Genomic DNA, 55,283 nt, shown 5'->3' with positions numbered 1-55,283 from the left:
CTCGCGCGCCACCAGCCCGAGCAGCCGCCCCGCCGTACCCCCCACCTCGTCCCCGGCCGTGACGGTGGCGGCCACGCCCGCCGCCTTGAGCACCTTGACCGCGTTGGCCAGCTCGACGGAGAGCGAGACCTGCCGGTAGCCGCCGACCACCGCGCGGGTGTCGGTGAGGGCGTCGCGGGCCAGCTCCTGGACCTCCCGCATCAGACCGACGGCCGTGTCGCGGTCGGCGACCCGGGCGGCCAGCTCGCTCTTGAGCGCGATCACCTGCAGGTGGTGTCCCTGGATGTCGTGGAGCTCGGCCGCGAAGCGCAGCCGTTCCTCGGCCACGGCCAGCTCCGCGGCCACCACCCTGGCGTCCTCCAGTCGTTGCGCCACCTCGTAGGTCCACCACTGCATGCCGACCGCGACGCCGGTGCCCAGCGCCGAGGCGGCCATCAGCGCGGCCGTCGCGGGAGGGTATCCGCTGATCCACTGGGCCGCCAGGATCACGATCCCGACCCCGAGGATCACCGGGACCCGCCGTCCCTGCGGCAGCCGGAACACGATCGCGATGGCGAGCAGTCCGGCCGCCATGCTCCAGAACAGCGCCGCGGGCCGGTCGCCGCTCTGCCGGATCAGCGGGAAGGCCGCCGTCGCCGCCAGGGCTCCGGAGGCCGCCTCCAGCCACGCGCCGCGCCCGCGCACGATGTCCACGGCTCGCAGCATCAGCCTGATCGTGGCCGCCACGAGCAGCGTGACGAGCACGATCGCGATCACGCCCCGCGGTCCGTCGCCGGTGAGGGGCATCACCAGCAGCGGCCACAACACGAGCGGCGGACCGGCCAGGGTCCAGATCGTCACGTGCCGCAGTCTGGTCAGCGGTGAGGCTCGCATACCGGTGATTGTGCCTGTCCGGGCGTGTGACATGTGTCATCGGTTCTTGTGACAACCCCACGCGGTCACGGCCTCGTCCGGCACTACTGACCGCGCGCGGACCGGGCGAGTCTGGGGCCATGACACCAGTTGAGGTAGAGGGACTGCGGGCCACCTACGGCGATTTCGTCGCCGTGGACGGCATCGACCTGCGGGTTCACCAGGGCGAGATGTTCGCCCTGCTCGGCACCAACGGCGCGGGCAAGACCACGACGCTGGAGACCCTGGAGGGTCACCGCCGGGCCCAGGAGGGCCAGGTGCGTGTCATGGGCCTGGACCCCTTCACCCACCGGCGCCGCCTGGCCGGGACGGTCGCGACCATGCTGCAGGACTCAGGGTTCGCCGGCGAGCTGACCGCCGCCGAGACGCTGCGCATGTGGCAGCGGCTGCACCCCGAGCGCCAGGGGCCTGCCGACCCGCTGGCGGAGGTGGACCTGGACCACCGGCGCGACGTGCGGGTGCAGCAGCTGTCGGGCGGCGAGCGGCGCAGGCTGGACCTGGCGCTGGCCATCTCGACCGACCCCGACCTGCTCTTCCTCGACGAGCCGACCACCGGCCTGGACCCCGAGTCGCGCGAGCGCACCTGGCGGGTGCTGCGCGACCTGCTGGAGCGGGGCCGGAGCATCCTGCTCACCACGCACTACCTGGAGGAGGCCGAGGCGCTGGCCGACCAGATCGCGATCATGCACAGGGGCCGTATCGCGGTCAGCGGCACGCTGGCGGAGGTCGTGGGCGCCTACGCCTCCAGGATCCGCTGCGAGCTGCCCGCCGTGCCCGACAAGCTGCCGTTCTTCGAGGGCCAGGCCGCGCTCGACGGCAGGCGCCTGACGATCCGCACCCGCTGCCTCCAGGCCGACCTGCACCGCCTGCTGGCCTGGGCCGACGCCGAGGGCCAGACCCTCAAGCAGCTGTCGGCCACCGAAGCCTCCCTCGCCGAGATCTTCAAGGACGTGAACTCATGATCACCATCGCGCTGGCCGAGCTCCGGCTGATCCTCCGCAACCGCACCATCCTGGTGATGGCGACCGTGCTGCCGCTCGGTTTCCTCGCCCTCATGCTGGTCAACGGCCGCAACGACCGGCCCGAGATGGCCGTGCTGCACGTCATGATGATGATGGGCTTCACCGTCTTCCTGGCCGGCACCACCACCCTGACCAGCAGGCGGCAGCAGCTCTACCTCAAGCGCCTGCGCTCGTCGCCGACACCGGTGCCGTCGATCATCGCCGGTCTCATCGGCCCGCTGATCGTGCTGTCGCTGCTGCAGATCGGGCTCTTCCTCGGCCTGGCGGGCCAGCTGCCCGGCCGTCCCCTGCTGCTGGCCGCCGCCGCGCTGACGGGGGCGGTCACCTGGGGCGCCTTCTCCTTCCTCACCGCGGCCTTCACGCGCACCCCCGAGGCCGCCCAGATCACCACGGCGCCCGTCTACCTCCTGCTCCTCGGCGGCATGTTCTGGGTGCTCAACACGCCGGTCGACGCGGTCACACTGCCGCAGCTGCTGGTGCCGGGCGGCGCGATCTCGCAGCTCATCCGCCTGTCGTGGGGCGGGCCGGTCTCCACGGCCCCGCTGACCCTGGTGCTGGGGGCCGCCATCGCCGCGGCGGCGGTCGCCGTGGCCGTCAGGACCTTCCGCTGGGAACCCCGTGCGTGAGCCTGGCGGTGGTGACGTGGGCGCGGGCGGCGCGGCGGGCCGGGATCAGGGCCACCGCGAGGGCCGCGCTCACCGCCGCGAGCACCGTCACGACCAGGGTGACCGCGGCGGGCGGTCGCCCGATGCCCGCCCCGACGCCGCTGGTGTGGCCCTGCAGGTCGATCAGGCCGGTCACGGTGGCGGCGCCCACGGCGGTGCCGGTCAGCACCCCGACCACCACCAGGAGCCCGGTCGCCGTCACGAGGGTCGCGGTGACCTGCCGGGGCGTGAGGCCCATCGCCTTGAGCACCGCCAGGTCGGAGGCGTGGTCGCGCAGGCCGAGCCCGATGGCGGTGAGCAGGTTGGCCAGCCCGATCAGGGCGAGCACCGTGATCAGCGCGGCGATCACCGGCCGGAGCACCCCGAGCCGCTCGGCGGGGTTGACGACCCGCTGCACGTCGAGCCCCTCCTGAGAGGCCGACAGCAGCCGCAGCCGCACTTCGCCGGGATCGGCGCCCGGCTTCAGCACGAGCGCGTGGTAGCCGGGCGGCACGCTGTCCTTGGCCTCCAGCGTGTCGAGGCCCACCGACAGCACCTGGCCGTCGAGGTCGGGCTCGACCACCCGGCCCACGATGCGGACGATGAGCGGGCTGCCGCCCACGGTCAGGCGCACCCGGTCGCCGATCTTCACGCCGAGCAGGTCGAGCAGGCCCTGTCCTGCCACGCCCTCGCCGGGCTGGCTGTAGCCGCGGCCCTCCGCGACCGGGTAGGGGTACGGCTCGCGGGAGCCGCCGATGGCCCTGACCTGGACCGAGCGGGCCTCGCCCGGGGCCAGCGCGTTGACGGTGCTGCCCGGGTAGGAACGTTCGACGTCGGGCTCGCGGGCGATGAGTTCCTCGGCCTGGCCCTGGGTGAGCTTGCCGGTCTTGACGATGAGGGCCGCGCTCTGCCCGACCTGTTCAGGATTTTTCAGGAAACCGTCGAGCGTCGCCCACACGCCCAGCCCGATCGTGATCATCATCATCGGCACCGCCAGCCCGAAGGCCGTCAGGAACGCCGGCACCCTGCGGGTGAAGGCGTCGCGGGTGCCGAGCACCAGCGCGGGCGGCAGCCGTACGAGCAGGGCCAGCCTGGCCAGCCGCGACAGGTGGCCCCTGGGCGGCGCGGCGGGCGCGGCCGGAATCGGCGGGGTGCGCCCGCCGCGCCAGGCGGGCAGGCCGACCGCGGCCAGGACCACGAGGGCGGCCCCCGCCCCGATGGCCAGCACCGGCAGCGGCGCGGCCGCCCCGGCGCCCAGCAGCACCACCGGCAGCACCCAGCCTGCGGCCAGGCCAAGACCGATGCCGAGCAGGCCGAGCGCGCCGTGCTCGGCCACCAGCAGCAGCGCCACCTGGCCGCGCGTGAAGCCGAGCGACTTGAGCGTCGCCAGGTCGCGCAGCTGGCCCAGCACGCGCCCGCCCGCCGCGTTGGCCAGCGCCAGCGCCGCGGCGACCAGCCCGACCACGCCGAACAGCGCCAGCAGCGTGCCCAGCAGCCGGTTGTCGAGCTCCATCGCCGCCCGCACCTCGCGCCAGGTGTAGACGCGCTCCACCTGCCTCAGCTCGACCAGCACCCGCTGCGAGACCACCTGGGTGGCGTCGGCGTCGGCCAGCCGCAGGCCCGTCACCCACTCGCTGAGCTCGTGCTTGGGCTCGATCCTGTCGAGCGTGCTGGGCAGCACCCAGATCAGCCCGGGGGTCCACTCGGGATAGAAGCCCTGCTCGGCCGAGTCGGCGATGCCGCGCACGTAGAGCACCTGGCGCGAACCGCCGACCGTGTTGAGCGTCAGCGACGCGCCCAGCCGCAGGCCCGACGCCCTGGCGAAGGAACGTTCGACCACGGCGCCGTCGGGCTGCTCCGAGCTCAGCCACCTGCCCTCCTGGACCTGCGGCCTGGCCACCTCGGGGAGCTGGGCGGGCAGGCCGCGCAGCGCCGCCTGCGGCCGCTTGCCGTCCTGCACGAGCGTGACCGGCGCCGAGCGGTACGGCCCGGCGGAGGTGGCCACGCCGTCGAGCTCGCGCAGCCGCCACACGTCGGGGCGCTCGGTGGTGTGGATCCAGATGTGCGCGCCGTTGGTCTGGCCGAACAGCGAGCGCCACGGATTGGTGCCCTCTTCGAGCAGGGTCGCCCCGGTCAGCAGGGCCGCGAGGATGCCGGCCACGGCCAGCACCGTCAGCGCCGCCTGGCCCTTCCTGGCCCGCAGGTCGGCGCTGATCCACCGGGTCGCGGCGCGCGCGGTGCTCACGGGGTGCTCACGGGGTGCTCACGGGGTGCTCACGAGGAGGCTCACGAGGGTGCTCACCGGAGGTCGATGACCTCGCCGGCCCCGGCGATCTTGCGCCTGGGGATGCGGCCGTCGTCGACGATCTCGCCGTCGAGCAGCGAGACGACCCGGTCGGCCAGCGCGGCCACGCGGGCGTCGTGGGTGACCATGACGATCGTCTGGCCGCCCCGGTGCACCTCGCCGAGCAGGCGCAGCACGTCGCGGGTGTTGCGGCTGTCGAGGTTGCCGGTCGGCTCGTCGGCCAGCAGCAGCGCGGGCCGGTTGGCCAGCGCCCTGGCCAGGGCCACCCGCTGCTGCTCGCCGCCGGACAGCTGGCCGGGCGAGGCCTCGGCGCGGTCGCTCAGGCTGAGCTTGTCGAGGAGCTGCTCGCGGCGCTCGCGCGCCTCGCGCGGGGAGGTGCCGGCCAGCAGCGCGGGCAGCTCCACGTTGTCGGCGACGGTCATGTTGGCGACCAGGTTGAAGCCCTGGAAGACGAAGCCCACCTTCTTGCGGCGCAGCAGCGCCCAGCCGCTCTCCGAGAGCGTGTCGACACGCTTGCCGTCGAGCCAGATCTCGCCGCTGGTGCGCGGGTCGAGGCCGCCGAGCATGTGGATGAGCGTGGACTTGCCGGAACCGGACGGCCCCATGATCGCGACGAACTCGCCCGCCTCGATCTCCAGGTCCAGGCCTCGTACGGCATGCACGGGCACGCCGGAGGCGGCGTAGATCTTGACCAGGTTGTGTGCCTTCAGCACAACTCCTCCTGGCACCGCTCCAGCCAGTCGAGGTCGGCCTGGAGGTGCAGCATCGCCCCTTCGACCAGCAACCGGGCGACCGCGGACTCGCTGCGCTCCATCACCTCGTTGAGCTCGCGCATCAGGCCCAGGTAGTGGCGCCGCTGGCGGCTGATCAGCGCCATGCGGTCGGCGATGCCGGTCAGCGGGGCCAGGACCAGCTTCATGTAGAACTCGTCGCGCACCCGCGGGCCCTCGGTGGGCTCCTCCACCCAGGTCGTGAGCGCCTCCCTGCCGGTGGCGGTGAGGTAGTAGACCTTCTTGTTCGGCCGGTTGGACTGCTCGACGTCGACGGCCCTGACCAGGCCGTCCTTCTCGAGACGAGCCAGGGTCACGTATATCTGACCGATATTCGGGGAGGGGTACGCGGCGCCGAAGGTCTGCTCGAGAGCCTGCTTCAGCTCATAGCCGTGAGCGGGCTCCTTGGCGAGCAGTGCCAGAAGGTGCAACCGCACGCCGCACCTCCCCTGTTACGCAGGCGTTACCGGACGGTCCGTTGACTGCCAGTTTACGGGTGTGCATAACATGAATGCATCTACCTAACACGTATGTAATGCGGAGGTAACCGGTGTTTCGCTCGCTGCTCACCGTCGCCGTGCTCCTGGCGATGACGGGATGCGCGGGCGCGGGCGCCTCCGACACCGACGGCCAGACGAGCGGGACCGGACCGATCACCTTCGCCACCGGCCGCGACACCACGGCGTACCTGCAACCCCTGCTGGACCGCTGGAACCAGGCCCACCCGGCCGAGAAGGTGTCGCTGCTCGAACTGCCGGAGGCGGCCGACGAGCAGCGCGCTCAGATGGCCGCCAACCTGCAGTCCAAGAGCGACAGGTACGACGTGCTCGGCCTGGACGTCACGATGACCGCGGAGTTCGCCGACAACGACTGGATCATCCCCCTGGAGCGCGGAGCCTTCCCGCTCGACAGGTTCCTGCCGCCCGTCGTCGAGACCGCGATCTACCGCGACAAGCTCTGGGCGGTGCCGTACACCAGCAACGCGGGACTGCTCTACTACCGCACCGACCTGGTCGCCAAGCCGCCCGTCTCCTGGGCGGAGCTGCGACGGCAGGCCGTCGGCATCCGCAAGAAACACACCATCGGCGGCTACGCGGGCCAGTTCCTGGCCTACGAGGGCCTGACCGTGAACTTCTCCGAGGCCGTCCAGGCGGCCGGGGGCCGGATCCTCGACCCCGAAGGCACCCAGGTCACGCTGGAGGCCGGGCCCGCCACCACCGCGCTCGACTACCTCGTGCAGGGCCTGCGCGAAGGCTGGATCCCCCAGGAGTCGCTGAGCTTCAAGGAGGAGGAGTCCCGCCTGGCCTTCCAGCAGGGACGACTGGCCTTCATGCGCAACTGGCCGCACGCCTACGGCCCGGCCACCGCGCCGGGCTCGGCGATCCGCGGCAAGTTCGCCGTCACCCGGCTTCCTGGGCCGAGCGTGCTGGGCGGCAACAACCTGGCCATCAGCGCCTACTCGCGTCACCAGCAGACCGCCCAGGCCTTCATCCACTACTTCACCAGCCTGGACAACCAGCGCAGGGTCCTGACCGACGGCTCCTTCCCGCCGGTGTGGACCGAGCTCTACGACGATCCAGGGCTGATCGAACGATTCCCCTACCTGCCCGTGCTCAAGGAGAGCATCCTGGCGGCCGAGCGGCGGCCGGCCAGCGCCAACTACAACCAGTTGAGCCTGGTCATCGCCAGCAACGTCGCCAAGGCGCTCGCTCCGCCGTACACGGAGTCCGCCGCGGACGTGGCGGCCTCGTTGAAGGCGGAGCTCTCCGAGGTGCTCAAAACCCAGTGAGGCATTCATGCGCAAGGCACTGACCGCCGCCGGACTCGCGATCGCCCTCGCGGCCTGCGGCAACGCCCCCACCACGACCCCCACCCAGGCAGGCGGCTCCCCCTCGGCGGGCGGCGGCGGCAAGACGCTGGAGGGGGTGAAGATCGAGGTCGCCGCGAAGTGGACCGGCGAGGAGCAGAAGAACTTCGAGCAGGTGCTGAAGGCCTTCACCGACAAGACCGGCGCCCAGGTCACCTACGCCTCCACCGGCGAGGACACCGGCGCCTACCTCGGGCCGCGCATCCAGGGCGGCAGCCCGCCCGACGTCGCGATCCTGCCCCAGCCCGGCCTCGTGCAGCAGTACGCCGACCAGGACGCGCTCAAGCCGCTGAGCGACGCGGTGATCAAGCAGCTCGACGAGAACTACACCGACTACTGGAAGGAACTGGGCTCGGCCGACGACCAGGTGTACGGCGTGCTGGTCAAGGCGGCGCACAAGTCGCTGGTCTGGTATCGCCAGAGCGCCTTCGACGAGGCCGGCGTGCAGCCCCCGACCAACTGGCAGGAGCTCGTCACCGCCGCCCAGACCATCGCCGACTCCGGCACCGCGCCCTTCTCCTTCTGCGGCGCCTCCGGCTGGACGCTGACCGACCTGTTCGAGAACGTCTACCTGTCGACCGCGGGTCCCGAGAAGTACGACCAGCTGTCCAAGCACGAGATCCCCTGGACCGACGAGTCCGTCGGCGTGGCCCTGACCCGCATGGGCGAGCTGTTCGGCAAGAAGGAGTTCGTCAACGGCGGCTCCAGCGGAGCGCTCCAGACCGACTTCCCGACCTGCGTCACCCAGGTCTACGGCCAGAAGAAGGCGGCCATGGTCATCGAGGCGGACTTCGTGGCGGTCTCGGCCGTCGAGTCCGGCGCCAAGGTCGGCGAGGAGGCCAAGACCTTCCCCTTCCCGAAGGTCGGCGACACCGCTCCCGTCGTGCTCGGCGGCGACATCGCCGTGGTGCTGAAGGACTCCCCCGGCGCCCAGGCGCTGCTGGAGTTCCTGGCCTCCAAGGAGGGCGGCGAGGTCTGGGCCAAGCTGCCCGGCTACCTGTCGCCCAACCGCAACGTCTCGCCCGACAACTACCCGGACCCGCTGACCAAGCAGCTCGGCCAGACGATCATCAGCGCCGGTGAGACGGTCCGCTACGACATGTCCGACCTGGCGCCCAGCGCCTTCGGCGGCACCGACGGCAAGGGCGAGTGGAAGCTCCTGCAGGACCTGCTGCGCAACCCCTCGGATGTGAAGAACATCCAGACGCAGCTCGAGGCGGAAGCCAAGAAGGCCTGGAAGAACTAGCCCCCCGGAAGGAACCAGCCGTGACCGATCAGGTGCGCGGCCCCCAGGGTCCGCCCTCCGACGACTCCTCCCCGGATTCGTCGAGGAGCGGGCCCGCCACCGGGCCGTCTCCCGAGCTCACCACCCCCGAACCGGACGCCGCACCCGCGGCGGACACCCCGGACCCGCCCGCCGAGCCCACCACCCCAGAACTGGCGACCGCGGGCGCCGCGGCGCCCACCGCGGTCAAGGGCAGGCGCAGGCGCCTGGGGCCCTCCCCCACCCTCGCCTACGTCTTCGTGCTGCCCGCCGCGCTGTTGCTGGGCGTCTGGGTGGTCTACCCGATCATCTACTCCATCGTCAGGAGCCTGTCGGGGCCCCAGCCGTCGGACTTCGTCGGCCTGGGCAACTACATGACGATCTTCAGCGACGCCAACATGCTCACCACGATCAGGAACAACCTGATCTGGGTGGTCATCGCCCCCATCCTGGTCACCACGCTCGGCCTGATCTTCGCCGTGCTGACCGAGCGCATCCGGTGGTCGACCGCGTTCAAGCTGATCGTCTTCATGCCGATGGCCGTCTCGCTGATGGCCGCGGGCGTCATCTTCCGCCTGGTCTACGAGCAGGACCCCGACAAGGGCGTGGCCAACGCCATCCTGACGAGCGTGGGCGACACCTTCTCCTCCAGCCAGGGCTATCCCGACGCCCGGCCCCGCGAGAGCGACGCCGTACGCGCCGAGGGCGGCGGGGTCGTCGCGACCGGGCAGCCCGCGCTCATCCCCATCGTCGGCATCAAGGCCGGCACGCTGCCGCAGTCCGCGCAGCCCGCCAAGGCCGGCGCCTCGGGCGCCGTCTGGTTCGACTTCACCCCGGGCGGCGGGGGCCGCAACGGCGAGATCGACCCCAACGAGCGCGGCCTGCCGGGCATGACGGTGGAGGCCGTGCAGGGCGGCAACGTCGTGGCCACGGCCACGACCGCCGACGACGGCTCCTTCGCCTTCGAGGGCGTCTCCGGCGCCTACGAGGTACGGCTGCCGCAGTCGAACTTCTCCGCCCGCTACGGCGGATTGTCCTGGCTCGGCCCGACCTTCATCACCCCGGCCATCATCGGGGCGTTCGTCTGGGTGTGGGCGGGATTCGCCATGGTGCTGATCGCGGCGGGGCTGGCCGCCATCCCGCGTGACGCGCTGGAGGCCGCCCGCATCGACGGCGCCACCGAGTGGCAGGTGTTCCGCAAGATCACCGTGCCGCTGCTGTCACCCGTGCTGCTCGTCGTCTTCGTGACGATGATCATCAACACCCTGAAGGTCTTCGACCTGGTCTTCATCATCGCCCCGGCCTCCGTGCAGGACGAGGCCATGGTGCTGGCCCTGGAGATGTGGCGGGTGTCCTTCGGCGGCGGCGGCAACCAGGGCATGGGCAGCGCGATCGCCATCTTCCTGCTGATCCTGGTCCTGCCATTCATGATCATGAACATCCGGCGCTTCCGGAGGGAGGACACATGAGCAGCACCGGCGCGCACGCCGGCGAGATCAAGCGCGGCGGCCTGAGCAGGATCGTGGACCTGCTGGGCAGCGGACTGGTCCAGGTCGTGATGATCCTCATCGGGCTGTTCTGGCTGGTGCCGACCCTCGGCCTGCTGGTCGTCTCGCTGCGTGACGAGACCGTCAACGCGGCCGAGGGCTGGTGGACCATCTTCACCAAGCCCGCCGACCTCACCTTCCAGGCCTACAGCAGCCTGCTCGCGACCGGCTTCACCTCGTCGTTCTGGAACACCGTCCTCATCACCGTGCCCACCACGATCCTGGTGATCGGCATCGCGGCGATGGCCGCCTACGCCTTCGCCTGGATGGACTTCCCCGGGCGCGACCTGCTCTTCCTCATCGTGGTCGGGCTGCTCATCGTGCCCATCCAGATCGCGCTCATCCCCATCGCCTCGCTCTACGGAGGACTGGGCATCTTCGGCTCGATCCCGGGCGTGGTGCTCTTCCACGTGGCCTTCGGCCTGCCGTTCGCGATCTTCCTGCTGCGCAACTTCTTCGTGGGCATCCCCGCCTCCCTGCTGGAGGCCGCCCGCATGGACGGCGCGCCCGAGTGGAAGATCTTCGCCCGGGTCGTGTTCCCGCTGGGCAAGCCGGCGATCGCGTCCCTGGGGATCTTCCAGTTCCTGTGGGTGTGGAACGACATGCTCATCGCCCTGGTCTTCGCCGACACCGAGGCCCAGCCGATGACCAAGGCACTGCAGTCGGAGATGCGGCAGTTCGGGACCAACGTCGACATCCTCGCGCCCGGCGCGTTCCTGTCGCTGATCATCCCGCTGGTGCTGTTCTTCGCCTTCCAGCGCTACTTCGTGCAGGGGATGATGGCCGGCTCGGTCAAGTGAGCCACCGGGTGCCCGCCTTCCGAGGGGGCAGGCGGGCACCCGCCGGTGGGCCTTCCGTCCCCGATCGCCCCGAGGAGGTGCATGCCGGGCACACCCGGCGCGGGCGACCCCTACTTCCCCGGCCAGGGCAACGGCGGGTACGACGCCCTCCACTACGACCTGGCCCTCGCTTCGACGCGTGGCTGTTCAAGCCGGGCGAGCCCGCCTTGTGATCATTCTGGTACGGCTCGCGCCCGGCGTTCCCGGCGCAAGCCGTACCTTTCGCCGTTAGGCTGACGGGCCATGGCCGCTCGTCCCCTGCATGAAGTCGTTGAAGCCGGTTGGGCCAAGGCGTTGGAGCCCGTCGCCGACCAGATCGCCGCCATGGGTGAGTTCCTCCGCAAGGAGATCGCCGAAGGCCGGCAGTACCTCCCCTCCGGCCCCCACGTCCTGCGCGCCTTCCAGCAGCCCTTCGACGACGTCAAGGTGCTGATCATGGGCCAGGACCCCTACCCCACACCCGGGCACCCCATCGGGATGTCGTTCTCCGTCGCCGCCGACGTGCGCCCGCTGCCGGGCAGCCTCGTCAACATCTACAAGGAGTACATGGCCGACCTCGGCCACCCCGCTCCCTCCAACGGCGACCTCACCCCGTGGACCGAACAAGGCGTGCTGCTGCTCAACCGGGTGCTGACCGTCATGCCCGGCAAGCCCGCCTCCCACCGCGGCAAGGGCTGGGAGCAGGTCACCGAGCAGGCGATCAAGGCCCTCGTCGGGCGCGGCAAGCCCATGGTCGCCATCCTGTGGGGGCGCGATGCGCGCAACCTCGCCCCCATGCTCGGCGGTGTCCCCCTGGTGGAGTCCGCCCACCCGTCGCCTCTGTCGGCACGCAGCGGATTCTTCAACTCCCGGCCCTTCAGCCGGTCCAATCAGCTACTCGCCCAGCAAGGCGCCGCCCCCGTCGACTGGAAACTGCCCTAGGCTCTGGAACCATGAGTGATGAACCGAAGTTCCTGCGCCTGACTGTGGAGCTGACCGTCGAGGTGATCGACGTCGACGCGCTTCAGGCCGCGGCCCTGAAGGAGATCCACCACCCGGAGGCCGACCTCACCGACGAGGAGCGCAAGGAGCAGGCCGAGCTGGTGAGCGCCGACGAGACCGGCGCGACCGCACTGCAGTGGCTCATCGAGCCCGACCACGTGCTCGGCCTGGTCGAGCACATCGACGAGGTGGAGCCGCGCGAGGCCGTGCTGGGTGTCGAGCCGTCCGACGGGCCCGAGGACGAAGACGAAGAGCACGACCACGCCCACGACCACTGAGGTCGGCCAGGTGCTGCGCGGCACGTCGCGCGGCACCGCGACTCCTCAACGTGTGCTGCGCTGCTCCTCGCGCGGCACCGCGACTCCTCAACGTGCGCTGCGCTGCTCCTCGCGCCACGCTCCGAACGTGAGCAGGCCGGGGTGCAGCGCACGCAGGCCCGCGATGTCCGCCTGATACCCCGACTCGGCGAACCAGAAGAACATCCGGCCCTCCCTCCCCATGAGCCTGAGCAGACCCCTTGGCATCCTCCTGTACGGCACGCCCGCGATCTCGCTGATGCGCGGCACCGTCAGCTCGTCACCGGCCAGCTCCAGACTCTGGCCCACAAGACGCTTGTCGAACGCGATCCGCGCGAACACCCCGATGTCGCGCGCCGCCACCATCTGCAGCGTCCCGCGCTCCCCCAGCGCCGCCGCCATCATCGACAGCCCGATCCCCGCGCCCTTCACCGCGAACGTCTCCATGAAGGTCGAGGGCCGCAGGAACGTGTACGGCAGGCCGGCGGCGAGGATGTGCTGCTCGACCTCCCACTTCGTGTCGAAGTGCGGGATCCCCCGCACCCGGTCGACGCCCCCGACGCTCGTATAGACGAGATGCTCGACCCCCGCCCTCCCGGCCGCCTCAGCCACCGCGACGCCGTGCCGTACCTCGTCCTTTCCGCGCGCCTGCACAGAAAAGACCCCGTAGGCCCCGTCGAACGCCCTCACCAGCGTGTCCGGCCGCCCGAAGTCCGCCTCCCGGACCTGCGCCCCCTGCCCTTCCAGCGCCCACGCCCTGCCCGATCCGACGTCACGCGTGAGCGCCCGCACCCGCCACCCTCCCGCTAACAGGGCCTCGACGGTCGCGCCACCCTGGTTCCCGGTCGCGCCTGCCACCACAATGGTCCGCATCGTTACCCTCCTAGATAGTTACCTCTTTCATTATTACCTCTTTCACTAAGGAGTCGTCCATGGCCGACGCGGCCCGTCTCGGAGAGCTTCTGATGGCAGCCTCACGGTTGTTCTCCCAGCGCGGCACCGCCGCCTTCGGCGAGCACGGCCTGTCGCCGGCCAGAGTCCGCCTCCTCACCACCGTCGGCGCCGCCCCGCGCCTCAAGATGGCCGAAGCCGCCTCCGCCATGGGCGTCACCGCCCGAGCCGTGACGCCCCTGGTCGACGCCCTCGAAACCGAAGGCCTCCTCACCCGCCACCCCGACCCCGCCGACCGGCGCGCCACCCGCCTCGACCTCACCCCCACCGGCCGGGAAGCCCTCACCACCATCGAACACCTGCAGGCATCGGTCAGCGGTCAGATCTTCTCCACCCTGTCGACGGCCGAACAGGCGGAACTGGAGCGGCTGCTGGCGAAGTTCGTATCATCGAAGGCATGATCGTCGCCTTCTCCATCACCCCGCTCGGCGTCGGCGAGGCCGTCGCCGAACCCGTCGCCCGCGCCGTCAAGGTCGTCCGCGCCAGCGGACTGCCCAACCACACCGACGCCATGTTCACCACCGTGGAGGGTGAGTGGGACGAGGTCATGGCGGTGATCAAGCAGGCGGTGGAGGCGGTGGGCGAGGTGGCTCCCCGCGTGGGCCTCGTCCTCAAGGCGGATATCCGAGCGGGGGTAACGGACGGGATGACCAGCAAGGTGGAGTCCCTGGAGCGGCACCTGTAGGGGGCCGGTGGGTGCATCCGGCCCGCCGCACGCCCGGTGCGCCCACCCTGCACGACCAGCGAGGCTACATGCCCGGGCGGCGGGCCTACATGTCCGAGAGGCGGACCTGCACATGACTAGCGAACCGACACAGACGATCACAGGACCTCTCAGACGACCGGCGGAACCTCTCGCATGAGAGGCGGACCTACCCGAACAAATCACGCCTCTCGCCCGCTCCGTCGGCCTGACGTGCGCACGCAGCAACGCGGCGGCGCACCACTCATCAGCGGAACGACGCGGCACACGGGTGGTAGGTGTAGGCGGATGGTGGGGTTTTCCCTACCCTGACTCGGTTGCTGGCGTCATGGTTGCGCCCTTCCCCGCTGCCTACCGTTGAGTGCATGGGGCAGTCGATCTTCCGGGACACAGCGGACCTCCTCTCCGAGACGAGCGAAGCGGCACTGCGCTTCGCCGTGGCTGCCGCCGGAGTCGCGTCGACCGGGGTGCTGTTCCTCCTGCCCTTCCTCGCCACCGGTCTCGGCCCCCTCTCCCTTCTCGGCTCCGTAGCCGCTCCTGCCGTCCTTGCGCTGACCTGCATGGCCAGCAGTGAGCTCACGGCCCGCCACATCAATCCCCACGCAGGCCCCTTCGTTTCTGTCGCCGCCCGCACCGTCGCCGCCCGCACCGCTGACTCCCGCACCGCTGACTCCCGCACCGCTGACGCCCGCACCGCTGACGCCCGCACTGCTGACGCCCGCACTGCTGGCGCCCGCGCTTCCGCCGGCGCCCACCACGGCCCCCTTGTGCGCCTGTCCTCCGCGTCCCCCTTCGGCATGAGCTCCCCCGCTCGCGCCCTCTTCGGTGGGCGAGCATGGCGAGACCTCACCTTCTGTCTCACCGGCTTCGTCGTCACCGCAGGCGGCGCGCTCACCGTCGTCCTGTGGTGGCTGCTCTCTCTGGCCGGGCTCGCCTACCCGCTGTACGCGTGGGCGCTGCCGTTCACCCTGTGGCCGGTGCTGTGCGTGCTGGCCGGGCTGGGGTTCGCCGTGACCCTGCCCAAGATCATCGCCTGGTGCGCCGCCGCTTCCACCAATTACGCCGATCACCTGCTCCGCCCGCGGGTGATGCGTTCAGCGTCTACGGACCCGGCGTTGCTGCTCGCCGGGGTTCCGCGCCCGTAATCACCGCTCGCCTGCCGTACGGGGGCGCCTGGTCTCTGGCGAGCGGGACTTGGGAGTGTGCACACCGGCTCACGCGGCCTCGCGCCTGCCGGAACGGCCCCACCGCCGTCGCCGCACAGGCTCGACAGCCTTCGGCGCCTGGATGTTCCTTGAGGTGGCCACGGGCTGTGGCGTTGGCACGACCTGCGGCGCTGGCACGGAGCCGGACGACGGCACGGAACCGGACGACGGCACCGACGCCCGCCCGCTCAGTGACGCCAGCGGTGAATCCGCCCACGGCATCGGCGCGGAACCGCTGGGCAGCACCAGCCACTCGACGCCACCCTGCACCGCCGGCGCGAAGTCGCCCTGCGGCGCTGGCGCGAAGTCGCCCTGCGGCGCTGGCATTGGACCTTCCTGCGCCACCGAGCCGAAGCCGCTGGAGGGCACTGGCACGGCACCGCCTGAGGGCGCGGAGAACGAGCCGCCATGTGGCGCTGGCGTGGGGCCGCTCGGGGGCGCTGAGAGCGAGCCGCCGTGGGGTGCTGGCGTGGGGCCGGTCAGCGGTGCCGGGGTGAGGCCGGTCTGCGCCGCCTGCGATGGGGTGGCCTGAGGCCCTCTCCAGGGCCAGGCCTGTGGCGGTGCGGCCTCGGGGCCTCTTCCGGGCGCGGCCTGTGGCGGTAGGGCCTGGGGGCCTCTCCCGGGCCAGGCCTGTGGCGGTGCGGCCTCGGGGCCTCTTCCGGGTGTGGCCTGTGGGGGTGGGGCCTGGGGGCCTCTTCCGGGTGCGGGCTGTGGTGGGGCGGCGGGTAGGGGTGGGGTGAGGGCGTGGGGAGGGAGGGGGATCAGCCTGGGGCGTCTGGGGGATTGCACCTGCTGGGCTGCGGGCTGGGTACGAGTTGTGTGGCTGGTGAGCTCTACTCGTTGGGTGGCGCAGAGCCACTCGTTGAGGGTGCCGGTGAAGCCCGATGGGGGGCCGACCTTGAGGCAGGCGAGGGCGCCGTCGCCTGGGGACGGGTGGACGCGGAGGTGGCCGAGTTTGCCGCCGGGGTCCTCGCAGGGGGTGAGGCGGACCTGGAAGGGGGCTGACGAGAGGGGGGAGTCGGCGGAGACCCGTAGGTGGTCGTCGATGGTGCGGGCGGTGGCGGCGGGGTGGGTGGCGAGGAAGGCGAAGTGGTCGGAGACGAACTGCTGGGCCACGGCTCGTAGGAGGGTGACCGCGCACAGGTTGTGGGAGCAGGCGGCGCCGTCGAGGGTGAGTTCGGGGAGGGCGAAGCGGCGCAGGCCTCGGGTGGTGACGCGTAGGCAGGTGCAGGCGAGGTGGTCGGCGGGGTTCCACGGGGGGCAGGTGGCGTGGTCGTGGACGGTGACGTCCCAGGCGACCCACTCGTCGTCGAGTTGGAAGGTGGGGCGTTCCGATGGGCAGCCTTCGCATTGGAACAGGGCGCGGCCGATGATCGGGTCGACGACGAGGCCGGTGCCCTCCGAGGAGATGGCGCGGGCTGCGGCTCTGGCCACCTGGAGGGAGAACGGCAGGGCGCGGGGCGGTGCCGTACAGGAGACCAGGACGTGGGCGCGGGAGCGGCGGACGAGGCGGCGCTCTTCCGGGGACAGGTCGGCGCCGGCGGGGCGCCAGGTGGAGGCGTGGTGGGTGATGGTGAGCAAAGGGCTGCCGAGGGCGGCGCGGGCGGGTCGCCGGAAGGGGCGGCCTATGCGCCAGGGCAGGACAGAGTCGACCGCCAGGGGCGAGCGCTCAAGCACGACGACGAAGAGTGACGCCAGCATCGAGGGCAGGGCGTAGGTGATCTCCATGACGGGGCCTCCAGAGCAAAGCAACTGGGCCCAGGATGGGGAAGAGTGCTGAGCCTGGTGGGGGCCGAACGGGGTTCTGTGGATGGGGGTGGTTTTCCACAGGACGAAGCCCCCCGAATGTGCCCCCATGGGCGAATGGCCGAGCGGCCGAGCGGCCGAGTCGCCGAATCGGGGGCGGGCTGTGGAAAGGGAGGGGGAGGACTGGGTTCGCGGGCGGGCGTAGGCGAGGAGCAGATGTAGGTGCAGGGCGGGGTCGCCAGGCGCAGGACCGCGCAAAAGGGAAACCCCCTGCAGGACCGCGCAAAGGGGGAACCCCCGGCAGGACGGCGCCTGCCAGGGGTTTCAGGTGGAGCCAGGTCAGCCGGTGAAGCCGACCGAGGTCCAGTCCTCCGACTGGTACCCGAACGAGCCGTAGTTGGCCAGCGTCTTCTTGGCCGCCACGATGTCGGGGCGCTGGTACAGCGGGATGGTGTGCACCATGTCGAAGATCAGCTTGTCGGCCGCGTTGGCCAACTCCATCGCCTTGGCCGGGTCCATCTCGCCGACGGCCGCGTCGATCGCCGCGTCCACCGCCGGGTCGGAGGCCTTCGCGAAGTTGGACTCGGAGCCCGACTTGTAGATCTGCTGCAGGCCGCCGATGGGCTGCGGCGTGCCGATCCAGGAGAACGGCACCAGGTCGAAGTCGCCCTTGATGACGAAGTCCGTGAAGAACTTGTCGTCAGGAACGGCGTTGATCGTCAGCTTGATCCCCGCCTCCTTCAGCATCGCCTGGGTGAGCTCGCCCTCGGTCTTGGCGTAGGGGACGCCGGCCGGGACGACGAAGTTCAGCGAGAACTCCTTGCCGTCCTTCTTCCGGTACTCGCCCTCCTGCTTCCAGCCGGCCGCGTCGAGGAGCTGCTTGGCCTTGTCCAGGTTGTACTTGCCGAGGTCGCCGGCGTTGTCCACGTAACCCTTGTGGTTGTTCATGAACACGTGGTTGTTCAGCGTGGCGATCGGCCAGTCCATGTCCTTCAGGTCGGACTGGGCGATGACGTCACGGTTGATCGCGTAGGCGACGGCCTGCCGGACCGGCTTGTCCTTGAGGAACTCGGACTGGTTGTTGACCGTGATGTGACGCCAGTTCGGCGCGAAGGCCTTGCGAATGTCCGCGTTGGGGACTTCCTTGGCGCGCTTGAGGTCGGCCGGGCTGCCCGGGGGGATGTCGACGGCGTCGAGCTCGCCGTTGGCGAACGCGTTGACCTGGGCGGCCGGGGTCTCGATCACACGGAAGATGATCTTGTCGAGCTTGGCCTTCTGGCCCCACCACGTGTCGTCACGGACGACGGTGAGGGTCTTGGTGGCCTCGTCGATCTTCTCGACCTTGAAGGGACCGGCGGTGACCGGAACCTTCTGCAGGTACCCGTTGTCGTACTCCTTGACGTCCGCCAAGTACTTCGCCGGGATGAGGCCGTTGAACAGGCCATGCCACTCGGGGTAGTTCTCCTTGAACGTCACGATGACGTCCTTGTCGGTGGCGCCCTTGACGACCGACTCCATGCGGTCGAAGCCCTGGGTGGAGGCCGGCTTGTACTTCTTGTCCGAGCCGTTCTGCGCCTTCCAGGCGGCCTCGAAGTCGGCCCACGTGATCGGCGTGCCGTCGGACCAGTTCGCCTTCTCGGCGATCTTGTAGGTCACGACCTGCTTGCCGGACGACGTGTCGAGGTTGACCGAGTCGAGGTAGTCCTTGTTGGCCGTGTACTCGGCCTTGTCGTTCGAGATCTCGAACTGCGGCAGCAGGGTCTCGAGCATGTCGTTGGTGTCGGACTGGTTGCCGTCGACGTGCCACGGGTTCCACTGCGACGGCCACTGGCCCTTGGGCAGCGTCAGCGTGCCGCCGTCCTTGACCTGCGCGTAGTCGATCGGGGCGATGGAGATGCCGGGCATCTCCTCGGTGATCTTCTTGTTCGCCTCAGACTGGGCGGCGTTGGGCTGGCCGTTGTTGTTGGTGGTGGTGCCGCCCCCGCCGCAAGCCGCGACGGCCATGGCCAGGACGGCGGTCGCCGCCGCGGCCCGGTAACGAACCTTCACTGTTCCTCCTGATCGTCCGAGGCCGTGATGACCTCGATCTCTTCCGCGTAGTGGCAGGCGGCGCCATGGTCGCCAGCGTTCGCCAACCGGATTACTACGGGCTCTTCCTCCACACACCGTGTCCGCTCGTGCTCGCTCAGGCGCGCGAACTTCGGGCAACGGGTGCGGAACCGGCAACCTGATGGGGGGTCAGCCGGACTGGGCAGGTCACCTTCGAGGAGGATGCGCTTACGCGTACGCTCCATCTCAGGGTCGGGCAACGGGATTGCCGACAGCAGTGCCTGCGTGTAGGGATGGGCAGGGTGGTCGTAGACACGGTCCACCGAGCCGAGCTCGGCGATCCGGCCCAGGTACATGACCGCGACCCGGTCCGCCAGGTGACGGACCACGGCCAGGTCGTGTGCCACGAACAGGTACGAAAGACCCAGGCGGCCCTTCAGGTCCTCCAGCAGGTTGATGACACCCGCCTGGATGGACACGTCGAGCGCGGACACCGGCTCGTCGAGCACCAGCACCTTCGGCTCCAGCGCGAGCGCGCGGGCGATGCCGATGCGCTGGCGCTGGCCGCCGGAGAAGTGCTGCGGGTAACGATCGCCGTCGGTGGCCGACAGGCCCACGAGCTCCAGCAGCTCCTTGACCTTGGCGTCGGTGTCCTTGTGGCCGTGGGCGCGCAGCGGCTCGGCGATGATGTCGCCGACCGGCATGCGCGGGTCGAGCGCGGCCATCGGGTCCTGGAAGACGATCTGCAGGTCGCGGCGCAGGGCCTTGCGCGTGCCCTTGTCGAGCTTGGAGCTGTCCTTGCCGAGCACCACGATGCGGCCGTCCTGCGGCGGCTGCAACTGCATGATCTGCTGCAGCGTCGTGGTCTTGCCGCAGCCGGACTCGCCCACCAGCGCCAGCGTCTCACCCTCGACGATGTCGAAGCTGATGCCGTCGACCGCGTGCACGGTGCCGACGCGGCGCTTGAACACCGCGCCCTTCATCAGGGGGTAGTGCCTGATGAGGTTCTCCAGCTCCAGCACCGTGGTGCGCTGCTCGCGCGGCACCCGCTCGATGGGGGCGTGCTCGATGACCGGGGTGGGGAAGACGTCCTGGCCGGTGAAGTTCTTGTGCTCGATCTCGCGGGAGCGGATGCAGGCCACGTGCCGGTCGCCGCCGATGGCCACCAGCGGCGGCTCCTCCTCCTCGCACGCGTCCACCCGCATGGGGCAGCGCGGCGCGAAGGGGCATCCGGCCGGCAGGTTCTTGGGCGAGGGCGGGTTGCCCTCGATCGGCACCAGCGGGCCCTCGGCTCCGTCGACGCGCGGGATGGAGGCCAGCAGACCCATCGTGTACGGCATGCGCGGCCGGTAGTAGATGTCGTCGACCGCGCCTTCCTCGACCGGCTTGCCCGCGTACATCACCATCACGCGGTCGGCCATGCCGGCGACGACGCCGAGGTCGTGCGTGATCATCACGATGCCGGCGCCGGTCTCCTGCTGCGCGGTCTTGAGGACCTCGAGGATCTGGGCCTGGATCGTCACGTCGAGCGCGGTGGTCGGCTCGTCGCAGATGAGCAGGTCGGGGTCGTTGGCGATGGCCATGGCGATCATCGCGCGCTGCCGCATACCGCCGGAGAACTCGTGCGGGAAGGACTTGGCGCGGATCGCCGGGTGCGGGATGCCGACCAGGTCGAGCAGCTCGACGGCCTTCTTGGCGGCGGCGTCCTTGCCCACCTTCTGGTGGATGCGGACGGCCTCTGCCAGCTGGTTGCCGATGGTGTAGACGGGCGTGAAGGCCGACAGCGGATCCTGGAAGATCATGCTGATGGCCTTGCCGCGCACCTTGACGAGGTCGCCCTCGTCCATGCCCAGCAGTTCCCTGCCGTGCAGCTTCACCGAGCCGCTGACGACGGCGTTGCGGGGCAGCAGGCCCATGACGGCGAGCGAGGTGACCGACTTGCCGGATCCCGACTCGCCCACGATGCCCAGGACCTCGCCGCGCGAGACCTGGTAGCTGACGCCGCGGACGGCCTGGATGCCGCCGGGGAAGGTGACCGTGAGGTCGTTGACCTCAAGAATCGGGCTCAAGAATTGCTCCCCGGGTCGAGTGCGTCGCGCAGGCCGTCGCCGATGAGGTTGATGCTCAGGACCAGCAGGACCAGCAGTCCGGCGGGGAAGGCGAACAGCCACGGGTATCCGGTGGCGTTGCGGGCGCCTTCCGCGATGAGGGTGCCGAGGGAGACCTCGGGCGGCTGGATGCCGAAGCCGAAGAACGACAGGGCCGCCTCGCCGATGACCGCGCCGCTCACGTTGAGCGTGTAGTCGATGATCAGCAGCGACGAGAGGTTGGGCACGATGTGCTTGAGGATGATCTTCCAGCGCGGGATGCCCATGTAGACCGCGGCCTGCACGTACTCACGCTCGCGCAGGGAGAGCGTCATGCTGCGGACCACCCGGGAGGTGATCATCCAGGTGAACACCGCCAGCAGCACCACGAACCAGAGCCAGGAGCTCTCCTTCAGCCGCGGCGAGATGATCGCGATGACCAGGAAGGAGGGCAGGACCAGCAGCAGGTCGACGCCCCACATGAGGGCCTTGTCGATCCAGCCGCCGAAGTAGCCGGCGAAGGCGCCGACGATGGCCGCGAGGGTGGTGGCGATGAGCGCGGTCAGCACGCCGATGACGATCGACTTCTGCATGCCGCGCAGCGTCAGCGCGTACATGTCCTGGCCGATGGTGGTGGTGCCCCACCAGTGGTCGCCGCCGGGCGGCACCAGGAACGACAGGAAGTCCTTGTCGGTCCAGTCGTACGGGCCGAAGAAGGGGCCCAGATAGGCCAGCAGGACCAGGCCCAGGAAGGCGATGATGCCGTAGCGGGCCTGCCGGTTCCTGAGCATCCGGCCGAAAACAACCTTGGAACGCATCTAGCTCACCCGCACCCGAGGATCGAGGGCCGCCACCAGCAGGTCGGAGATGAACGCCGCGATGAGGATGCAGGCGGCGGTGAACAGCGCGACGGCCGCGACCGAGTTGACGTCGTTCTGCTGGATGGAGTCCACCAGCCAGGCGCCCATGCCGTGCCAGGCGAAGATCTTCTCGGTGAAGGTGGCGCCGACGAACATGGTGCCGAAGGCGAAGGCGAAGTAGGTCGCCGAGGGGATCAGCGCGGTGCGCAGCGCGTGGCGGAACAGGGCGGTACGGCGGCGCAGGCCCTTGGCCATGGCCGTGCGGACGAAGTCCTGGCCCAGCACGTCGAGCATCATGTTGCGCTGGATGCGGCTGTAGAAGGCGATGGCGCCCAGGCTCAGCGAGATGGTCGGCAGGATCAGGTGGTTCAACCGGTTGAACAGCAGCGGCCAGAAGCCGGTGACGTTGGGGTTGTACTCACCCGTGTACTCGATCAGCGTGAAGCCCAGGCCGCGGTTGAGGTTGTAGGTCGCGATGGCGAGCATCGTGGCCATGACGAACACGGGGATCGCCATGACGATGAATGACCCGACACCGATCACCCGGTCGCTGATCTTGTACTGCCTGACCGCGGAGTAGGCGCCCAACGCGACGCCCAGGGCGAACCCGACGATGGTTCCGATGAACAGCAGCCGGAGGCTGACCCCGACGCGCCGGCCCATCTCCTCACCGACCGAGCCGCCGTTCCACTTCTGCCCGAAGTCGCCGGTGACCACTCCCGACGCCCATCGCACGTAGCGCTCGAGCACGGGGGTCTTGTCGTTGAGGTTGTACGTGTCGAGTGTCGCGTCGATTGTTGCCACGGGAACCGGCGGCTGGCGTCCCTCGTACGCGGCACGAGGGTTCATGGTCGTGGCGGCGAGCATGTAGGCCAGACTGGCCGCGATCGCCACCAAGACGACATTCATCGCCAACCTGCGCAGCAGGTACCTGCCCATCACCCTCCGATCGCGCTGAACGGGGGTCAGAGGACCCCCATCAGTGGGCCACCCCCGCAACGTTGGACACCGTCTCGCGCCTTGAAACTCCCTTGACGCGCCTATGACGACAATCGGCAGAGTACCTGGAGAAATGTAACAGTCAGCTACGGACGTATATAACGGTCACGTCACCGAGCGGTAGATCACCATGCTTTGCCCGGGTATTCGCAAAGCCCCCTGATCTGCGGAAACACCCTCTTCAGCGATCAGTAGGATAGGGGTCTCAGACAGGGGGAATGTCACAGAATCCGGACAAAAATTTACTACTACGGAGAGTGACTGTCGGCCCATCAGCAACCAGCGCGCCGACTCGTCGAACTCCACCCTGACCCGGTCAAGGCGCGGGTCAGTCAGCTCGGGCAGCGCCTTACGGAGCGCAATCAGGTCGCGATACCAGCATAGGAGCGACCAGTGCTCTTCTTCCTTCAACTCGCTCCAGTCGACCTTGGATCGCAGGAAGCTCTCCTCGTCCCCCGGTTCCGGTGCATCCCATTCATACCCGAATCCCTCGAACTCGCGGCGCCTGCGCTCCCCCTCGCCCTCGCGTAAGGCCGGCTCGACGTGATCGGTGAAGAACAGGAAGGGGCTGCGGGTCCCCCACTCCTCCCCCATGAACAACATCGGCGTGTACGGCGAGGCCAGCAGGATCCCGGCGGCCAGGCGCAGCTGCGCGGGCGTCATCCGGTCGCCGCGCGGCCTGTTGCCGATCTGGTCGTGATTCTGCGAACAGCACACCAGCCGGTGGCCGGGACCGGTGAACGGCTGGCCGTGGCTGCGGCGGCGGAACCCGGAGTATCCGCCGTCGTGGACGAACCCGCTGGTCAGCGCCTTGGCCAGGGACGCCAGCGGCGCGAAGTCAGCATAGTAGCCGTGGTTCTCGCCGGTGACCGCGGCGTGGATCGCGTGGTGCAGGTCGTCGCTCCACTGGGCCGCCATGCCGTACCCACCGGCCTCGCGCGGCGTGATCATGCGCGGGTCGTTGAGGTCGGACTCGGCAATCAGGCTCAGCGGGCGCCCCAGATGGCACGACAGCGCGTCGATCTCGTCGGCGAGCTCGGCCAGGAAGTGCACGGCCCGCCGGTCGTGCAGCGCGTGCACGGCGTCGAGCCGCAGCCCGTCGATGTGGTAGTCGCGCAGCCACTGCACGGCGTTGCCGATGAAGTAGCGCCGCACCTCGTCGGAGTCGGGCCCGTCGAGGTTGACCGCCTCGCCCCAGTAGCTGCCCTGGGTCCCGGTCAGGTAGGGCCCGAAGGGATGCAGGAAGTTGCCCGAGGGCCCCAGGTGGTTGTAGACGACGTCGAGCAGGACCCCGAGCCCGGCCCGGTGGCAGGCGTCGACCAGTGTCTTCAGCCCGTCGGGGCCGCCGTAGGTCTCGTTCACGGCGTACAGGTCGACGCCGTCGTAGCCCCAGTTGCGCGCGCCGGGCACCGGGGCGACCGGCATGATCTCCACGAAGTCGACACCCAGCTCGACCAGGTGCTCCAGCTTGCCGATCGCCGCCGCGAAGGTGCCCTCGGGGGTGAAGGCGCCCACGTGCAGCTCGTAGATCACCGAGCCACGCAGGTCGCGGCCCTTCCACTCGTGGTCCTCCCAGGTGAACCTGGCGTGGTCGTAGACGCGGCTGGGCCCGAAGATGCCCTCGGGCTGGCGCCGCGATCTCGGGTCCGGGTACGGTCCGTCGCCGTCGATCATGTAGCGGTAGTCGCTGCCGTGGCCCGCCTCGGGGACCTCCACCGACCACCAGCCGTCCCCTCCGGGACGCAGCTCCCGCTGCCAGGGGAGGATCTCGACGCGCGACGCCCGTGGCGCCCAGACTTCAAAGATCATGTCTCTCCAGGAGTGCGACCGGATAACGACCGAGCAGGTGCGCGAGCGGGATCTTGCCGGTGTGCGTCGTGCCCGTCATGAGGTCTCTCCAGCTACCCGGCGGCAGCATGAGGCTCGTGCCGCCCCAGCCGCCGCGCCCTGCCAGCCGTACGGGCAGGCGGGTGGCCACCGCGACGGCGGCTTGCCCGCGCGCGAACGCGATCACGTGCTCCGCCGCCGTGCCCTCAGCCGCCAGGCCCTCGTACGGCAGAGCCGGATCGAGCCTGCGGCGCAGCAGCAGCGCCTGGCGGGTCAGCCGGAGCTTGGCCTCGTCCCAGGCGTGGGCCGGCACCCGCGGATAGCCGACCGGGCGGCGGTTGTCGGGGTCGACCAGGGAGAAATCGGTCGTCTCGTTGCCCTGGTAGACGTCGGGCACGCCGGGCAGCATGAGCTGGACGAGCTTCTGGCCCAGGGAGTTGACCATCGCGTGCGGGTCCAGCCGGTCGGTGAACTCCCCGATCGGCAGCCGGGTCGCCTCGGCCGCGAAGGCGCGCAGCCCCTCCTCGTAGTCGAGGTCACGCCGCACCCACGAGGTGCGGGTCTTGGCCTCCCTGGCCGCCTTGAGCAGGTAGTCGGTGAAGCGCTCCTCGGAGATCGGCCAGGCGGCGGCCAGGTTCTGCCAGGCCAGGTAGTCGAGGTGCGGGTCGAAGCTGACCCGCGCCGACCACTCGCGCACCTGCCGCGCCCACTCCTGCGGCATCTCCGACAGGACGGCCAGGCGGGCGCGCACGTCCTCGGAACGTTTGGTGTCGTGGGTGGAGAGCGTGGTCATGCTCGTGGGGCGCAGGGCGGCCGCGTAGGCGTGGAAGTCGTCGAGGCCGAGGCCGAACTGGTCGGGCTCGCCGCCCACCTCGTTGAGGCACGACAGGGGGAACCAGCGGTACAGGGCGGTGTCCTCCACGCCCTTGGCCATCACCGGGCCGGTGGTCTGCTGGAAGCGGGTGACCACGTCGGCCGAGCCGTACAGGACCTGTTCGACGAACGGCAGGACGGCGGGAGAGCAGCTCGCGGCGGCCCGCTGGACGATGTCGACGGCCTCCCGCGACGGCTCGCCGCCGGGACGGACGTAGGCGCGGTAGACCGGCATGGCCACGAGCAGCTCGGCGACCGCGGCGGGGTCGGCGCCCGCCGACCTGGCCAGCCTGCTCACCTCGGCCTGGAAGAACAGGTCGACGACCTCGCGCTTGGCCGCGATCATGACGGGCTCGTACTCGGCGGGCCAGCCGGTGAACTCGCCGTAGAGGCCGACCAGTTCGGCCGCGTGGGAGGCGTCGGTGAACAGCCTGGTGACGCGGTTGAGCACCTCGTAGCCGGTCGTGCCGTCGCAGGCCCACTCCTCGGGCAGGCGTTCCTCGCCGATGAGGATCTTCTCCACGACCGTCCACAGGCCGCCGCTCCTGCGGCGCAGGGCCTCCAGGTAGCCTTGCGGGTCGGCCAGACCGTCGGGGTGGTCGATGCGTAACCCGTCGATCAGGCCCTCGTCGATCAGCCAGAAGATCACCTCGTGGGTGGCGAAGAAGACCTCCGGGTCCTCCACCCGCAGGCCGATGAGGCTGGAGACGTCGAAGAAGCGCCGGTATCCGGGCCCCTGCCGCCAGTCGACCAGGCGGTAGTGCCCGCCCACCGGAAACTCGTGATCGTGATATCTCACGACCTGGCCGTCCTCGACCGGTTCGGTGGCGTCGCCGATCACCGGCATCGCAACCTTCCCGCCGGCCCACTCGATGTCGAACCACCGCGCGAAGCGCGACGCGGAGCCGTCCCTGAGCACCTCCCAGAGCTGCTGGTTGCCCGACTCCGGCACCGGGACGGTCATGTGGTTGGGCACGATGTCGACCACGATGCCCAGATCGTGCGCGGCCAGCTGCCCGGCCATCTCCTTGAAGCCCTTGGCCCCGCCGAACTCCTCGCGGATCCGCGAGTGGTCGGTGACGTCGTAGCCATGCCTCGACTCGGGGTTGGCCTGGAGGATGGGCGAGAGGTAGACGTGGCTGACGCCCAGGTCGCGCAGGTACGGCGCCAGCTCGGCGACCTGGGCGAAGCCGAAGTCGGGCGTCAGCTGCAGCCGGTAGGTCGACACGGGTCTAGACACGGCGCATCACCTGCACGGAACGCCCGGCCACCGGCACGGTCTCCCCGGCTCTGCTCACCTGGCTCTCCACGATGATGGGCATCGCGGTGTCGATCTCGGTCAGCCACATCTCCCCGTAGTCCTTGGGGACGGTGAAGCCGATGGTGTCGTGGTGGGCGTTGAACAGCAGCAGGAACGAGTCGTCCTTGATCCGCCGGCCGCGCCTGTCGGGCTCGGTGATCGCGTCGCCGTTCAGGAAGACCGCCAGCGACCTGGCGTAGCCGACGTTCCAGTCGGCGTCGGTCATCGGCTGGCCCTCCGGGGTGAGCCACGCGATGTCGTTGAGCCCTCGCACCGGCCTGCCGTAGAAGAAGCGCCTGCGGCGGAAGACGGGATGCTCGCGCCTGAGCTTGGCCAGGCGCTGGGTGAACTCCATGAGCAGCCAGTTGCCGTGCACGTCCGACCAGTCGACCCAGCTGAGGTCGTTGTCCTGGCAGTAGGCGTTGTTGTTGCCCCGCTGGGTGCGGTTGAGCTCGTCGCCGTGGCTGAGCATCGGCACGCCCTGCGACAGGAAGAGCGTCGTCAGGAAGTTGCGCTTCTGCTGCTCGCGCAGGGCCTCGACGGCGGTGTCGGCCGGTCCTTCCACGCCGCAGTTCCACGACCTGTTGTCGTCGGCGCCGTCGTGGTTGTCCTCGCCGTTGGCCTCGTTGTGCTTGTGGTTGTAGGAGACGAGGTCGTTCAGGGTGAACCCGTCATGACAGGTCACGAAGTTGATGGAGGCGGCGGGTCTGCGGCTGTCGTCCTGGTACAGGTCGCTCGACCCGGTGAGACGGCTGCCGAACTCCGGCAGCGTCGCCGGCTCGCCCCTCCACAGGTCGCGGATGGTGTCGCGATACCGGCCGTTCCACTCCGTCCACCGCGACGGGAAGTTGCCGACCTGGTAGCCGCCCGGTCCCACGTCCCAGGGCTCGGCGATCAGCTTCACCTGGCTGAGCACCGGGTCCTGCTGCACGAGGTCGAAGAAGGCGCTCAGCCGGTCGACCTCGTGCAGCTCCCTCGCCAGGGTGGAGGCCAGGTCGAAGCGGAAGCCGTCGACGTGCATCTCGGTCACCCAGTAACGCAGGCTGTCCATGATCATCTGCAGGACGTGCGGGCTGCGCATCAGCAGGCTGTTGCCGGTGCCCGTGGTGTCCATGTAGTAGCGCTGGTCGCCGTCGACCAGCCGGTAGTAGTTCTCGTTGTCGATCCCCCGCCAGCTCAGCGTGGGCCCGAGATGGTTGCCCTCGGCGGTGTGGTTGTAGACCACGTCCAGGATCACCTCGATGCCCGCCTCGTGCAGGCTGCGCACCATCGCCTTGAACTCCAGCACCTGCCCGCCCCGCTGGCCCTGGCTGGAATAACGGTTGTGCGGGGCGAAGAAGCCGATGGTGTTGTAACCCCAGTAGTTGCTGAGCCCCTTCTCCTCCAGGTGCTGGTCGGTCACGAACTGGTGCACCGGCATCAGCTCCAGCGCCGTGACGCCCAGCTTGGTCAGGTGATCGAGGATCTCCGGGTGCCCCAGCGCCGCGTACGTGCCCTTGATCCGGTCAGGGATCTTCGGATGCGCTATCGTCAGCCCGCGCACGTGAGCCTCGTAGATGACCGTGTCGTGGTACGGCGTCGCCGGCGGGCGATCGTGACCCCAGCCGAAGAACGGGTTGATCACCACCGCCCTGGGGACGAAAGGCGCCGAGTCCAGATCGTTCCTGCTGTCGGGCTCACCGAACGGATAGCCGTACACCGCCTCGTTCCACTGCACGCCCCCCTCGATGGCCTTGGCGTACGGATCGATCAGCAGCTTGTTCGGGTTGCAGCGCAGCCCCCTGGCCGGCTGGTAGGGCCCGTGCACGCGGTAGCCGTACCGCTGACCGGGACCGACGCCCGGCAGGTAACCGTGCCAGACGAACCCCTCGCACTCGGTCAGCGTGACGCGCTCCTCGACGTCGTTGTCGTCGAACAGGCACAACTCCACGCGGTCGCCGGCCTCGGTGTACAGCGCGAAGTTCGTGCCCGCGCCGTCATAGGTGGCACCGAGAGGGTAAGGGTCTCCCGGCCAGATCTCGATCATGCAGGGGCTCCCTTGCCGGCTCTCGTTCATGTTCGCCCAGGACGGGGCGGCTGCCTAGTGCGGTGTTCCCCTACAGCCCCGCCTCATGCGCCGCGATCACCAGGTGCACCCTCGTCTTGGCCCCGAGTTTGGTCAGCAGATGGCTGACGTGCGTCTTGACCGTCCCCACGGTCACGTGCAGCTCCTCGGCGATCTCCGCGTTCGACAGCCCCTTGGCGACCAGCGCGAGGACGTCACGCTCGCGCCCGGTGATGTCGAGCCTGCGGTACGGCAGGCGCCGGGCGTGGTGCACGTGGTGCTGGATGAGGCGCCTGGTCGCCGAAGGGGCTAGCAGAGCGTCCCCGGCGGCGATCACGCGGACCGCCCTGAGCAGCTCCACCGGCGGGGTGTCCTTGAGCAGGAACCCGGAGGCCCCCGCCCGCAGCGCCCCGAAGACGTACTCGTCCAGGTCGAACGTCGTGACCACGAGGACCCGCGTGGCGGGCAGCTCGGAACAGATCCGCCCGGTCGCCTCGATGCCGTCCATGACCGGCATCCTGACGTCCATCAGGACCACGTCGGGCCGGTCCCGGCGGGCCAGCCGTACCGCCTCCTGGCCGTTCGCGGCCTCGGCCACCGCGGTCATGCCGCGTGCCCGGTCGACCAGCAGGCGGAAACTCCCCCGGACCAGCGCCTGGTCGTCGGCCACCAGCACGCGGATCACAGCGGCAGGACCGCCGTCACGCGGAAGCCGCGCCGCGGCCCGGGCCCGGCGAAGAACTCGCCGCGATACAGGTGCACGCGCTCACGCAGTCCCGTCAGCCCATGGCCGAAGACCACCGGCCCACCGCCCCTGCCGTCGTCACTCACCTCGACCGTGACCCGTTCGCCGGCCCGCCGTACCAGCACGCGCGCCGACCGTGCACCGGCATGCTTGAGCACGTTGGTCAGCGCCTCCTGGACGATGCGATAGACGGTCAGCCCCAGGCTCTCCGGCACCTCCCCCTCGATCACCAGCTCCACCTCCAGCCCGGTCCTGCTGCTCCGATCCACCAGCGTCCCCAGGTCGGCCAGTCCGGGCACCGGTACGAGGTCGGCCTCCTCGTCCTGACGCAACACGCCCAGCAGCCGCCGGGTCTCGCGCAGCGCCGCCCTGCTGGTCGCCTCGATCGAGGCCAGCGTCCCGCGCATCTCCTCCCGGTCGCCCACATGGCCGTTCACCCCCGCCTGCACGGCGATGGTGCTGAGGCTGTGCCCGACCACGTCGTGCAGCTCGCGGGCGATGCGCAGCCGTTGCTCGGCGGCCTCGGCCCGCGCCCTCTCCTGCGCGTGTTCCGCGAGCCTGATCGCGTATTCCTCCCGCGCCCTGGCCATGGCGCCCGCGGCCCAGGCCGCTCCGAGGACCGCGGCCAGCAGCGCGAGAGTGTTGCGGACTTCCTCGGTCACCGGCCAGGCCAGGAACCCCCACATGCTGACCGCCATCGCGATCGCGAACGCCGGCAGCCCGCTGCTCCGGCCGCGGCGCGAGCTCACCGTGTAGAGGGCGAGGGGGAGGCAGAGGACTTCCGGACCCGCGCCGACGACGGTGTACAGGCCCAGGACCCCCAGCAGGACGAGGGTGAAGGCCGTCCTCGGCCAGAGCCTGCGCACGGCCACCGGCAAGGTCGTGGCCAGCGCCGAGACGATCATGTACCACCTCGGCGCGCCGTCGCTCATGTAGGCGACCATGCTGAGGTAGCCGATCGAGAAGAATCCGGCGACGGCCACGTCGAGCGCCAGCCAGAGCCTCGCCGGGACCCGGCTCACCAGCGGCGGGCGGATCTGCGCAGGGGCCACGTTTCGACGGTAGCCCCGGCGTCGTGCCCGCGCATCTGTCGCGGGACGGAGACGGGCTTCCGTCCCGGGCCAGACGATTTCCGCGAACCCGGCGGCCGACCCTGGGAGCATGATCGAGGTTCAGGGACTCACCAAACGTTACGGGCGCACTCTCGCGCTCGACGATCTGTCCTTCGAGGTACGGCCAGGCCACGTCACCGGCTTCCTCGGGCCCAACGGCGCGGGCAAGACCACCACGCTGCGGCTCCTGCTCGGGCTGGAGCGTCCGGACTGCGGGCACGCCCTCATCGGCGGCCTGCCGTACCACCGCCTGGAGCGCCCGCTGGCGCACGTGGGAGCGGTGCTGGACGCGGGCGCGGCGCACGGAGGCCGCCGCGCCCGCCACCACCTCGCGTGGCTGGCCCGCTCCAACGGCCTGTCCCGCACCCGCGTCGGCGCCGCCCTGGAGCGGGTCGGGCTGGGGGAGGCCGCCGACCGCCGGATCGGCGCGTTCTCCCTCGGCATGAGGCAGCGGCTGGGCATCGCGGCCGCCCTGCTGGGCGATCCCGGCGTGCTGCTCTTCGACGAGCCGGTCAACGGGCTCGACCCGGGCGGCATCCGCTGGGCGAGGAACCTGTTCAGGTCACTCGCCGCCGAAGGCAGGACCGTCCTGGTCTCCAGCCATCTCATGAGCGAGATGGCCCACACCGCCGACCTCCTGGTCGTCATCGGCCGCGGCCGGCTCGTGGCCGCCGCGCCCACCTCCGAGTTCGCCGGCAGCGGCGTCTCCCTGGAGGACGCCTTCCTGGCCGCCATGGCCGAGCACACCGACTACCGGGGCAAGCCGTGGTGAGCTTCACCGGCTCCGTCGCGGCCGAACTGATCAAGCTGCGCACCCTGCGCTCCACCTGGTGGATCCTGGCGATGGCCGTCGCGGCGGCCCTGCTCGTCACCGCGCTGGCCGCGCCCACCGTCATCGGCCGATGGGGCCCTGACCGGTCACCCGACCACGCCGCGCTCGGCGTGCTGACCCTCTCCTTCTTCGGCCTGTCCCTGTCGCAGCTCGTCCTCGGTGTGCTCGGCGTCCTCACGATCACCTCCGAGCACGCCTCCGGCATGATCGACGTCACCTGGTCGTCGACGCCCTCCCGGCCCTTGGTCCTGCTGGCCAAGGCCGTCGTCCTCGTCATGGCGAGCGGGGTGAGCTTCCTGGCGATCAGCGTGCCCGGCTACGTCTTCGGCCGCCTGCTCGCCGCCCGCCACGACCCGTCATGGCTGCCGGGCGACGGCTGGCCCATGCTGGGCTCGGCGGCGCTCGTCCTGGTCATGACGCCGCTGCTGGGCCTGGCCCTGGGAGCGCTCTTCCGCAGCGGCGCGGGGGCGCTGGCGGCGCTCCTGTCGATCACTTTCCTGGTGCCGCTGGTGATGCTCCTCACCGTGCCGGCCCCCTGGGGCGAGCGGGTCGCCACGGGGTTCCCGCTGCCTGCCCAGCTCCAGCTCCTGGACCAGGCGCCGCCGATCCTGCCCGCAGCCGGAGCCTTCGGCGTCTGCCTCGCCTACCTGCTGGTGCCGCTGGCGGTGGCCCTCGTGGTCACCCACCGCAGGAGCCGCTTCTAGCCCCGCACTATTTCGAGGAGCACCCAGTGCGGCCTGCGCGGGTGGGGCAGCACCTCGACCGAGTGAGCCCAGCAGGCCGTGGCGATCACCTCGCGCCTGTCGGCGATCTCGCCGGGTGTGATGCCCGCCCGGCACCACACCCACGCCCGCTCCCCCCATCGCGCCGGCGCGCACCACACGATCACCGGGATCCTCCCCCGGCGGTTGACCAGGTAGGCCTGGACGAACCCGACACGGATCCGGTGCGCGACGATCACGCACCGGATCCGCTCCCACACCTCCGACCTTCCGGGCGGCCAGAGGAGCAGCAGAAGCGGTACGGCCAGCGGCAGCGGGCCCACGGTCGCCACGACGAGCACGATGGTGATCGCCGCGCCCAGTTCGTACCTCCACCGCCACAGCGCGACCACGGGGTTGGGTCTTGGGGTGGGGCTGGTGGCGTGGTTCAGTTCGTCCAGCAGGCGCCGCTTCACCATGGCCGGTCACTTTCCGGCGGCGGCGCCGCTGTCCCGCCTCGCCCTGATCCGAGGCATGCGGGACACAAGCCCTTGCGATCGAAACCCTCTCCCCGGCACAGACGGCACAGGCGCAGATCGGGGTTGCGGTAGACGCGGATGAAGGGGGCGGGGCTGCGTATCTCCCAGCCCTGGGCGCGGGCTCGGGCGTCCATCTCGCCAAAGGCCCAGCCGTCGAGCAGCCTTGTGAAGGCGGACATCAGGCCGCGCAGAGAGATGCGACCCTTTCCTCCTAGCGCTACATTGCTAACATCCACGGTGGATCGTCCTTTTGCTGGGCTTGAGGATGGTCGACTGCCAGCTGGGCCGGTGCGGCAACATCGGCCCAGCTTCGTGTGCGCTCCCTGTCAGGCATTGCGCATCCCTTCGTTCTGGCTTGTACGGGTTTTACCCGCCTTGGACTGTTCCTATGGCAATTACCAAAGGAACGTGCCAGTGACTATTGCCTAACCGGCGCGCCAGGATGGTGACACGCAGCGTACGATCGCCGCAGGTTCGTGCGACGAGGTGATCGGCTATGGCGAATCCGACGCTGCTACAGCTGCAGTTGGGGCGTCGTCTGCGCGAGTTGCGTCAGGAAGCCGGCCTCAGCATCGCGGAAGCAGCCGATCGAGTTCTCTTGTCACCCGCGCAGGTAAGCCGAATCGAAACGGGCCAGAGACGGGCAAGCCTTCGCGATGTAAGAGCCCTGTCCAAACTCTACGAGTTCCCCGAAGAAGAGTTGATGGAGCTGGCCAAGCAGGCGCGTGAGACCGAATGGTGGCACCGCCTGGAAGCCAGAGATCTTCGGATGTACATCGGTCTGGAGAACGAGGCAGCGGCGATCTCCTACTACGGGACAACCACTTTGCACGGTTTGGTACAGACCGAAGAGTATGCGCGCGCCGTGATCAAGGGGTACCTGCCCCGGATCACGGACACTGCCTTGGAGGAACGCGTAAGGACGCGGATGAAGCGGCAGGAAATCCTGGAGCGGGTCGATCCGCCGAAGTTCTGGGTGATGCTCGACGAGTGCGCCATCCACAGGATGATGGGAGGAGCCCAGGTCATGGGAGGCCAACTGCGGCGGCTGTCAGAGTTGTCTGAGCGCCCGAACATCACCGTCCTCATCGTCCCCTTCAGCGCGGGGGCACATATGGCGCTTGACAGTGCGTTTCAGTTGCTGGAGTTCGACCAAGCTGCCCCGGGACTGACGGACACCGTCTTCATGGAAACGCTCGCCGGCGACGTCTACCTTCAAAAGGCTGAGCGAGTGAAGCGTTTTCGCGAAGTACTTGATCATCTACGAGCCATGGCGCTGAATCCGCATGACTCGCGCAACATGATTCTGCGAAAACTGCGAGATCTTTAGCGCTACGATGCATGCACGGGCACGGCTTGGTGAGCAAACCGACGCGCTCCGTCACCACATCATTTCTGGAAGCCCACCGCCTGCCCGGTGCTCCGCAGTCACAGGAGACGCACATGATCCTGCAGCCCCAGGAATCTCTCGCATGGAGGGTCTCGTCCCGGTGTAACAGCGGGACCTGCGTCGCCGTCGCACCCCTCGCAGACGGAAGCGTAGCCGTTCGCGACACCAAGCACGCCGATGGTCCCATCCTTCGAATCTCCCGCGACGACTGGGGCACACTCGTGGAGCGAGTCAAGGCCCTGTGAGCGCCCGCCCGGCCGCCCGGCCGGGACCACACATTCTCATCGACCGGAATCGGCCGGGTTACGATGGCAGTGGCACGATGCCCCTGTTGCCGACCTCCTGCGAGGAATCGCATGTCAAATCCCAGGGAACTCGATCTTCTGACCTGGCATTCCGCGTCGTGTAATTCCGGCGCTTGCATCGAAGTCGCTCGCTCAGAAGACAGAGTCCTCATCAGGGACAGCAAGCAGGCCAATGGTACCGTCCTCCAGTTCTCCGAGGAGGAATGGACCACCTTCTGCGCAGGCGTCCGCTCGGGGACATTCGACCGCATCTAGTAGCCCCGAGCTGGTTTGAGCACTCGCCCTCCGGCAACCTGCGGGTGTCATGGGTGGTTTCAAGAAATTCCTCCTGCGAGGCAACATCGTCGAGCTGGCCATCGGCGTCATCATCGGCGCCGCCTTCAGCAGCCTCGTCACAGCCCTGGTCAAAGACCTCATCACCCCGCTCATCGGAGCGATCACCGGCGGGCGTGAGCCGGACTTCTCCGACTACTCCTTCACGATCAACGGCAGCGTCTTCAAGTACGGCGACTTCCTGAACAACCTGCTCGCCTTCGTCATCATGGCGGTGGTCGTCTACTGGCTGATCGTTACCCCGATGGCCCGGCTGGTGCGCCTGTTCGAGGGTGAGAAGCAGGCGACCACCAAGGAGTGCCCCGAGTGCCTGAGCGACATCCCCATCGAGGCGCGCCGGTGTGCCCACTGCACGGTGGAGCTGGTTCCGGCTTCTGAGAAGCCGGAGGTGTGAGCTGCGACAATGATCGGATGAGCGTTGAGCTGATGTGCTGGGCGGAGACCGAGCAGCCGATCTCGAGGGATCGGGCGCGGGCGAGATATCTGACCGCGCGCGAGAACGGCCCGGGTGGCGGCTCGGGGCTGGGCGCGTTCGCCAAGGAGTTTCCCGGGCATGCCGCCGAGTACCCCGGCGCGGTGCTGGTGACGATGGAGCCCGAGGAGATGGACGAGGTCTCCAACCGGGTGTTCGCCGCCGCGGCGGCGTACGGGCTGGTGTGCTACGACCCGCAGCGGGATCTGGTGCACAACCGGGTCCCGGTCGGGGTGTATCCGGAGATGCAGCTGCACACGGGTGACGGGATGATCGTGGTTAACCCGGACCTGGGGCTGGTGCGTGACTTCCTGGGCACGTTGTCGCCGGGCAATCCGTTCGCCGCGCTCGTGGTGTTCGGTCAGCACTTCATCCAGGTCTCGCCCGGCTACGAGCTGGAGTACAAGGAAGGCTTCATGCGGCGGGCCGTGGTCGAGGACCTGGAGGAGGTGCGGCGTGCCTTCGCCGAGTACGCCCGCGGCGAGCGCGGCTTCCTCGAAAGGCACGACTGGGCGCGGGTCTGATCCCTCAGGAGCCCTGGAGCACCTGGGCGAACAGTTCCGGGTCGACGTTGCCGCCCGAGAGGATCGCCACGGTCCTGCCCTGCCGTACCTTGCCCTCCAGGTGGGCGGCGGTGGCGACGGCGCCGCTGGGTTCCGCGACGAGGCGGCCCCTGAGCGCCAGGTGCCGCATGGCGGCCCTGATCTGTTCCTCGGTGACGGTGACGATGCCGTCGAGCCGTTCGCGCAGGATCGAGAAGGTCAGGTCGGACAGGTCGGCGCGCAGGCCGTCGGCGATCGTGCGGAAGGTGCGCGAGGTGTCCCATGACACGCGCCTGCCGAGGGTCAGCGATTCGAGGGCGTCGGCGGCGAGTTCGGGCTCCACGCCGTAGACCGCGACGTCGGGGCGCAGGAGTTTGACGGCGGTGGCGATGCCCGAGGCGAGGCCGCCGCCGCTGACCGGGATGAGCACGACCTCGACGTCGGGCAGGTCCTCGACGATCTCCAGGCCGATGGTCCCCTGCCCGGCGATGATCGACGGGTGGTCGTAGGGCGGGATCATGGTGAGGCCGCGTTCCGTGGCGAGCTTCTCGGCGGCGATCACCCGCTGGTCGGGCGGGACGATCACCAGTTCGGCCCCGTGACCGGCGATGGCGGTGGTCTTGACGGCCGGTGCGCCCTCGGGCACCACGACGACGCAGGGGATGCCGAACGACTTGGCCGCGTACGCCAGCGCCTGGCCGTGGTTGCCCGACGAGTGGGTCACGACGCCCGCGGGCCTCAGCTCGGCCAGGGCGTTGTAGGCGCCGCGCAGCTTGAAGGCCCCGATGGGCTGCAGGCTCTCCGGCTTGATCCACAGCTCGCCGCAGCGCACCAGCGGGGTGCGCACGACGTTTCCGGCTATGCGGGAGGCCGCGGCCCTGATGTCGTCGAGGTCCATGCCGCGATCATCTCAGCTGAGCACCTGGCGGGACAGGTCCGCGAGCTTCTGCCGCAGCTCGCCCTCGGTGATCAGCCCGCCGTCGAAGGCGTCCTGCGCGGCGTCGCGTCCGGCCACGAAGTACGCGGCCATGATCTCGCTGCGGAGCGGGGTGTACCCGTGCTCGACGCATTCGGTGAAGACGGCCACCTTGCCGTCGAGCAGAACCGGATCGACGAGGCAGGTGAGGTCTCGGGCGCGCAGGTGGGCGACGGCTTCCTGGAGCGTCATCAGACCGAGTGAACCTTGGATCCGGGTGTCGAGTGTGATCTTCAACTCTCAATCGCCTCCACTTGTGTACAACTGGTGCGTGATGCCGCGTATTCCCTGCTCAGTAGGGGTAGGGAGGCGTTTGTGATCGGTGAGCACGTCGTGGTCGGATACACCCACGACTCCGGAGGACGTGAGGCGCTGGCGATGGGCGGCGCGATCACCCGGGTGACCGGCGGGGAGCTGACGGTGGCGACCGTCTACCCGCCGAAGAGCCCGGGCCTGGCGGTGGAGGCGCAGGCCAATCTCGCGCACGCGGCGATGCAGCTCGGCGACGTGCCGGCCGAGTATCTGGCCTTCGAGAGCCGCGGCGCGGGGCGCGGGCTGGGCGTGCTGGCCAGCAGGATCCGGGCGGATCTGGTGGTCATCGGCTCGGCCGCGGGCGGCCAGAACGGGCACATCTCGGTCGGCAGCACCGCCGACCACCTGCTGCACCTGTCGCCCGAGGCGGTGATGCTCGTCCCCGACGGCTACGAGCCGCCCGAGGATCCGGAGCGGCTGACCCTCATGTACGTGCGCCGCCCGCAGGCCGACGAGGCGGTGGAACGGGTGGCCCAGGCGGCGCTCCGGCTCGGGGTGCCGCTGCGGCTGGTCACGCTCGATCTGCGCACCGGCGAGGACGACCGGCTGCGCGATGATCTGGCGCTTGCCGTACGGCTGGCATGGGAGAGCAGCGGGCTGGAGGCGGAGACGGAGATCGCCGAGGGCTTCGACGTGTCGGCGGCGATGCAGGCGATCGAGTGGCTGCCGGGCGAGTTGCTGGTCTGCGCGGCCAGCGAGGACGCCCAGGCGCACCGGGTCTTCGTGGGCGAGGCCGCCGTCAAGGTCGTACGTGCCTCGACGTGCCCGGTGACCGTGCTTCCCCGCGGTTACGCGTGAACGCGACCGCGGGGAACGGGGCTCAGGCGAGCACGCGCTCGTAGAGCCGGAGGTACTGCTCGGCCATGATCTCGGGTGAGAACCGCTCGCGGGCCTCGCGGCGGCACTCCTCCGGATCGATCTCGTCGGCCCTGAGCACCAGTTCGGCCAGTTCCTCCTCGGTGTCGGCGAGGAAGCCCGTGCGGCCGTGGTCGATCAGCTCGGGCAGGCAGCCGCGCCGCAGCCCGATCGGGGGGACTCCCAGGGCCATGGCCTCGACGACCGCGGTGCCGCCCGGCTCGTCCCACTGGATGGGGAAGAGCGCGGCGCGGGCCGAGGCGTAGAGCCGGTCGCGCTCGTCGCCGCCCACTCCTCCGATCCACCGCACCAGGTCGCCGTCGAGGTAGCGGGAGACCTCGTCGAGGTGGTAGCGCACGTCGGGGTGACCGTGCAGCGGGTGCTCGGGGTCGCCCGCGACCGCCTCCAGTTCGGCGGCGGTGTCGAGTCCGCTGACCGGGCCGGCCAGGACGAGCCCGAGGCCGAGCTTCTGGCAGATGCGGGCGGCGATGTGCTGGCCCTTGAGCGAGCAGACGCGGCCCAGCACGATCAGGTGGTCGTTGGTCTCGGCCCGCAGCGTGCTCCCGGTCAGCGGGGTGGCCAGGTGGACGGCTCCGAGTGAGGCGTCGCGCAACGCGGCGGGGGCGCGGGCGATCTGGGAGCGCGAGACCCCGTTGACCGCGATCTCCTTCGGCCACGCGCCGTAGAAGGCCGGGTGTTTGCGCAGGTCCCAGTGGAGGGTGTGCAGGACGGGAGGCCCTCCGGCGGCCGCCAGGATGGCGGGGCCGACGACCTCCAGGTGGTCGTGGACCAGGTCGATGTCGTCGCGACGCCTCAACTCGGCCACGACCCGCGCCTGGTGGGCGTGGGCCAGGCCCATGACCTGGTTGTACGGCTTCTGCAGCTCGCGGAACTGGCCCTCGTCGAAGACCGAGATGCGCTCCTCCACCTCCAGGTCGGACGAGCCCACGGAGGCGAGCACGATCTCGACCCCCTTGGCGCGCAGCGCGGGGACCAGCGTGGCGACGACGTTCTCGATGCCGCCGTAGCCGTCCGGAGGGACGGGCAGCCAGGGCCCGGCGTTCATCAGTACCTTCATCAGGCGGCTCCCTCCTCCATGAGACTGTCGAGCACCGAGGCCAGCGGTGGCCGCTCGGCCACGGCGACGTCGGTGACGGTCACCTCCCGCTCGGCGCTGAACTGCATCAGCAGCGACGCGGGCGGCTCGGAGGCGACGATGCGCCCCTCGCGCTCCAGCCGGGACCAGGCGGTGAGCATGATCTGCCCGGCCATCCTGCCCAGCGCGGTGGTGGACTGGTGGCTGTGTTCGCGGCTGCCCAGGTCGACCTGTGCCATCGCGTCCAGCCCGACGAGTCCGAGCAGGTCGATGAGCAGCGCCGTCTCGACCCCGTATTCGGTGACGAACGGCACCCGCTCCAGGGTCTCGCGCCGCCCGGCGTACTCACCGCCCAGCGGTTGGACGAAGCCGGCCAGTTCGGGCCAGAACAGGTTGAGCATGGGCCTGGCCAGGAGTTCCGTCACCCGGCCGCCCTCGCCCCGTTTGTCGCCGAGCGGCCGGTCGTAGGCGGCCTTGACGTAGTGCACCGACGGATCGGTGAGCAGCGGGCCGAGAAGGCCCGTGACGAAGTGAGCCCCGAAGTTGCGCAGATCGGCGTCGATGAAGACGACCAGATCACCGGTCGAGGCAGCCAGTCCCTTCCACAGCGCCTCCCCCTTCCCCGACATATATGGCATGTCCGGCAGAACGTCGTCCTGGTGCACGACCCGGGCTCCCGCCTTCGCGGCCACGGCCGCGGTGGAATCGGTAGAGCGCGAGTCGACGACCAGGATCTCGTCCACCACATCCGCCAGATCACGGCGGATCACCGACACGATCTTTCCGACCGTGTTCTCCTCGTTCCTCGCGGGCAGCACGACGCTGACCGTGGTCGTGCCCTTGGCCAGGCGCAGCACGTCGAGCGGCCAATCGGCCGCGTGAGTCGTGCGGGGACCCAGCCACTGCCTGGCACGCGCCAGGGAATCTCTTTTCATGCAGTCAACCCCTCAAGAGGTGATGGCCGCCGTTTCCCTGCCCCTGGGTGCGTCTTTCGAACATCCCGTTTGCTGCGTCGCAGAAGTGGGATATGCCGACCATGTCCCTCGAAAAAGTTCGTATCGGCATCATCGGTGCCGGAAATGTCGCCGCCCGCCACGCGGACGTCCTTTCCGCTTTCCCCGACGTGACGATCGTGGGCGTCGCCGACACGGATCCCCACAAGGCCGAGGCATTGGCCTCACGGCATGGCGCCCCCGCCTACGGCGGCCATGCCGACCTCCTGGATGCCGGCGAGATCGATGCGGTCTACGTCTGCGTGCCTCCTTTCGCGCACGGTAACCCGGAGCTTGACTCGCTGTCGTGCAATCTGCCGATATTCGTAGAAAAGCCGCTGGCGCTGGACCTCGCCACCGCCGAAAAGATCGCGGCCGAACTCTCCCGCCGCGGCCTGCCCTCGGCGGTCGGCCATCACTGGCGTTATTTGGACGTCCTGGAGCGCGCGCAGGATCTGCTCCGGGGCCGCGAGATCCGGTTGGTCGCCGGACACTGGCTGGACAAGGTGCCGCCGGTGCCGTGGTGGATCAACCGCGAGATGTCGGGCGGCCAGATCGTCGAGCAGGCCGTCCACGTGCTGGACCTGGCCCGAGTCCTGGCCGGCGAGGTGAGCACGGTGCATGCCGTGCCCAGCACGACCGACGGCGTCGACTGGGCGACCGCGGCTGTGCTGCGCTTCCACGGCGGCGCCGCCGGGCTGCTCGCGACCACGTGCGCGCTGGAACGCAAGCACCGGGCCGGGCTGGAGATCCACGCCCAGGGCCTGTCGCTGGAACTCAGCGAGACGAGCCTGGTGGTCGACGGGCAGACCGTTCACGAGGACGATGGGCAGGCCAAGGTCCGGGTGGACCGCGAGTTCGTCAACGCCGTGCGGGGCGAGCCCGCCGACGTGCGCGTGCCGTACGAAGAGGCGGTACGCACGCATCGGCTGGCGCTCGCGCTGGCCCGCTCGGCGATCGAGGAGGGGCCGGTGACGCTGTGAACAGGGTGCTGAGCATCGACGGGCCCGGCGAGATCAGCTGGGTCGACGAGAAACTGCCCGACGTGCCGGACGGCGGCTTCCGCGTGGAGACGCTGTTCAGCGGTGTCTCGGCGGGCACCGAGCTGACCTTCGTCAAGGGCGTCAACCCCTACCTGAAGTCGGTCTGGGACCCGTCGCTCGGGCTGTTCACCGAGGGCACGCCAGGGGCGGCCTACCCGGTGCGTGGCATCGGCTACATGCAGGTCGGCGAGGTCGTCGAGAGCAGGACCTCGATCCTGAAGCCCGGCGCGCGGGTGGCGATGGCCTACGGCCACCGCACCGGCTACGTCGCCGACCCGATGACCGACCGCTTCGTCGAACTGCCTCCCGGCTTCGACCCGCTGATGGGCATCTACGTGGCGCACATGGGCCCGATCTGCGCCAACGGCCTGCTGCACGCCGCCCACGACCTGCACGGCCAGGCCGTGCAGAGTTTGGGCGACGGGGTGCGCGGGCGCAGGGTCGCGGTGACGGGCGCCGGCGTGGTCGGCCTGCTCGTCGCGCAGTTCGCCAGAGCGTACGGCGCGGCGGAGGTGGCGGTGCTCGACGAGACGCCCGACCGGCTCGCGATCGCCGACAAGCTCGGCTTCCTGACCGTCAGCGGCAATCCCGCCCTGGAGCTGAAGCGCCGCTGGCGCCACGGACCCAACGACCGCGGCGCCGACGTCGTCTTCCAGTGCCGTGGCCAGGCCAGGGCGCTGGCCCTGGCGCTGAAGCTCCTGCGTCCCCAGGGCGCCGTGATCGACCTGGCCTTCTACACCGAAGGCGCCCACGAGGTACGGCTCGGCGAGGAGTTCCACCACAACGGGCTGACCCTCAGGTGCGCCCAGATCGGCCGGGTGCCGCGAGGCCTGGCCCACACCTGGGACCGCGAACGGCTCTCGCACGAGACCATCCGGCTCCTGCGCGAGCACGGCGACGAGCTAGGCGAGCACGTGATCACCGACGTGGTCGCCTTCGACGAGGCGCCCGATCTCCTGTATGACCTGGCCACCCGCCGCAGACACGCCGTCCAGGCCGTGCTCAGCCGCGATGTCCAGCACGAGAGCGGCTGACCAGCTGAAGTCGCGGCAGCCGTGGCCCTCCAGGGTGAACGGGTCGAAGTACTCGCGGAACCCGGCGTGCGTGACCGCCCTGATCATCCCGTCGGCGACCAGCGCGCCCAGGTCGGGGCGGCGCTCGCGCAGGCCCTGCCAGATCAGCCAGGTGAGGTTGATCCAGCTCGGCCCGCGCCAGTAGCGTGCGGCGTCGAACTCGGGCGTGCCCGGAGCGAAGCTGGGGATCAGCCCGCCCTTGACCTCGAAGCGGTCGAGCGCGGAGCCGATCAGGGCGCTGGCGATCTCGCGCGGCAGGCCGGGCAGCATGAGCGGCACCAGCCCGGCGGCGCTGTGCGAGCGCAGCAGCCTGCCGCTGCGCGGGTCGCGCGCGTGGAACAGGCCGTCGTCGTAGAGGTGCTCGACCATCGCCGCGGTCATCGCGGCCGCCTCCTGCTCGTGCGGCTCGGGGTCGCGGCCGATCCGCCCGGCGATGAGGGCGAGGTGGTGCTCGGCCACCGCGTAGGCGGCGTTGAACAGCGGGCACTCCACCTCGAAGGCGCCCGCGCGGCGGTAGCCGGTGTCGCGGTAGGCGCGGGCGAGCGCGGCGTAGCGCTCGTAGTCGCGGTCGGTGGGGCGCTCCTCGGCGCTGACGTGGGCCAGGTCGCGGCGCACCGCGCCCATCGGACCGGCCTCCACCTCGGCCAGCACCCGGTCCCATGCCGGGCTGTTGTCCATGCCCGACTCCCACGGGTGCACGATCGAGACCAGGCCCTCCTGGCTGCGCCGTGCCGTACGCAGGAACTGCTGCTGGGCGACCAGGCGCGGGTAGATCCGCGAGAGGAAGGCCCTGCTGTCGGGACTGTCGGGGGCGGCCTGGTGGACCCTCCAGGCCGCCAGTGCGTGGACCGGCGGCTGCACGATGCCGGAGGTGGCGGTGCCGGACGGGTCGCGCACCTCCCAGAACTCGGGGCCGGGGAAGTAGGCGCCCTCGGGCACGGCGGGGTTGAAGACGATGTGCGGCACCCGGCCGTCGCGCCACTGGGCCCCGAACAGGGTGAGCAGCTCGGCCCTGGCCCGTCGCGGCGACCAGCGGGCGTTGCCGATGGCCACGAAGGCGGAGTCCCAGCTCCACTGGTGGGGGTAGAGCCTGCGGCTCGGAACGGTGTGGGAACCGTCCCAGTTGGCGACCAGGACTCGGACGGCGTCGCGGAGAATCATAGGAATTTCCTGATGAAGGCGGCTGTCTGCGGAAGAACGATCTCGGGCTCGCCGCGGAGCCTGCACTCCAGGGCGAGGTAGCCGTCGTAGCCGATGGCGTCGAGGGTTGCCAGCTCGGCGGCCCAGTCGACGTGGCCGGTGCCGGGCTGGTTGCGGTTCGACTCGCTGATCTGCACGTGGGCCAGGTACGGCGCGGCGTCCACGAGGGAACGACAGGGGTCGTCCTCCTCGATGTTCATGTGGTACGTGTCACCGACGACCTTGATGGACTCCATGGAGCAGTAGGAAACCGCTTCCGCGAGCGTGTTGACCATGTGGTTCTCGTAACGGTTCAGCGGCTCCAGCATGATCAGCACGCCGTTGCGCTGCGCGTGGTCGCCGAGCTGGCCCAGCGCCTCGGCCAGGACCTCGCGGTCCTGCTCCGGGCCGCGCGGCGGCTCGAACGGCGGCAGGCGCCGGGAGAACTGGCCCCAGGAGGCCGGGGTCATGACGCCGATGCCGCCGAGCTCGCCGATCACGCTCAGCTGCGACCTGAGCTGCTGCACGGCGTCCTTGCGCTTGGCCGGGTCGAAGTCGCCGATGAAGTGCGGCATGTCCACGCAGACCGTCGGCATCACCACCCCGTCGGCCAGCGCCCGCTTGAGCTCGGTCAGGCGGGTGGCGAAGTGGAAGTCGCCCTTGCCGCGCAGTTCGATGGCGTCGAACCCGGCGTCCACCGCGAAGGCGAACTTCTCCTGCAGGGTCCGTCCGGGCAGCAGCTGTTCCTGTACGGCGAGCTTCACGGTGTCTCTCCAAATCTGAACACCAGCTGCAGCACCTCCGCAGCGTGGTGGTCGAGCAGTTCGAACGCCGCGGTGGCGTCGTCGGCGGGCATCACGTGGGTGACGAGGCGGAGCACGTCGACCTCGCCGCGGTGGACCAGCTCCATGAAGGTGCGCTGCAGGCGCTCCACGTCCCAGCGGTGCGACAGCCACGAGGCGACCCCGCCGATCTGGCTGGAGACCAGCTGCACCTGATTGTGGTGGAACTCCTCGCCGAGCCGCAGGCCCATGGCGTCGCCCTGGTAGAAGCCGGCCGCCACCACCCGGCCGCCCTGCCGTACGGTCCTGATGGCCTCGTGCAGGCCGCGCACGTTGCCCGACAGCTCGATGGCGGTGTCGGCGCCGTTGATGCGCTTGCGCACGAACTCGGCGCACGAGCCGGTGAGGACGTCGAAGGCCTCGGCGGCGCCGAATTCCTTGGCCAGTTCCAGCCGGGCCGGGATGCCCTCGGCGGCCACGACGCGGGCGCCGCTGAGCTGGGCCAGGCGGGTGGCGAGCAGGCCGATGACGCCCTGGCCGAAGATCGTGACCTGGTCGCCCAGGTGGATGTCGGCGGCATGCACGGCGTTGAGCGCGATGGCGCCGACCCGGGCGAAGACGCCCGCGAGCGGGTCGGCCCCCGGCGGGATGACGTGCCCCGCGAGCCTTCCGGCGGGGAGCACGGCCTCCTCCCGGTGGCCCCAGACGCCCCACACCAGGCTGCCCACGGGCGGGTCCGTGACGTCGGGCGCGGCCTCGACGACCTCCCCGACCTCCTGGTATCCCCAGCCGGCCAACGGGTAGGCATGAGTGTGGCCTTCGACGAACAGGCGTCGCTCGGTGTCCCACTTGCGGGACAGGTAGGGGTTGGTACCCCGGTAGGCGGTCAACTCCGTGCCGGCGGAGACTCCGGAGTAGATCGTCCGCACTCTCACGTGGCCCGGTTCGAGATCGCCGGAGCGTTCCACACGCACGCCGACGACACCGGGTTCTTCAATAGTGATGACGCGCATTCCCCACACTTACGCTTTTCGATCAGTCAAAAGTTTGGCATTTGCCAGTTATAAGTGTACGACTTCTGCTGGAGATGGCTTATGAAATTGGGCTTCCTGACTGCCTGTCTTCCGGAAACCGGCCTTTCCGACCTCGCTCGCTGGGCAGCCGACCAGGGCTTCGAAGCCCTGGAGGTCGCGGCGTGGCCGACAACGGATGACCGAAATCACATCAGACCCGACGCCTGGGACGACGCGGAACACTCGCGCGTCAGGAAGATCTTCGATGACACCGGGCTGACGCTTTCTTCGCTCGCCTACTACGACAACAATCTCGCCTCCGCCCAGGTCAACGCCCACGTACGGCGATGCGTCGAGGCCGCGGCCGCCCTCGGATGTCCCACGGTCGGCACCTTCGTCGGCCGCGACCCGTCACTCAGCGTCGCCGACAACCTCCGCAAGGGCGCCGACGTCTTCGGCCCGCTCGTCGAGCACGCCACGCGGCACGGCGTCGAGCTGGTGATCGAGAACTGCCCCATGAAGTCGTGGCACCAGGACGGCCACCCCGGCAACCTCGCCTACTCCCCCGAGCTGTGGGAATGGATGTTCACCCTCGGGCTGAAGCTCAACTTCGACCCCTCCCACTGCGTCGCCGTGGGCATCGATCCCGTCGCCGCCCTCCGGCCGTACATCGCCCACATCGCGCACGTGCAGGCCAAGGACACCGAGATCCTCGGCCGGGCTATCGACCGGTGGGGCTTCTACGGCCCGGTCAGCGGCGAGAAGGGCTGGTACCGCTACCGGGTGCCGGGGCGCGGCTGCGTCGACTGGACCGGCGTGATCGACGCCCTCCAGGAGGGCGGATACGACGGTGTGGTCTCTGTGGAGCATGAGGATCCGGTGTGGAGCGGGAGCACGAGTCGGGTTCAAGCCGGTCTCGAAATCGCGTACCACACGTTGCGGCCTCTCGTAAGGGGGTAAAGGCGGCTCATCCTTCAAAAGTGAGGAGCGTGCCATGCCGAACAGGGTCACCGCCGTCTTCTCCGCCGCGTTACTCGCCCTGGCCATCAGCGCGTGCGGCGACGACGGGCAGCCCGGCGAGCAGGCGGACAACCAGATCACCGTCTGGACCGAGGAGAACCTGGCCGACCGCATCGCGGTCCAGCAGCAGATCGTCGACGAGTTCACCCAGAAGACCGGCATCAAGGTCGAGCTGGTGGGCGTCGCGGAAGACCAGTTCAGCCAGACCGTGACCTCCGCGGCGGCGGCGGGAACCCTGCCCGACGTGATCGGGGCGCTGCCGCTGTCGGCGGTTCGCGAGCTGGAGGCCAACGACCTGCTCGACACCGAGTCGCCCGCCAAGGTGGTGGACCAGCTCGGGCGCGACACCTTCTCCAAGCGCGCCCTGGAGCTCAACACCTCCGGCGGCAAGCTGCTCGCCGTGCCGAGCGACGGGTGGGCGCAGCTCATCCTCTACCGCAAGGACCTGTTCGAGAAGGCGGGCCTGGCCCCGCCCGACACCTACGAGGCGCTGGAGGCGGCCGCCGCCAAGCTCAACACCGGGGGTACCGCCGGCATCACGATGGCGATCGCCCCCAAGGACTCCTTCACCGCCCAGAGCTTCGAGCACGTGGCGCTCGCCAACGGCTGCGAGCTGGTCGACCAGTCCGGCAACGTCGCCCTCGACTCGCCGAACTGCGTGCGCGCCTTCGAGTTCTACTCCAAGGTCGCCTCGCAGTACTCCGTGAAGGGCATGCAGGACGTCGACTCCACCAGGGCCACCTACTTCTCCGGGAAGGCGGCCATGATGATCTGGTCGTCGTTCATCCTCGACGAGATGGCCTCGCTGCGAAACGATGCCCTGCCCTCCTGCGCCGAATGCCGCTCCGACAAGGAGTGGCTGGCCAAGAACACCGGCGTCGTCACCGCGTTGAAGGGGCCCGACGGGAGCGCGCCCGCGCAGTACGGTGAGATCGTCTCGTGGGCGATCACCCGTGACGCGTCCGCCGACCCCGCGCAGAAGTTCGTCGCCTTCCTCATGAACGAGGGCTACGAGCGCTGGCTGGGCATGGCGCCCGAGGGCAAGTTCCCGACCCGCACCACCTTCGCCGACAAGTGGGACAAGCTGCCCGCCGGGGTCGACACCAAGAAGCCGCTGTCGGAGATCTACCCGGCCGACGTGCTGGAGGCGCTGCGCAAGTCGCCCGACACCTTCGCCCGCTGGGGCATCCCGCAGGGCCAGGGCAAGCTCGTCGGCGCCACCATGGGCGAACTGCCCGTGCCCAAGGCGCTGGCCGGGATCGTCGACGGCTCGCTCACCGCGCAGGCCGCCGCGGCCCAGGCCAAGACCGACGTGGAGACCATCAAGCGCGGGATCCGCGAATGAAGGTCCGCACCCTACGGCAGCAGGAGGCGAGGGCCGGCCTGGCCCTCATCTCCCCCACGCTGATCATCACGCTGGTCGTCGTGGTGGTGCCGCTGTTATGGGCCATCATGCTGGCCTTCCAGGACGTCCGCCTGATCAACATCAGGCGGGCGGGCCTGTTCGGCAACTACACCCTGGAGAACTTCACCTACGTGCTGGCCGAGCCGGGCTTCTGGGGCTCGCTGGTCAACACGCTCGTCTACACGATCGCCGGAACCGCCCTGTCGATCGTCATCGGCCTGGTCGCCGCGCTCGCCCTGCGAGACCGCTTCCCCGGCCGCACCGTCATCAGGGCCAGCATCCTGGTGCCGTACATCGCCCCGGTGGTGGCGGTGGCGTTCCTGTGGGAGGTGATGCTCAACCCGCAGTTCGGCATCGTCAACACCTGGCTGGCCGAGCCCGTCGCCTTCCTCACCCAGGCCAAGGGCACCTTCCTGGGCATGGACGTGCCCGTCGCGCTGATCACGGTCATCCTCTTCGAGGCCTGGCGCTACTTCCCCTTCGCCTTCCTGTTCATCCTGGCCCGGCTGCAGGCGATGCCGCACGAGCTGGAGGAGGCGGCGACGGTCGACGGGGCCACGCCCACCCAGAAATTCCGCTACGTGGTCATGCCGCAGCTGTGGCGGATCGTCGCCCTGCTCAGCGTGCTGCGCTTCGTCTTCACCTTCACCAAGTTCGACGACGTCTACCTGCTCACCGGCGGCGGAGCGGGCACCGAGGTGGTCAGTGTGCGCGTCTACAACTTCCTGACCGCCCGCGACGACATCGGCGCCTCGGCCGCCCAGGCCATCGTGCTCGCGCTGGTGCTCGTCGTCTTCCTCATCGTCTACCTGCGGTCGTTCGGGAGCGCCGATGAGCAGAGATAGGTTCGAGCGCGCGCTGTTCAGGGTGCTGCGGCCGATCACCATCGCGGTGCTCTTCCTGATCACCGCCTTCCCGTTCTTCTACATGGTGATGTTGTCGGTCCGCGACATCCAGGAGCTCATCCTGGACCCCGGCTCGCTGCTGCCCGAGCGGTGGACCCTGGCCACCTACCGTGACGTGCTGACCAGGCAGGGCTTCCTCACCTTCATGGCCAACAGCGCCATCGTGGCCGTCGCGTCGGTCGTGGTGACGCTGCTGATCTCGATCCCCGGCGCCTACGCGGTGGCCAGGCTGGACTTCTTCGGCCGCCGCCAGGTGCACTTCCTGTTCCTGGCCGTCTACCTGTTCCCGGCGATCGTGCTGGCCATCCCGCTGTTCGTGCTCTTCACGATGATCGGCCTGCGCGGCTCGCTGCCCGGACTGATCCTCGTCTACATCGCGCAGACCGTGCCGGTCACCGTGTACATGCTGCGCAACTACTTCGAGACGGTCCCGGCGAGCGTCGAGGAGGCCGCGGCGATCGACGGCTGCGGGCGCGTCGAGACGATCTGGCGGGTCGTGCTGCCGCTGTCGAAACCCTCGCTCATGGCGACCGGGCTGTACGCGTTCATGATCGCCTGGAACGAGTTCCTGTTCGCGCTCCTCTTCCTGGTCGAACGGCGTGACAGGTGGACCGTCTCGCTCGGGTTGTCGCAGCTGGCCGGGAGTATCGAGATCCCGACCACGGTTCTCATGGCAGGATCGGTGGTTCTGACACTTCCCATCGTGGTGCTGTTCTTCGCCAGCGAACGGCTGCTCACGGAGGGTCTCACAGCCGGTGCGGAGAAGGGGTAAGGCATGTTGACGGCAGGACAGGTCCTCCAACTGATCAGGGAGGGCTCCTGCCGTACCCGCAAGGAGCTGATCGAGTTCACGGGCCTGTCCCGCTCGACCATCACCGACCGGGTCGACCGCCTGATCGACGGGGGCTACATCCACGAGTCCGGTGTGGCCTCCTCCGGCGGCGGGCGCCCTCCCAGCGTGCTCGACGTCGACTCCAGCAACCACCTGGTGCTCGTCGCCGACCTCGGAGCCCACCACGCCAGGGCGGCGCTGACCGACCTCGCGGCCCGCCCGCTGGCCGAGGAGTTCACCGAGATGCCCATCGAGCTGGGCCCCGACCGGGTGCTGACCTGGGTACGGCAGGCGTTCCAGCGCCTGCTCGACCGCACGGGACGCTCGGCCGCCCAGGTCTGCGGCATCGGCCTCGATCTGCCCGGCTCGGTCGATCATGAGACCGGCCGGGTCATCAGGTCCTTCCTGATGCCCGGCTGGGAGGACCACCCGATCAAGGAGGCCATCCGCCAGAGCTTCGACGTGCCGATCCTCGTGGAGAACGACGCCAAGGCCATGGCGCTGGGCGAGTGGTGGTCCAAGTGGCGCCACTGCAGCTCGCTGCTGCTCGTCAAGGTCTCCACCGGCATCGGCGCGGGCATCGTGCTCGACGGCACGATCTACCGAGGCGTCGACGAGGCCGCGGGCAACATCGGCCACGTACGGCTGCGCGACACCGACGACCGGGTGTGCACCTGCGGCTCGCGCGGCTGCGTGGCCTCGCTGGCCAGCGGTTTCGCGCTGGCCGGCGACCTCGGCCTCGAATCCAGCCGCGCCGTGGTCCGCCAGGTGCACGCGGGCGACCCCGAGGCCATCGCCCGCACCCAGGAGGCGGGCCGCACGCTCGGCGTCGTGCTGGCCACCGCCGTCAGCCTGCTCAATCCGGGGGTGCTCGTGCTCGCGGGCGACATGGCCGAGACCCGCGAGCACTACCTGACCGGCATCCGCGAGAGCGTCTACCGCCGCAGCCTGCCGTACACCACGCGCAACCTGGAGATCGTCACGGCCTCACTCGCCGAGCGGGCGGGCATCGTCGGCACCGCGGTCATGGTGATGGAGCATGTGCTGTCGCCGTCAACCGTGGATGCCGCTCTTTCTTGACCAGGATCGCCCGGCCGACCACGAACAGGCAGAACAGCCCGAGCAGCACGCCCCACAGCACGTCGCTGAAGAAGTGCATGCCCCGGTAGATCCGCGACAGCCCCACCGCCGTGGGCGCCAGGATGCCGATCGTCCACCACAGCGGGTGCCAGGCCCTCGGCGTGCGCATGAGCAGGATCACCGTCATCGCGCCGTAGAAGCAGACGGCCGCGCTGACGTGCCCCGAGGGCCAACTGGAGGTGGGCGGCGCCGGGTCCAGGTGCTCGACCGGCGGCCGGGAGCGGCCGACGAGTTCGGTTGTGGCCAGGAAGACCAGCGACTGCGACCACACGGCCAGGATCAGGAAGACCGACTCCAGCCAGCGTTTGAACACCAGACGGAAGACGATCGCGAACAGAGCGGTGAATCCCACGATGTAGGGCGTGTCCGACAGGCTGCTGCCGAAGTCGGTGAGGGTGTTCAGGTCGGCCGTGCGCTCCTGGGCGATGTCGCGCATGCCGGGGGTCTCCACGGAGTTCAGCCCCAGGGCCGCCTTGCCCACGGCGAAGGTGACCAGGAGCATGCCCAGGAGAGGCGCCACGAGGGATTTCAGATATTCGATGACTTGCCCGTGCCTAGTGATGGGAGATCTCCTTTGCCGCTTCGGGTTCCACTCCTTCCACGACCGGCTCGGCGGGACGGCGGCCGCTGTCGCGGCGCCAGCGCTCGAAGGCGATCGTGGTCGCCGCGATGACGGCGATGCCCAGCAGTACCCCTCCCACGGCGTCACTCACCCAGTGCACGCCCAGCGCGACCCGGGTGTAGGCGACCGACAGGGCGAGGAAGCCCGCGATCACCCACGCCCAGATCCGCATTTTTCGCTTCATGACCGGCAGCAGCATCAGCACGACGATCCCCGCGCCCATCGTGGCCGTCATCGCATGGCCCGACGGGAACGACTCCCCCGGCGCGAGTGCCAGAGGATCGGGGAAGACCGGCCTCGCACGGTCGGTGAGTGCCTTCAGCGCCAGATTGAGCAGGCCGCCGACCGTGATCGTGACGACCGCCCAGACGGCCAGCCGCCGGGCGCCGCGATAGGCCACCCACGCGGCCAGCGCCAGGACGGCGATCCGCCACGGCCACGGCCCGAACACCTCGCTCCACACGTTGATCAGCTGCGTGCGGAGCGGGCGCGCCAGGCCGTAGGAGTTCATGGCCTCGGCGACCATCTGGTCCAGCCGGTGAAGAGGCGGGAAGACCACCTTCACCAGGATCGTGATCAGCAGGAAGGGGATGCTGACCGCCGCCACCACGGCGGAGGCCAGGGTCAGATTGACAGTGAGGTTCTTGGCCATCAGAAGCTTCCCGATCTCCTCAGCGCCGGCGGGCGCCCGTCGGGATCCACCGCCACCTTGTACAGGGGGTAGACGAGCCTGCGGCGCCACCTGGTCAGTTCGGTCGGAGGGTGCGGGCGCAGCCGTCCCGGCGGCCGCGGGCCCTTGCACCCGGACTCGTGCCACGACTCCAGCCGGTCGGCCGACTCCCTGAACGCCTCGAAGACGTCCTCGGGCGGGTCGTCGTCGTCCAGGTGCTCGGCGGCCAGCGTGCGCCGCAGGCCGCGGGCGAAACTGTGGTCGAGCACCGCGCAGCTCAGCTCGGAGTCGTAACTCCACGAGCGCAGGTTCACGTTGTCGGAGCCGACCGAGGCCCACGTGTCATCGACCACGCAGACCTTGGCGTGCACGTAGACCGGCACGCCGTCATGGTTCTCCAGGTCGTACACCGCCACCCGGTCGCCACCGGCCCGCAACAGCCTCGCCAGCGCGTCGGCCCGCCCGATCTGGCTCGCCGGCCCCGCCAGCCAGCCGTCCTGGTCCGGGTAACGCGGGACCACGATGATCATCCTGAGCTCCGGCGAGTCCTGCAGCGCCCGCGCGAACGGCTCGACCACCTCGGTGGACCACAGGTACTGGTCCTCCAGGTAGACCAGCTCGCGCGCGTTCCTCAACACCTTGCCGTACGCCCTGGCCACGCTGAACTCCCCCAGCGGGGCGAACGGATAGGCCCACCTGCGATACGGATAGGTCCTGAGCAGCTGTACGGCATGCGGCCCCACCGGGTCGGGCGGCGGACCCGGCTTGGGCAGCGGCGGCACATCGTCCATGTGCGAGAAGTGGTCGCGCAACCTCCTGAACGGCTGACGCGTCTCCGGCGCCGGATCCTCCCAGCGCTCGCAGAACACCTTCTCCACCTCGGCCACGGCCGGACCCTTGATCGCCACTTGCACGTCGTGCCACGGCGGGCGCTCGCCGTACACGTCAGGCATCGGCGCCGCCTGCGGATCACCCCGGTGACTCGCGTCGTCACGCCGGCTGTGACACAGATCGATGCCGCCGACGAAAGCCACATCGTCCTGCGGGCGCCGGTCATGACGGATGATCACGAACTTCTGATGATGCGAACCGCCCGGCCGTACCCGCGTGTCCAGCAGCGCCTGGCCGCCCGCCTCCTCGATCTTCTCCCCCAGATGCCGGTTCTCCTCGGCACTGAAGCGCAACTGGTCGAGATGGGAACGCCAGATCAGGCCCCTGACCAGGGCGCCCCTCGCGGCCGCCTGCGCCATGACCTCGGCCACCCCCGGCCCGTCATCGGTCAGCCGCTCGTCCGGATCGCCCCGCCAGTCGGTGAACAGCAGCAGGTCGTCCTTCTCGAGGGCGTCCATGCACGCCTTGAGTTCTGAGAAGTAGGTGGCTCCGTGAATCAGCGGGCGCACGAGGTTCCCCGTCGTCCAAGGCTCCAGCTTGGTCGCGGGGTTGCCGCGCTCCTGCGCGGTCAGGAACCACTCCTCCGGCTTGATGGGCACCCTGACCTGGCTACCCGGCTAGATGGCGATCATGCTGCCGCATTTCCCTGGAATCGCAGAGTAATCAGGCGATAGCCTTCCGTGCATGGTCACCCCTCACCATGAGGCGCTCCATCGGATATTCCAGGAGTTCCCCTCGTCCTTGGCAGGACTGCGGGGAACGACAGCGTTCGAGTATTGGAGCAGAATGATGAGTATGCGGAGCATCGACTACCAGACGGTCCTCGAGCAGGAGGGCATGGCCAAAGGCCTGGCCAAAGGCATGGCCAAGGGCGTCGCCAAGGGGCTGGCGCAGGCGGTCCTGCGGGTCCTCGCCCGCAATGAGGTCGAGGTGAGCGACGAGGCCCGCGCCCGCATCGAGTCCTGCACCGAGGCCGACGTCCTGGAGCGATGGCTCGACCAGGCCTTCGAGGTCACCACCGCCGACGAACTGTTCGACTGATCGCCGCAGCGGGCCGGCGCTCCCGGCCCGCTCAGTCGATCGCCAGGGCAGCCGGCGCCTCCACCAGGCTCGGCCCGTACCACGTCAGATACCGCCCACTGACCAGCACGACCTGCTGTCCAGGAAAGCACTCCGGCCCATCCTCGGCAGTGAACATGTAGGGCTCGTCCGGCAGAATCACCAGATCCGGCCCCCTGCCGACCAGCTCATCCACAGGCACCTTCGGATACCGCTCCTCGTGCCCTTCGTACAGGTTGTCGATCCCCAGCCTGCGCAGCACATCCCCCGTGAAGGTCCCACTGCCCACCACCATCCACGGCCTGCGCCAGATCGGAATGACCGCCGTCCGCCGCCTCCCCGCCTGTGGCAGATCACCCCAGACCCGCTCAGCCTCACCCAGCCATGACGGCTTGGGCGTACGGCAGGCTTGCTCGAACATCCTGCCCAGCGACTCGAAGGCCTCCTCGACGGTGCGGATCCTGGTCACCCACACGGCGATGCCCTGGTCGCGGAGAGCCTGAAGGTCGGGCTCCCGGTTCTCCTCGAAGTTGGCGAGCACCACGTCGGGCTTCAGCGCCACGATCTTCGCCACGTCCGGGTTCTTCGTGCCCTTCACCCTCGTGACGTCGAGGTCCTCGGGATGCGTGCACCAGTCGGTCGCGCCGACGAGCTTGCCCGTGGAGGCCACGGATTCGGTGAGGGAGGGCACGAGCGACACGATGCGGTCGACTCGCTCCGGCACATCGACATCGATACCCAGGTCGTCTCGCACGCTTTCACCCTAGTCGCGCCGGACGTGATTCCGGCATGAAACAATGATTGCGTCAATGTATGATTGCTTACATGCTCTACGAGACGCCCGCGCTCACTTCGGAGGACACGAGAGTTCTCCAGGAGATCGAGGCCGCGCGGAGCGACCTGCGCCATCAGGTCCACAACACCCCCGCCAAATGGACCGCCGGTCTGCGAAAGTTCCTCGCCGCCGACGCCATCGCCGCGTCCAACTCGATCGAGGGTTTCAAGGTCTCCACCATCGACGTGGAAGACCTGATGGCTGGTGAACGGGACGTCGACGTCACCGAGGAGAACCGCGAAGAGACCCTCGCCTACCAGCGGATGATGACCTACATCCAGTCACTGCACGACGCGCCCGGCTTCGACTACAGCACCGGCCTCATCAACGCCCTGCACTGGATGCTTCAAGGTCATCGGCACTCCCCTCGCAAGCCCGCCGGCCAGTGGCGACGAGGCCCCGTCTACGTCACCGACACCCGCGACCCCAGCATCGCCGCCTACACGGCCCCTGACGCGTCTCTGGTGCCCGGCCTCATGGAGGAGCTCGTCGGCTGGCTCGACGCCGACGACGCCACCAGC

The 55,283-nt window shown here is 69.5% G+C and carries 53 protein-coding genes and 2 pseudogenes (2 of these 55 running past the window's edge); 28 read left to right on the top strand and 27 right to left on the bottom strand.

Annotated elements, in window-relative coordinates; all coding sequences use genetic code 11:
- A protein-coding gene (locus ACIBH1_RS18260) for a sensor histidine kinase (RefSeq protein ID WP_397314936.1) crosses the window boundary here: on the bottom strand, positions 1 to 840 show its 5' portion. It extends 228 nt beyond the left edge of the window; 840 of the gene's 1,068 nt are visible here — the first part of the coding sequence; it begins with the start codon at positions 838 to 840; the stop codon falls past the left edge of the window.
- Positions 841 to 992: 152 nt separating this feature from the next.
- Here ACIBH1_RS18260 and ACIBH1_RS18255 point away from each other — a divergent pair, with 152 nt between their 5' ends.
- Both ACIBH1_RS18255 and ACIBH1_RS18250 read left to right on the top strand, forming a co-directional pair.
- Positions 993 to 1,874 (top strand): ABC transporter ATP-binding protein, encoded by an 882-nt coding sequence (locus ACIBH1_RS18255; protein WP_397314935.1) that lies wholly within the window; start codon positions 993 to 995, stop codon positions 1,872 to 1,874.
- Positions 1,871 to 2,560 carry an ABC transporter permease gene (locus ACIBH1_RS18250; protein WP_397314934.1) on the top strand — a complete coding sequence of 230 codons (690 nt, stop codon included), beginning with the start codon at positions 1,871 to 1,873 and terminating at the stop codon, positions 2,558 to 2,560. Before ACIBH1_RS18255 ends, ACIBH1_RS18250 begins: the two co-directional genes overlap by 4 nt.
- On the opposite strand, the gene ACIBH1_RS18245 is transcribed toward ACIBH1_RS18250, so the two are convergent.
- The 3 genes from ACIBH1_RS18245 to ACIBH1_RS18235 are packed head-to-tail and all read right to left on the bottom strand — an operon-like array spanning position 2,529 to position 6,090.
- Positions 2,529 to 4,823, bottom strand: a complete 2,295-nt coding sequence (locus tag ACIBH1_RS18245) for an FtsX-like permease family protein (RefSeq protein ID WP_397314933.1) — start codon at positions 4,821 to 4,823, stop codon at positions 2,529 to 2,531. The two genes, ACIBH1_RS18250 and ACIBH1_RS18245, sit on opposite strands and share 32 nt — an antisense overlap.
- 53 nt (positions 4,824 to 4,876) lie before the next feature.
- Positions 4,877 to 5,596, bottom strand: coding sequence for an ABC transporter ATP-binding protein (locus tag ACIBH1_RS18240; RefSeq protein ID WP_312894552.1), 720 nt, complete (start codon positions 5,594 to 5,596; stop codon positions 4,877 to 4,879).
- On the bottom strand, positions 5,590 to 6,090 hold the full coding sequence (locus tag ACIBH1_RS18235; RefSeq protein WP_397314932.1) for a PadR family transcriptional regulator: 501 nt from the start codon (positions 6,088 to 6,090) through the stop codon (positions 5,590 to 5,592). Before ACIBH1_RS18235 ends, ACIBH1_RS18240 begins: the two co-directional genes overlap by 7 nt.
- 113 nt (positions 6,091 to 6,203) lie before the next feature.
- On the opposite strand from ACIBH1_RS18235, the gene ACIBH1_RS18230 reads away from it, so the two are divergent.
- From ACIBH1_RS18230 to ACIBH1_RS18205, 6 genes are all read left to right on the top strand, one after another.
- The gene (locus ACIBH1_RS18230) at positions 6,204 to 7,442 is read left to right on the top strand and encodes an ABC transporter substrate-binding protein (RefSeq protein ID WP_397314931.1); all 1,239 of its coding nucleotides are present in this window, start codon (positions 6,204 to 6,206) and stop codon (positions 7,440 to 7,442) included.
- Positions 7,443 to 7,449: 7 nt separating this feature from the next.
- Positions 7,450 to 8,766 carry an ABC transporter substrate-binding protein gene (locus ACIBH1_RS18225; protein ID WP_397314930.1) on the top strand — a complete coding sequence of 439 codons (1,317 nt, stop codon included), beginning with the start codon at positions 7,450 to 7,452 and terminating at the stop codon, positions 8,764 to 8,766.
- A 20-nt stretch (positions 8,767 to 8,786) separates the two neighbouring features.
- A complete protein-coding gene (locus ACIBH1_RS18220) occupies positions 8,787 to 10,253 on the top strand; it encodes an ABC transporter permease subunit (protein ID WP_397314929.1) in 1,467 nt (488 codons plus the stop codon).
- Positions 10,250 to 11,131, top strand: coding sequence for a carbohydrate ABC transporter permease (locus ACIBH1_RS18215; RefSeq protein ID WP_397314928.1), 882 nt, complete (start codon positions 10,250 to 10,252; stop codon positions 11,129 to 11,131). Before ACIBH1_RS18220 ends, ACIBH1_RS18215 begins: the two co-directional genes overlap by 4 nt.
- A gap of 282 nt (positions 11,132 to 11,413) precedes the next feature.
- Positions 11,414 to 12,091, top strand: a complete 678-nt coding sequence (locus ACIBH1_RS18210; protein ID WP_397314927.1) for a uracil-DNA glycosylase — start codon at positions 11,414 to 11,416, stop codon at positions 12,089 to 12,091.
- Between the two features lie 11 nt (positions 12,092 to 12,102).
- Complete coding sequence (locus tag ACIBH1_RS18205; protein WP_181611704.1) at positions 12,103 to 12,429, top strand: hypothetical protein; 327 nt, start codon at positions 12,103 to 12,105, stop codon at positions 12,427 to 12,429.
- Positions 12,430 to 12,516: 87 nt separating this feature from the next.
- Here ACIBH1_RS18205 and ACIBH1_RS18200 read toward each other — a convergent pair whose 3' ends face one another.
- On the bottom strand, positions 12,517 to 13,320 hold the full coding sequence (locus ACIBH1_RS18200) for an NmrA/HSCARG family protein (protein ID WP_397314925.1): 804 nt from the start codon (positions 13,318 to 13,320) through the stop codon (positions 12,517 to 12,519).
- A gap of 59 nt (positions 13,321 to 13,379) precedes the next feature.
- Between ACIBH1_RS18200 and ACIBH1_RS18195 the strand changes: the two genes are divergently transcribed.
- The 3 genes from ACIBH1_RS18195 (at position 13,380) to ACIBH1_RS18185 (ending at position 15,246) form a co-directional block, all read left to right on the top strand.
- Positions 13,380 to 13,799: a MarR family winged helix-turn-helix transcriptional regulator gene (locus ACIBH1_RS18195; RefSeq protein ID WP_397314924.1), complete on the top strand. Its 420-nt coding sequence runs from the start codon at positions 13,380 to 13,382 to the stop codon at positions 13,797 to 13,799.
- The gene (locus ACIBH1_RS18190) at positions 13,796 to 14,083 is read left to right on the top strand and encodes an MTH1187 family thiamine-binding protein (RefSeq protein WP_181611701.1); all 288 of its coding nucleotides are present in this window, start codon (positions 13,796 to 13,798) and stop codon (positions 14,081 to 14,083) included. The genes ACIBH1_RS18195 and ACIBH1_RS18190 overlap by 4 nt, the downstream gene beginning before the upstream one ends.
- 383 nt (positions 14,084 to 14,466) lie before the next feature.
- The gene (locus ACIBH1_RS18185) at positions 14,467 to 15,246 is read left to right on the top strand and encodes a sensor domain-containing protein (RefSeq protein WP_397314923.1); all 780 of its coding nucleotides are present in this window, start codon (positions 14,467 to 14,469) and stop codon (positions 15,244 to 15,246) included.
- 69 nt (positions 15,247 to 15,315) lie between these two features.
- Here the strand turns inward: ACIBH1_RS18185 and ACIBH1_RS18180 are convergent, their stop codons facing one another.
- From ACIBH1_RS18180 to ACIBH1_RS18135, 10 genes are all read right to left on the bottom strand, one after another.
- The gene (locus tag ACIBH1_RS18180; RefSeq protein WP_397314922.1) at positions 15,316 to 17,034 is read right to left on the bottom strand and encodes a hypothetical protein; all 1,719 of its coding nucleotides are present in this window, start codon (positions 17,032 to 17,034) and stop codon (positions 15,316 to 15,318) included.
- Positions 17,035 to 17,391: 357 nt separating this feature from the next.
- On the bottom strand, positions 17,392 to 19,101 hold the full coding sequence (locus tag ACIBH1_RS18175) for an ABC transporter family substrate-binding protein (protein WP_397314921.1): 1,710 nt from the start codon (positions 19,099 to 19,101) through the stop codon (positions 17,392 to 17,394).
- On the bottom strand, positions 19,098 to 21,170 hold the full coding sequence (locus tag ACIBH1_RS18170; RefSeq protein WP_397314920.1) for a dipeptide ABC transporter ATP-binding protein: 2,073 nt from the start codon (positions 21,168 to 21,170) through the stop codon (positions 19,098 to 19,100). Before ACIBH1_RS18170 ends, ACIBH1_RS18175 begins: the two co-directional genes overlap by 4 nt.
- Positions 21,167 to 22,006 (bottom strand): ABC transporter permease, encoded by an 840-nt coding sequence (locus tag ACIBH1_RS18165; RefSeq protein ID WP_397314919.1) that lies wholly within the window; start codon positions 22,004 to 22,006, stop codon positions 21,167 to 21,169. The genes ACIBH1_RS18170 and ACIBH1_RS18165 overlap by 4 nt, the downstream gene beginning before the upstream one ends.
- Positions 22,007 to 22,987 carry an ABC transporter permease gene (locus ACIBH1_RS18160; protein WP_397314918.1) on the bottom strand — a complete coding sequence of 327 codons (981 nt, stop codon included), beginning with the start codon at positions 22,985 to 22,987 and terminating at the stop codon, positions 22,007 to 22,009.
- Positions 22,988 to 23,152: 165 nt separating this feature from the next.
- Positions 23,153 to 24,856, bottom strand: a complete 1,704-nt coding sequence (gene treZ, locus ACIBH1_RS18155) for a malto-oligosyltrehalose trehalohydrolase (protein ID WP_397314917.1) — start codon at positions 24,854 to 24,856, stop codon at positions 23,153 to 23,155.
- Positions 24,846 to 26,987, bottom strand: coding sequence for a malto-oligosyltrehalose synthase (gene treY, locus ACIBH1_RS18150; RefSeq protein WP_397314916.1), 2,142 nt, complete (start codon positions 26,985 to 26,987; stop codon positions 24,846 to 24,848). Before treY ends, treZ begins: the two co-directional genes overlap by 11 nt.
- Positions 26,980 to 29,073, bottom strand: a complete 2,094-nt coding sequence (gene glgX / locus ACIBH1_RS18145) for a glycogen debranching protein GlgX (RefSeq protein WP_397314915.1) — start codon at positions 29,071 to 29,073, stop codon at positions 26,980 to 26,982. The genes treY and glgX overlap by 8 nt, the downstream gene beginning before the upstream one ends.
- Positions 29,074 to 29,143: 70 nt before the next feature.
- On the bottom strand, positions 29,144 to 29,776 hold the full coding sequence (locus ACIBH1_RS18140) for a response regulator (protein ID WP_397314914.1): 633 nt from the start codon (positions 29,774 to 29,776) through the stop codon (positions 29,144 to 29,146).
- Positions 29,773 to 30,888 carry a sensor histidine kinase gene (locus tag ACIBH1_RS18135; protein ID WP_397314913.1) on the bottom strand — a complete coding sequence of 372 codons (1,116 nt, stop codon included), beginning with the start codon at positions 30,886 to 30,888 and terminating at the stop codon, positions 29,773 to 29,775. Before ACIBH1_RS18135 ends, ACIBH1_RS18140 begins: the two co-directional genes overlap by 4 nt.
- 109 nt (positions 30,889 to 30,997) lie before the next feature.
- Between ACIBH1_RS18135 and ACIBH1_RS18130 the strand changes: the two are divergent.
- Both ACIBH1_RS18130 and ACIBH1_RS18125 read left to right on the top strand, forming a co-directional pair.
- Positions 30,998 to 31,648, top strand: a pseudogene (locus tag ACIBH1_RS18130) (ATP-binding cassette domain-containing protein); the annotation flags it as partial.
- A gap of 68 nt (positions 31,649 to 31,716) precedes the next feature.
- Positions 31,717 to 32,484 carry a hypothetical protein gene (locus ACIBH1_RS18125; protein WP_397314912.1) on the top strand — a complete coding sequence of 256 codons (768 nt, stop codon included), beginning with the start codon at positions 31,717 to 31,719 and terminating at the stop codon, positions 32,482 to 32,484.
- Here the strand turns inward: ACIBH1_RS18125 and ACIBH1_RS18120 are convergent.
- Positions 32,481 to 32,960, bottom strand: a complete 480-nt coding sequence (locus ACIBH1_RS18120) for a hypothetical protein (RefSeq protein ID WP_397314911.1) — start codon at positions 32,958 to 32,960, stop codon at positions 32,481 to 32,483. The two genes, ACIBH1_RS18125 and ACIBH1_RS18120, sit on opposite strands and share 4 nt — an antisense overlap.
- Positions 32,961 to 33,516: 556 nt before the next feature.
- Between ACIBH1_RS18120 and ACIBH1_RS18115 the strand changes: the two genes are divergently transcribed.
- From ACIBH1_RS18115 to ACIBH1_RS18095, 5 genes are all read left to right on the top strand, one after another.
- Positions 33,517 to 34,350, top strand: coding sequence for a helix-turn-helix transcriptional regulator (locus tag ACIBH1_RS18115; RefSeq protein WP_397314910.1), 834 nt, complete (start codon positions 33,517 to 33,519; stop codon positions 34,348 to 34,350).
- 11 nt (positions 34,351 to 34,361) lie between these two features.
- The gene (locus ACIBH1_RS18110; RefSeq protein WP_397314909.1) at positions 34,362 to 34,655 is read left to right on the top strand and encodes a DUF397 domain-containing protein; all 294 of its coding nucleotides are present in this window, start codon (positions 34,362 to 34,364) and stop codon (positions 34,653 to 34,655) included.
- A 63-nt stretch (positions 34,656 to 34,718) separates the two neighbouring features.
- Positions 34,719 to 34,970: a DUF397 domain-containing protein gene (locus ACIBH1_RS18105; RefSeq protein ID WP_397314908.1), complete on the top strand. Its 252-nt coding sequence runs from the start codon at positions 34,719 to 34,721 to the stop codon at positions 34,968 to 34,970.
- 49 nt (positions 34,971 to 35,019) lie between these two features.
- On the top strand, positions 35,020 to 35,442 hold the full coding sequence (gene mscL, locus ACIBH1_RS18100; protein ID WP_397314907.1) for a large conductance mechanosensitive channel protein MscL: 423 nt from the start codon (positions 35,020 to 35,022) through the stop codon (positions 35,440 to 35,442).
- Between the two features lie 17 nt (positions 35,443 to 35,459).
- Positions 35,460 to 36,044, top strand: coding sequence for a hypothetical protein (locus tag ACIBH1_RS18095; protein WP_397314906.1), 585 nt, complete (start codon positions 35,460 to 35,462; stop codon positions 36,042 to 36,044).
- 4 nt (positions 36,045 to 36,048) lie between these two features.
- Here ACIBH1_RS18095 and ACIBH1_RS18090 read toward each other — a convergent pair whose 3' ends face one another.
- Together ACIBH1_RS18090 and ACIBH1_RS18085 are read right to left on the bottom strand one after the other, a co-directional pair.
- Positions 36,049 to 36,960 carry a threonine/serine dehydratase gene (locus ACIBH1_RS18090; protein WP_397314905.1) on the bottom strand — a complete coding sequence of 304 codons (912 nt, stop codon included), beginning with the start codon at positions 36,958 to 36,960 and terminating at the stop codon, positions 36,049 to 36,051.
- A gap of 12 nt (positions 36,961 to 36,972) precedes the next feature.
- A complete protein-coding gene (locus ACIBH1_RS18085) occupies positions 36,973 to 37,230 on the bottom strand; it encodes a hypothetical protein (RefSeq protein WP_397314904.1) in 258 nt (85 codons plus the stop codon).
- 123 nt (positions 37,231 to 37,353) lie between these two features.
- Between ACIBH1_RS18085 and ACIBH1_RS18080 the strand changes: the two genes are divergently transcribed.
- Positions 37,354 to 38,148, top strand: a complete 795-nt coding sequence (locus ACIBH1_RS18080; RefSeq protein WP_397314903.1) for a universal stress protein — start codon at positions 37,354 to 37,356, stop codon at positions 38,146 to 38,148.
- 22 nt (positions 38,149 to 38,170) lie between these two features.
- Here ACIBH1_RS18080 and ACIBH1_RS18075 read toward each other — a convergent pair whose 3' ends face one another.
- Both ACIBH1_RS18075 and ACIBH1_RS18070 read right to left on the bottom strand, forming a co-directional pair.
- Entirely contained in the window at positions 38,171 to 39,283 is a 1,113-nt protein-coding gene (locus ACIBH1_RS18075) for a glycosyltransferase (RefSeq protein WP_397314902.1), read from the bottom strand.
- Complete coding sequence (locus ACIBH1_RS18070) at positions 39,283 to 40,236, bottom strand: glucosyl-3-phosphoglycerate synthase (RefSeq protein WP_397314901.1); 954 nt, start codon at positions 40,234 to 40,236, stop codon at positions 39,283 to 39,285. Before ACIBH1_RS18070 ends, ACIBH1_RS18075 begins: the two co-directional genes overlap by 1 nt.
- Positions 40,237 to 40,283: 47 nt before the next feature.
- Here ACIBH1_RS18070 and ACIBH1_RS18065 point away from each other — a divergent pair, with 47 nt between their 5' ends.
- Positions 40,284 to 41,276: a Gfo/Idh/MocA family protein gene (locus tag ACIBH1_RS18065; protein ID WP_397314900.1), complete on the top strand. Its 993-nt coding sequence runs from the start codon at positions 40,284 to 40,286 to the stop codon at positions 41,274 to 41,276.
- On the top strand, positions 41,273 to 42,370 hold the full coding sequence (locus ACIBH1_RS18060; RefSeq protein WP_397314899.1) for a zinc-binding alcohol dehydrogenase: 1,098 nt from the start codon (positions 41,273 to 41,275) through the stop codon (positions 42,368 to 42,370). Before ACIBH1_RS18065 ends, ACIBH1_RS18060 begins: the two co-directional genes overlap by 4 nt.
- Before the next feature lie 9 nt (positions 42,371 to 42,379).
- Here ACIBH1_RS18060 and ACIBH1_RS18055 read toward each other — a convergent pair.
- The 3 genes and pseudogenes from ACIBH1_RS18055 to ACIBH1_RS18045 all read right to left on the bottom strand — a co-directional run.
- A pseudogene (locus ACIBH1_RS18055) lies at positions 42,380 to 43,570 on the bottom strand (MGH1-like glycoside hydrolase domain-containing protein); the annotation flags it as partial.
- On the bottom strand, positions 43,567 to 44,352 hold the full coding sequence (locus ACIBH1_RS18050; protein ID WP_397314898.1) for a sugar phosphate isomerase/epimerase family protein: 786 nt from the start codon (positions 44,350 to 44,352) through the stop codon (positions 43,567 to 43,569). The pseudogene ACIBH1_RS18055 and the gene ACIBH1_RS18050, both read right to left, overlap by 4 nt.
- The gene (locus ACIBH1_RS18045) at positions 44,349 to 45,383 is read right to left on the bottom strand and encodes a zinc-binding alcohol dehydrogenase (protein ID WP_397314897.1); all 1,035 of its coding nucleotides are present in this window, start codon (positions 45,381 to 45,383) and stop codon (positions 44,349 to 44,351) included. The genes ACIBH1_RS18050 and ACIBH1_RS18045 overlap by 4 nt, the downstream gene beginning before the upstream one ends.
- A gap of 81 nt (positions 45,384 to 45,464) precedes the next feature.
- Here ACIBH1_RS18045 and ACIBH1_RS18040 point away from each other — a divergent pair, with 81 nt between their 5' ends.
- From ACIBH1_RS18040 to ACIBH1_RS18020, 5 genes are read left to right on the top strand one after another with little or no spacing between them, the layout of a single operon-like run.
- Entirely contained in the window at positions 45,465 to 46,343 is an 879-nt protein-coding gene (locus ACIBH1_RS18040) for a sugar phosphate isomerase/epimerase family protein (protein WP_397314896.1), read from the top strand.
- A 34-nt stretch (positions 46,344 to 46,377) separates the two neighbouring features.
- The gene (locus ACIBH1_RS18035) at positions 46,378 to 47,748 is read left to right on the top strand and encodes an ABC transporter substrate-binding protein (RefSeq protein ID WP_397314895.1); all 1,371 of its coding nucleotides are present in this window, start codon (positions 46,378 to 46,380) and stop codon (positions 47,746 to 47,748) included.
- Positions 47,745 to 48,653 (top strand): carbohydrate ABC transporter permease, encoded by a 909-nt coding sequence (locus tag ACIBH1_RS18030; protein ID WP_397314894.1) that lies wholly within the window; start codon positions 47,745 to 47,747, stop codon positions 48,651 to 48,653. Before ACIBH1_RS18035 ends, ACIBH1_RS18030 begins: the two co-directional genes overlap by 4 nt.
- On the top strand, positions 48,640 to 49,485 hold the full coding sequence (locus ACIBH1_RS18025) for a carbohydrate ABC transporter permease (protein WP_397314893.1): 846 nt from the start codon (positions 48,640 to 48,642) through the stop codon (positions 49,483 to 49,485). The genes ACIBH1_RS18030 and ACIBH1_RS18025 overlap by 14 nt, the downstream gene beginning before the upstream one ends.
- A 3-nt stretch (positions 49,486 to 49,488) precedes the next feature.
- On the top strand, positions 49,489 to 50,625 hold the full coding sequence (locus tag ACIBH1_RS18020; RefSeq protein ID WP_397314892.1) for an ROK family transcriptional regulator: 1,137 nt from the start codon (positions 49,489 to 49,491) through the stop codon (positions 50,623 to 50,625).
- On the opposite strand, the gene ACIBH1_RS18015 is transcribed toward ACIBH1_RS18020, so the two are convergent.
- Genes ACIBH1_RS18015 through ACIBH1_RS18005 form a run of 3 tightly spaced genes read right to left on the bottom strand, consistent with a single transcriptional unit; the run spans position 50,570 to position 53,467 of the window.
- On the bottom strand, positions 50,570 to 51,205 hold the full coding sequence (locus ACIBH1_RS18015; protein WP_397314891.1) for a phosphatase PAP2 family protein: 636 nt from the start codon (positions 51,203 to 51,205) through the stop codon (positions 50,570 to 50,572). The genes ACIBH1_RS18020 and ACIBH1_RS18015 overlap by 56 nt on opposite strands.
- Before the next feature lie 34 nt (positions 51,206 to 51,239).
- A complete protein-coding gene (locus ACIBH1_RS18010; protein WP_397314890.1) occupies positions 51,240 to 51,959 on the bottom strand; it encodes a phosphatase PAP2 family protein in 720 nt (239 codons plus the stop codon).
- Complete coding sequence (locus ACIBH1_RS18005) at positions 51,959 to 53,467, bottom strand: phospholipase D family protein (RefSeq protein ID WP_397314889.1); 1,509 nt, start codon at positions 53,465 to 53,467, stop codon at positions 51,959 to 51,961. The genes ACIBH1_RS18010 and ACIBH1_RS18005 overlap by 1 nt, the downstream gene beginning before the upstream one ends.
- Positions 53,468 to 53,663: 196 nt before the next feature.
- On the opposite strand from ACIBH1_RS18005, the gene ACIBH1_RS18000 reads away from it, so the two are divergent.
- Positions 53,664 to 53,909 (top strand): hypothetical protein, encoded by a 246-nt coding sequence (locus ACIBH1_RS18000; RefSeq protein ID WP_397314888.1) that lies wholly within the window; start codon positions 53,664 to 53,666, stop codon positions 53,907 to 53,909.
- Between the two features lie 31 nt (positions 53,910 to 53,940).
- On the opposite strand, the gene ACIBH1_RS17995 is transcribed toward ACIBH1_RS18000, so the two are convergent.
- The gene (locus ACIBH1_RS17995; RefSeq protein WP_397314887.1) at positions 53,941 to 54,681 is read right to left on the bottom strand and encodes a helical backbone metal receptor; all 741 of its coding nucleotides are present in this window, start codon (positions 54,679 to 54,681) and stop codon (positions 53,941 to 53,943) included.
- Between the two features lie 71 nt (positions 54,682 to 54,752).
- Between ACIBH1_RS17995 and ACIBH1_RS17990 the strand changes: the two genes are divergently transcribed.
- Positions 54,753 to 55,283 carry the 5' end (the start) of a Fic family protein gene (locus ACIBH1_RS17990; RefSeq protein WP_397314885.1) on the top strand. It continues 612 nt past the right edge of the window, so the window shows 531 of its 1,143 coding nt (coding positions 1–531); the start codon lies at positions 54,753 to 54,755; its stop codon lies beyond the right edge, outside the window.

The sequence above is a fragment of the Nonomuraea sp. NPDC050663 genome (genome assembly GCF_044456985.1).
In the GTDB taxonomy this organism is placed as follows: domain Bacteria; phylum Actinomycetota; class Actinomycetes; order Streptosporangiales; family Streptosporangiaceae; genus Nonomuraea.
This window is presented reverse-complemented; position numbering and strand designations above follow the sequence as displayed.

What these genes read in the sequence shown, in the direction of transcription:
- ACIBH1_RS18255 (WP_397314935.1), top strand. Translation starts at nt 993, where the DNA reads ATGACACCAGTTGAGGTAGAGGGACTGCGGGCCACCTACGGCGATTTC.
- ACIBH1_RS18250 (WP_397314934.1), top strand. Translation starts at nt 1,871, where the DNA reads ATGATCACCATCGCGCTGGCCGAGCTCCGGCTGATCCTCCGCAACCGC.
- ACIBH1_RS18225 (WP_397314930.1), top strand. Translation starts at nt 7,450, where the DNA reads ATGCGCAAGGCACTGACCGCCGCCGGACTCGCGATCGCCCTCGCGGCC.
- ACIBH1_RS18215 (WP_397314928.1), top strand. Translation starts at nt 10,250, where the DNA reads ATGAGCAGCACCGGCGCGCACGCCGGCGAGATCAAGCGCGGCGGCCTG.
- ACIBH1_RS18210 (WP_397314927.1), top strand. Translation starts at nt 11,414, where the DNA reads ATGGCCGCTCGTCCCCTGCATGAAGTCGTTGAAGCCGGTTGGGCCAAG.
- ACIBH1_RS18205 (WP_181611704.1), top strand. Translation starts at nt 12,103, where the DNA reads ATGAGTGATGAACCGAAGTTCCTGCGCCTGACTGTGGAGCTGACCGTC.
- ACIBH1_RS18200 (WP_397314925.1), bottom strand. Translation starts at nt 13,320, where the DNA reads ATGCGGACCATTGTGGTGGCAGGCGCGACCGGGAACCAGGGTGGCGCG.
- ACIBH1_RS18195 (WP_397314924.1), top strand. Translation starts at nt 13,380, where the DNA reads ATGGCCGACGCGGCCCGTCTCGGAGAGCTTCTGATGGCAGCCTCACGG.
- ACIBH1_RS18190 (WP_181611701.1), top strand. Translation starts at nt 13,796, where the DNA reads ATGATCGTCGCCTTCTCCATCACCCCGCTCGGCGTCGGCGAGGCCGTC.
- ACIBH1_RS18185 (WP_397314923.1), top strand. Translation starts at nt 14,467, where the DNA reads ATGGGGCAGTCGATCTTCCGGGACACAGCGGACCTCCTCTCCGAGACG.
- ACIBH1_RS18180 (WP_397314922.1), bottom strand. Translation starts at nt 17,034, where the DNA reads ATGGAGATCACCTACGCCCTGCCCTCGATGCTGGCGTCACTCTTCGTC.
- ACIBH1_RS18165 (WP_397314919.1), bottom strand. Translation starts at nt 22,006, where the DNA reads ATGCGTTCCAAGGTTGTTTTCGGCCGGATGCTCAGGAACCGGCAGGCC.
- ACIBH1_RS18160 (WP_397314918.1), bottom strand. Translation starts at nt 22,987, where the DNA reads ATGGGCAGGTACCTGCTGCGCAGGTTGGCGATGAATGTCGTCTTGGTG.
- treZ (WP_397314917.1), bottom strand. Translation starts at nt 24,856, where the DNA reads ATGATCTTTGAAGTCTGGGCGCCACGGGCGTCGCGCGTCGAGATCCTC.
- glgX (WP_397314915.1), bottom strand. Translation starts at nt 29,073, where the DNA reads ATGATCGAGATCTGGCCGGGAGACCCTTACCCTCTCGGTGCCACCTAT.
- ACIBH1_RS18120 (WP_397314911.1), bottom strand. Translation starts at nt 32,960, where the DNA reads ATGGTGAAGCGGCGCCTGCTGGACGAACTGAACCACGCCACCAGCCCC.
- ACIBH1_RS18115 (WP_397314910.1), top strand. Translation starts at nt 33,517, where the DNA reads ATGGCGAATCCGACGCTGCTACAGCTGCAGTTGGGGCGTCGTCTGCGC.
- ACIBH1_RS18110 (WP_397314909.1), top strand. Translation starts at nt 34,362, where the DNA reads ATGCACGGGCACGGCTTGGTGAGCAAACCGACGCGCTCCGTCACCACA.
- ACIBH1_RS18105 (WP_397314908.1), top strand. Translation starts at nt 34,719, where the DNA reads ATGGCAGTGGCACGATGCCCCTGTTGCCGACCTCCTGCGAGGAATCGC.
- mscL (WP_397314907.1), top strand. Translation starts at nt 35,020, where the DNA reads ATGGGTGGTTTCAAGAAATTCCTCCTGCGAGGCAACATCGTCGAGCTG.
- ACIBH1_RS18095 (WP_397314906.1), top strand. Translation starts at nt 35,460, where the DNA reads ATGAGCGTTGAGCTGATGTGCTGGGCGGAGACCGAGCAGCCGATCTCG.
- ACIBH1_RS18090 (WP_397314905.1), bottom strand. Translation starts at nt 36,960, where the DNA reads ATGGACCTCGACGACATCAGGGCCGCGGCCTCCCGCATAGCCGGAAAC.
- ACIBH1_RS18085 (WP_397314904.1), bottom strand. Translation starts at nt 37,230, where the DNA reads ATGACGCTCCAGGAAGCCGTCGCCCACCTGCGCGCCCGAGACCTCACC.
- ACIBH1_RS18075 (WP_397314902.1), bottom strand. Translation starts at nt 39,283, where the DNA reads ATGAAGGTACTGATGAACGCCGGGCCCTGGCTGCCCGTCCCTCCGGAC.
- ACIBH1_RS18070 (WP_397314901.1), bottom strand. Translation starts at nt 40,236, where the DNA reads ATGAAAAGAGATTCCCTGGCGCGTGCCAGGCAGTGGCTGGGTCCCCGC.
- ACIBH1_RS18045 (WP_397314897.1), bottom strand. Translation starts at nt 45,383, where the DNA reads ATGCGCGTCATCACTATTGAAGAACCCGGTGTCGTCGGCGTGCGTGTG.
- ACIBH1_RS18040 (WP_397314896.1), top strand. Translation starts at nt 45,465, where the DNA reads ATGAAATTGGGCTTCCTGACTGCCTGTCTTCCGGAAACCGGCCTTTCC.
- ACIBH1_RS18035 (WP_397314895.1), top strand. Translation starts at nt 46,378, where the DNA reads ATGCCGAACAGGGTCACCGCCGTCTTCTCCGCCGCGTTACTCGCCCTG.
- ACIBH1_RS18030 (WP_397314894.1), top strand. Translation starts at nt 47,745, where the DNA reads ATGAAGGTCCGCACCCTACGGCAGCAGGAGGCGAGGGCCGGCCTGGCC.
- ACIBH1_RS18025 (WP_397314893.1), top strand. Translation starts at nt 48,640, where the DNA reads ATGAGCAGAGATAGGTTCGAGCGCGCGCTGTTCAGGGTGCTGCGGCCG.
- ACIBH1_RS18020 (WP_397314892.1), top strand. Translation starts at nt 49,489, where the DNA reads ATGTTGACGGCAGGACAGGTCCTCCAACTGATCAGGGAGGGCTCCTGC.
- ACIBH1_RS18010 (WP_397314890.1), bottom strand. Translation starts at nt 51,959, where the DNA reads ATGGCCAAGAACCTCACTGTCAATCTGACCCTGGCCTCCGCCGTGGTG.
- ACIBH1_RS18000 (WP_397314888.1), top strand. Translation starts at nt 53,664, where the DNA reads ATGCGGAGCATCGACTACCAGACGGTCCTCGAGCAGGAGGGCATGGCC.